Origin of the sequence: Methylobacterium sp. CCH5-D2 (assembly GCF_001556475.1) — a bacterium.
Classification (GTDB): domain Bacteria; phylum Pseudomonadota; class Alphaproteobacteria; order Rhizobiales; family Beijerinckiaceae; genus Methylobacterium; species Methylobacterium hispanicum.
This window is the reverse complement of the sequence record NZ_LSIX01000618.1, coordinates 51,140-99,285: the sequence shown is the minus strand read 5'-3', so window position 1 is coordinate 99,285 and position 48,146 is coordinate 51,140. Positions and strand designations below refer to the sequence as shown.

The window sequence follows — 48,146 nt, the reverse complement described above, 5'->3', positions numbered from 1 at the left end:
CGCAGCCGTCAGCGATCGCCGCCCGAAGGGCGTCGTGATGTGGAGGGTCATGCTCAGGTCGAGCACCGGGCCAAGATCGGGCGTTCGCCGTCACGCGATTACGCGTGGTCGGCGGGGTTCAGCCTTGCGATGTGCCGGGAGATGTGATTCTCTGTCGTTGTCCAGACGATAGAGAGGGTCTGCCGGACTTCGGTTCGGTGGGCCCTTTCTTTTTGCGGTGTCCTCGTCTCCTTTCAGTTCGATGGTGGATCGGCGGGGTTAGCCCTTGCTCGCCCGGTAGGCGGCCAGGATCTCGGGGATGCGCTGGGCGAGGTAGTCGCCGAAGCCGGGCTCGGCAGCCTCCTCAACCGTCACGCGGAGGCCGGTCGCGCTGCGCTCGACGCGCGCGTACTTCCGGCCCTTGGGGTCCTTCAGCGTCTCGGCTCTCGGCTTCGCCTTTGGCTTCGGCACCACGGTGAGCGCGGCCAACACCACGGCGAACCGCTCGTCCGATGCTTTGCCGGCGAGGTCGGGGGAGGCGATGGCGGTGTCGATCTGCTCTGGGCTCGCGGTCTTGATCCGGTCGGCGAGCGTGAGCCAGTTCGGCCGGCCGATCTTCGGTGCCGGGCCGATGGTGGCGAGCACGGGGGCGGGGATCGCGTCGGCGACCGTGAGCAAGCTGGAGAGGTGGGTCGCCTGCGTGCCCATTGCCTTCGCGATCGTCTCGCGCGCCACGCCGGCCTGGACCATGTTCCGCGCGAAGTGCGCGCGCTCGATGTAGCTGAGGTCGGCGCGGGCGAGGTTCTCCGATCCCTGCGCGATAACGAGCTCCGTGTCGCTGAGCGGGCGCACGATGGCGCGCAGCGGCCGGCCGAGGATCTGCGCGGCCCGGCGCCGCCGACGCCCATAGGCGATTTCGTAGCGCCCGGGCTCGCCGGGTTTCGGCCGCACCAGGGCCGGACTGCGCTGGCCCTCCTCCCGGATCTGCTCCACGAAAGCGTCGAAGGCGGCGTCCGTGGTGTCGGGCACCCGGTCCGCGATAGCTGAAGGATCGCAGATCTCCGGATCGAGCTCGACCACGCTGCCGTCGCGCTCGGCGTCGGCTACGGCCCGAGCCTGTTCCTGCGCCTGCCACGCGGCGCCGAACGAGCGGGCTGCACCGGTGCGGCGAGGGGAGGGCGAATTACCACCTGGTAAGGGGGGTGAAGTCGTTGATCCCGTTGAGGGCGGGCTGTCCGTTGCGGGCTCAGCCACGCGGCGGGACATCAGATCCCGAATGCTCTTGCTCATGCCCGACCCCAGGCACGGCGGATCAGGGTCTCGATCTCACGGTTCACATCGTCCAAGGCGTCGAGCGCGCGGCGGTACGTGGCTCGGCTCACCTCGTCGCTGCGGTCCTTGCCGAGCGGGGTCTCGTAGATCGTCTGCCCGACCAAGCCCGAGGTCGAGACGGCCGGGGTCTGCAGCATCGCCCTCGGGAGGACGTAGCTGCCGAACAGATCCTGCAGCATGCCGACCACCGAGGTCTGCGGCACGCTCTGCGGGTCGTAGCGGGTGACGAGGTAGCGGAACCAGTCCTGGGCCGGCGGCGGGGCGCCCTCCTCCTGCACCGTCTCCATCAGGTCGCTCATCATCGTGAGGAACTGCCGCATCGACGCGAGGTCGATCATCTGCGGGTGGACGGTGATCAGGGTGGCGGTGGCCGCGCAGAGGGCCGAGATGGCGAAGTAGCCCAGCCGCGGCGGGCAATCGATCACCACCACGTCGTAGTCGGCCGCGACGCTCTCGATCGCCACGGGGAGCCGGGCGAAGAAGGGCGCCCCCGCCGACCGGCGCCGGTCCGGGCTCGACATCAGAGGCGCGTAGAACTCGAACTCCTCAAGCTCGAGGTTCGCCGAGGCGAGGTCGAGCCCGGCGAAGTAGGTCGGCCGGATCACCTCCCGCATCGGGCGCTGGCCCTCGCCGTAGCGCACCGCGTCGTAGATGGTCGGGCCGCTGTCGTCGGGCCGGACACCGAGTAGGGTCGAGAGCGAGGCCTGTGGGTCGGCGTCGATCGCCAGCACTCGGTAGCCATGAAGCGCGAGGTAGTGGGCGAGCCCGGCCGTGTGCGTGGTCTTGGCCGAGCCGCCCTTGAAGTTCGTGAGCGCGATGACCTGCAGGTGCTCGCCCTTGTCCGCGTCGCGGTGGGGGAGGTAGCCCCGCCCCACCCGGTCGATCTCGTGGAGATGGCGGCGGACCGCGTGGATCTCGGCGAGGGTGAAGTAGCGGCGCCCGGCCGGCCCGATCTCGAGATCAGGGGTCAGCCGGTCGAAGGGGAGCTGCCGCAGCCGCACCTCGGTGATGCCGAGCAGGCGCGCCGTCTCGCCGGCCGAGAATCGCCGCAGGGTCTTTTCCGCGGTAGGCGGGTAGAACCCGGCCGCGAGATCCTGCAGCTTGCCGCCGAGCAGCCGGGCATGGGCCGCCGCGATCTGGTTGGAGTGCGCGTCGGCGCCTTCCACGGGGACGTGCTGGTTCATGGCCCTTCTCGCTAGCGGTAAATCGGCAGATTACGCCATACCACCGCTAGCGAAGAGATGAGACCGATTCGGGACAAGGAGTCGAGTCCCCCGCAAGCCAGGCACAAGCTCGGGCGCGGATTCGCCTGGGGAGGAACCTGCAGGCGAGACCGGCGTTCAGGGCGCTTCTACCGCTCCAGATGCCAGTTCCAGCGCATCGAACAGATCATCCGTGATCGTCCCATCCGGGCAGTCGAGCATGATGAGCGTGCCCTGCCTGCTGATGGTTGGCTGTGCTGCAGCCAGAAGTCCGGCAACGGATGCGCGCCGATCCCCCTCGCTCTCTGAAGCACGGACGCTCGCGCGCTTTTGAGCCACCATCTTCCTCATGGAGCTCAATCTCTCTGTCTCCGCCCGCGGCCGTGCGATCTCGGGGTTATCGGGCATGGCAACCTCCGAACCAAGCGTTGGGACGCGGCACCGGGCGTTCCACACAGTTGTTCGGCTTGTCCATGCTTTCATGGGTGAAGGTGCCGAGGTCGCCGCAAACCGGGCAGGGTTCCTCCGGTTTGATGTCCAGAGCCGGGAACGGGCAGCGCCGGCCGCCCCGCCGCTCAAGTTCGGCCCTCAGTTCCTCATTCTCCGCCCGCAGGCGCGCGATCTCGTCTTCAGGGGGAAGGCTATCGGGCATGGGAGGGCTCCGCGGCTTCGATGGCGGTGTAGGCGCCCTGCGAGACGCGCCGGATCTTGTGCCGGCGGGTCAGGTAGCCGAGGGCGTTGTAGACCTCCTTCTCCGAGGTCTCAGGGCGTTCAGCCTGACACGCCGCGATGGCATCCGGCACACGCAGGACGACCCCGGGCGGGAATAGGCCGCCAACGAGCCGTAGGACCGAGCCGGACTTGGCGGTGAGCGGCAAGCCCAGCGTGTCCATGTGCTGCTGAACGGAGGAGCGCTCCTCAGCGCTCATCACCTCCAAGAGGGTGAGCACGGCTTTGACCAGAGGGGTGTCAGACATGCTCTGAGCCCTCCTTTGTCTCGGTGAGTGGGTTGTCGGAGGGCGCCTGCCTGGCTGCGCCAGTCACCGTGCTCTCGTGAACCGAGCCCGTCCCGGTCTCGGCCCCTGCGGGGCTTCGATCACATGGCGCGATGTCGGTTGTAACGAATGAGCGCCGAACTATTATTCGGCCCATGCGCTCCGTCAGGGCGTAGACACGCTGTGTTGGCCTCATGTGGCCTCGCTGCGGTTCTTGATTGCCGTACTAGCGGTGGCGACCGGGCCGTCGTGAACCGAGCTGCAAGCGTCTCGGCCCTGCCGGGCTTCCGTCCCTTGCGCGGCTTGCGCGTATTCCGATAACGCGCGCAATAATATATCAGTTTCTTCGGATGACGGGCAGATCGTTGACAGCAGAAAGTCTTCACGATCAGCATAGGCCCTCGCGTTCTTGATCTTGCCATGCAAAATCTCGACGCTCTCGCGCGAGTGATACTCGCCCGTCAGGGCAGAGACGCTTTGCGGCTCTGTCGAAGATGAGTAGCCCGGTGACGAAGTCACGCGCTCAAGTCTTCCCCTCTCCCCTTCGACCTTCTGAAGGCGCTCCACCTCGGCTTGCAGGGCAGAGACCTGGGCGAGGATCGGTTCGATCTGCGCGGACAGGGCCTTGATGGCCTGCTGTTTCCGGGCATCGCACATCGCGCACATGCTCGGGATCAGGCACGCGCCTTTACAGATGAGAACGGTCGCAGCGCGTGCCAGCGCCTCCCGGAGGTCGGGTTGTGTCTCGCTCATCGGGAGGGCTCCGGATCAGAGGTTTCAAATTCCGCCCGGTCGCGCAGGATCTGCTCCCATCCTGGCGGCTCATGCCCCGGCAGCGGATCGGCGATCCCTTCTCGGCAGAGGTGCCACGCGAGGTACTGTTCCGTGAGCGGCGGGCAGTCCAACAACCGGTCGCACATCTCGTAAATCAGGTGCTGCACCTCAAAGCGAACCTCCTTGCGGGCCGCCTTCATCGGAGCCTTGAGCGTCACGCGCGAAAGCACGTCGCCCATATCGACGCGGTAGGTGGTGCGGATTGCGATGGCCAGTTCACCCACGGTTCGCCCCCATGGTGTCGGGAGAGGGAGTGGGCGTACGCATGGTCTCGGCCCAGAACTTCACTGCCTCAAAAGCCCACCGGGCGCCGGGCGGCAGGCTGTAGCGCAGATCTTCCGCGTCACCCGTGATGCCGTAGATGCGCTCAGCACTCAGGCTGTCGTCATCGCGGAAAGCTCGAACAGCTTCCTTGCGATCTACGACGTTGTCTGGGTCGCCGCCGTACTCGTCACATAGCTGCGCGAACAGTCGCTCCCGACAGCCCTGCCGCTTGCCGTCGTAGGCGTACCGGATCAGGTCGGCGACCGTGGCCTCTCTATCAAATTCCTTATCGACCCCGCTCTTGCTGGCGAGGTACGAAAAATCAGCCTGCGCCACGAGGTCGATCGCACCTTCCAGCGTGTTGAATGCCGGCCAGATCTCGTAGACTACCGTTCCCACGTCGCCTGAGAGCGCCACCATGCCGGGCGCCCAGGTGACGCGGAAGGCGTAGACGCTCGTACCGGGTTTGCCGAGCCGCCAAGAGCGGGCCGGGGCCTCGGTGATGGCGTGGTTGGTGAAGCTCAGCGCTGCTATGCGCTTGATGTCGTCGTAGGAAGCCATCGTCAGCCCTCCTCTTCCGAGGTGCTGGGCGACTGAGCGGGGGCGGGAAGACCAATCTTGATCTCCCGGATGCCGTACTGAACGTCCTCCGCGTAGCCGCCCCACGGCTCGAACGTCGGATCCGGGCATCGGGCCTTCGCGGCGGCGCGGGCGGCTTGTTCGGCCTCAAAGCCCTCTTCGATGAAGGCGCGGTTGGTCTCTGCGGCCAGGGTCTGGCAAACCTTCTGCGTCTCTTCGGTCCAGCGCTTCGCAGCCTCGCCGTCGAAGGTCGCAGCGATCAGGTCTTCTGAGCGGTCCGAGTACTCACCGGTCGTGCGGATGATGATGAAGACGGCGCCAGCGCGCTCCCTGGTCTCCACCGCCCGTTCGGATCGACCCGCTCCACCTCCCTGAGAGAGGGCGGACAGTCGGCGGAAGAACTCTGAGACAGCGGCGTCCCATCCGGAGCGCTGACCTCGACCAAACGAGGCAGCATCGACCCCGATGGGGACTTGTCCTGCCGGGCCCTCGTCCAGCATCGCACACGCGAGATCGACAACCATCGCTTGCCTGATCTCCACCCCGTGCTCGACGGGGGCGGAGGGAGAGGCCTGGAACACCTCAAGCCCCGCCTTGATCTGGTCGGCGGTCGCCTGTTCTAGATCGTCCCCCGCCCCTGATCTGGGCGAGTCCGGGACGGCGGGAGACTGACCGGGGCCTGCGGGCCGACGCCAATGCGTGATCTGGCGTCCGCCTTCCTCCGGATCATCTACTTCGATCCAGCGCCCAAGGTTGTCGCACCACTGATTGCCCTTCGGCGGGCAACTATCGCAGTAGTGACCGGCCTCGCCGCAGGTATGGTTTGGGCGCGCCCAGCGGGCGTCGGCCTCGCGATAGCCCCCGCCATACTCATTCTGGTCTTTAACCCAGAGATCCAGCGGATCGCCGTCCTTCGGCGCCGTCCAGATCGGCTGCCAATCCCCCGCCCCGGCTCCGGCGGTTGAGGCGAGGGCGGCGGGCTCCAGTCGTGTCGTCAGCCCGACCTTCTCCGAGGTCGCGTTGAACTTGGCGACGACCGCCGCGCCGAGGTCGATGCCGGCCGTCACCGCGCACAGGTCGGCGCAGATCACGACATCGGCCAGTTCTTCGGCAAGCTGATCCGGGGTGGCCCGTGAGCCGCGCCATCCGTGGCGCTCGCGCTCCAGTTTCTTGATGACGTTGCAGGCCTCGCCCGTCTCGCCGGCAAGCTCGTTGCCGCGAAAGGCCAGATCGGGCTCAGGGGCTCCGCCTTCGCACCATTCCGTCTGCCGAGCCTTGTTCGCTGCGTGAAGGGCAGCCAGGGTCACGCTCTCGCTCATGTGCGGTCCTCCATCTCTGTTAGGGGCAGGGCGCGGGCAGCGGGAAGGGGCTCACATCGCCGAGCCTTAGCGGCCGGGCTGCGGGTCAGGCCGCACCACTTGCAATGCACGATGCCGGGCAGCTTCGCCTTCCAGATCCAGTAGTGCTCGCCGGAGACCTGAGGCTTGTTCGCCCCCGCTTCGACCGCTCCACCGGCAGGGATCGGGGCTTGGGTCATGCCGGGCCTCGCTGATCGGTCAGGGCGTCGGGCCGTGTGGGGCGAGCCGCGTTGAACAGCGGTCCGTCCGGCAGCGCGAACTTCCCGCGCCATGTCCGCCACGCCTCGGTGACGGCGCCCGTGCCGGGGAAGAGGTCGGACAGGTCATCGTCGGGACGGGCGCCGACCATCTCGAAGGCCCAGTGACAGACCTTCTCGGGCTTCGCGCCGGTCAGCCCGCGTCTCAGTGTGATCGGGCACTCGACCCAATCGCGCATGACGAGGCGCTTGCTGACGACCGGCTTGCGGGCCGCCTTCACGATGACAGGCTCCCAGGCGTAGGCCACGGAGACGTTGCGCTTGTAGGCAGCGAAGCCCTTCACCCACGTCATCCAGCGAGCGCCGGTCGCCTTCACCAGTGGCGCCAAGGTCGCCATGCTGTCGGGCGTGGCCGCGGCATGCAGCACCCACCCATCGAACTCGGCCTCAAGGCGCTCGATCAGGGCGACGTGATCCACCTCGCCGCCGTAGTCGGGGTGGTCCCGGTAGAGGTGCGCGCACCCGATGTAGGGCGGATCGGCGTAAGCGATGCGGGCGCGGCCCATGAGGCGTTCGGCAGCGCTCATCCCCGCCTCCAGTCCATTCCAACCCGTGCCCGTGCATAAGACGCCATGTCCCGGAAGGACTTGGGGGACTTGAGATGGAAGGCGGTCATGCGGCTCTCCGCAGATCGTGGGAGGACGCGGCGAGATCCTCGCGCATCTCGCGATCGAGCCCGCGGCGGGCGAGGCGGCGCTGCGCCGTGCAGGGCTTCAGGCCGAAGCTCCGCGCGATCGCCGGGACAGTGACGACGCCCTCGGCGAGGATCAGCCGCTCCATGGCGGCATCGAGTTCGGCCAGGCGGTTGAGTGCAGGCGCCCAGAGACCGCGGCGGAAGCGCGAGACCGTGGATTCCAGCGAGTTCTGCCGGTAGCCCAGCAGGGCCGCGATCTCCGGCCATGTGAGGCCGTCCCGGTCGTGCAGGGCGATGGCGCGCTCCAGAGCGTCCCGGGTGTAGCGGGCGTTGGTGCGGCGGCGGGTCCTCATGCCAGATCTCCCTCGGAGAGAGCGCCGACAGGACGATCAGCCTGGTTGTGGTATTTGCCTCTGTAAACCTGCTCTGGCGCCGCCGTCATCTGATGAAACAGGATCTGCGCGATTGGATCACCTTCGCATATCTCGATCACATCAGCGCCGTGATTGCTGACTTCCAGTGTGAGCCAGCCGATCCACCCGCATTCGATCACGGTGTTCTGCGCGGCCAGCCCACGACGCGCCCACGTAGACTTGTCGTGCACGATGCCGATCACGTCGTCCGGCATGTGGAAATGCTCAATGGACGAGAGCAGCGAGAAGCCGCCGGGCGGCAAGATCACGCCCTGCTTCGTGCGGATGTCGTAGCCTGCGCAGGACAGGCCGTAAGACATGCCGTTCTGAACGGTACGCTCGGACCAGGGCTCAAGCACGTGGCGGCCCTCGCCGACGCGTAGATCACGAATCATGTAGTCGGGCAGGATCACGCCACGTCCTCCGCATCTTCGGCCGCCGCGACCGGCGCCTGTTCTGTGGTGAGCTTCGCGAGACGGTGAGCGGCCGTGAGTTCGCGGGTGACGTCCTCGTCACGACGGCGGATGCGATGGGATCCGCCGGCGGCGATGCCCTCGACCGTGCGGCCGATGCGGAAGCGCCATTCCGCGTACCCGGCGCACGGCAGGGTGATGTCGCGGTGCTGCGTCATGCGGCGGCTCCGAGTTCGGCGGGCTTGCTGCCCTGGCGTCCGGTGGTGGTGGCGGGGCGCGCGTGGCGGGCGAGGAGGTCGATCAGCCAGACCTTGTTCGGCTCGAGCTTGGCGAGGCTGACGCGGGTCGGGTGGGCGACGATGAAGCGGGCGACGTCGCGCTCGTGGATGATGAAACCCTCGCGCCCAGGGCTATCCTTGGTCGGCTGCCAGCGCGTGCGCGCGGCGAGCCAGCCGTTGCGGATCCAGCCGACGACGATCTTGGGATCGACGCCCATCACCTCGGCGAGGCCCGCGGCGGTGAAGCGCTCGCTGTCGAAGCGCTCCACCTGACCGTGCGCGCGCCGCCACGCGATCGCCCCGGGCGTCCGGTGCCAGCCGTGCGCGCGCATCTTCTTGGCGAGCACCGCGGGGGCGTCGAGCGGGTGAGCGTCCGCGTAGTCCTGCTCCTCCTGGCTCCACGTGCGCTGATCGCGGGAAGGGGTGAGGCCGAGTTCGGCCGCGCGCCGGGGGATCCACCAATCGGGGCGGGCAGTCCTGCGGGCGAGCGCTCCGACGAAGCCGCGCGGACGCGCGCCGCGGTAGGCCGCCTGGATCATCGCGTCGATGAGGGGCGTGGTGGTGATCCGCACCACCTCGCGCGCCGTCGCGACGCCGAGCGCGCGAGCCCGGCCATAGACCGAGTTGACCGTGCGGCCGGGAAGGCGGTCGGAGCACCACTGCGCGCCACGGCGGGGATAGTGGGCGCGGATCAGGTCGTCCTCGCTGGCCTGGTAGTCGGGGCCGCGGACGGTGCGGGGTTCGGTGCTGGCCATCAGGCGCGCGCCCCCGTGACGGAGTTCGGCGCGCGGACCGGTGGGCTTGGGGCCCCGGACCGCCGCGGCGGGATCCCGTGCAGGTGCAGAGCGCGGAGAACCGCCTTGCGCCCGCGCCCGACGACGGCGCCGATGGCGGTCGTGTTCAGGTCGGGACGCTCCGCGTGAAGCGTCGCCATCGCGATCTGGCGGGCGATGAGGATGGGTCCTGTCTGGGCCGGCCCGCGCAGGGCTCCGAGCGTGGTGCCGTGCGCCTCGGCCACGCGGCGGGCGATCGCCTCCGCGTCGGCGTCGGGCGCGGGTGGAGCAGCCGCGAGGGCGGCACCCTCGGTGCCCGGCGCGCGCGACGCCTGCGGCTCCGGCAGGACGACCACGGCGCGCACCGGGCGCCCCCAGATCCGTTCCATCTGCCGGCGGTAGCCCTCGCGCTGCGCGTCGGCCTCGCCCGGCCCGTAGGCGCGGGCGCCGAACTGCCCGCGGGCCACGAGCGGGGAGGCGGTCAGGATGGGTTGCGGGGCGAGTCCCATGTCAGTGCCTCGTCTCGGAAGGGGAGGGGGTCAGCGTCTCGGTCTCAAGGCGCGCGAGCTCGGCGCGGATCTCGGCGCAGTCGTCGGGGGTGCCGGGCACCGCGCCGAGGGGCACGTCCGAACCTTCAAAGGCGCGGACAATCGCGCGGCAGACCGCCAGCGGGCCGTAGCCGACGCTGCGCAGGCCGGAGGTTCGGTAGCCCTTGGCGTGAAGCTGCCGGGCGACGGCGGCGTGGGTGAGGGGATGGGCAGAGCGCATCACGCCTGCGCCTCTGTCGCTTCGGTTGCCGGAACGGTGCGCGCGGCCGCGTCACCGGCGGCGGCCAGAAGCCCAGCCGACAGCGTGCGCGCGTCCGGCCGATCCATCGCCAGCTTCAGCGTCGCGGGCGCGCCGTAGAGCGTGAAGCTGATGACGAGGAACACGCCGTTGGGAGAGGCCTCGGTGGTGATGGTCCACTCGGTTCCGGGATCGGGCTGGAACAGGGCTTGGACAGGGCCGGCGCGCAACGTGTCGAACGCGGCGTCGTGCGCCGTGCCGGTCTCGGCCGGGATCGTCTCGTGCCCCCGGCAGACCGGGCAGACCTCCTTCGCGGTCTCGGTGTGCCGATCCTCAAAGGAGACGAAGCCGTCGCCGTTGCAGGCGGGGCAGGGGAGGGCGAGCGGCATGTTCACGCGGCGGCCTCCAGGGTGACGGCGCGGCCGGTGACGTGCGCGAGCGCCTCCGCCAGGGTGGGGCAGCGCGTGACGCCTGCGTGGTTCACGAAGCTGAACTCGTCGCAGCCGATGGCGTAGACCGGCGTGCCGACCGCGAGCGCCGCGCCGACTTCCACGAAGGCGCCCTTCAGCACCTCGCCGGGCTGGCGGTAGACGATCAGCGCGTCCGCGCCGGCCGCCTCGTCCACGCAGCGCCGCCACAGGTCGGTGAAGCACTGCGTCTCGCCGACGCCTGCCTCGTCAATCCAGGTGGAGATGATCCGGAAGCCCGAGGCCCGGAGATCCCGCCAGCGCGGCGCGTGCGCCGTCTTGCTGGCCATGTAGATGGTCGGCTCTGTGCTCATACGGTCCTCCGGCGGATCTGCGGGCGCACGCGCTCGACCCGTGAGGACGGGCGCAGTCTGGCCGGGACGAAGGGGGGATCGGGCTGGGGACCGCCGGCGCGGGTGTTGCGCACGATGGTCTCAGCCGAGAAGGCGACGCGGCCATTCCCAGCACATTCGTTGCAGAGCGGGCGAACCCGCTCGCGCCAGTTCACAGCGGTGCCGAACTCGGTCGTGTCCGGCTTCCCCTCAGGGAAGCACGTCGAGCACCATGCGCCGTTGCCGACCAAGTAGGGGTCGTGGAGGTATTGGGAGCGGAGGCTCATGCCGCCTCCTCCGCACCCCAAGGCCAGAACCCCTGAGCGCCCCGCGCTGGTACAGGCGGTATGCACGGCCGGATGTCGGTGAGCGGCCATGCGAAGTTGCAGTGCTCGGCCCGGTCGCTGTCGTTCAGGATGCCGCCGAACTCGCCGACGATCTCATGGGCCCGTATCGGCAGGCCCAACACAGCGGTGCCGAGCACATGGGACAGGACCGCCGCCTTCGGGTTGGCGTGCAGCCGGTCGAGCATCGGCAAGGCAATCTCCGGCCGCAGACAGGTCGTCCAAGCCTGCGGGCCGCGGAGGCGCACGATTAGGTCGGCGACCTCTGCCTTTCGGACTGGCCGGGCGCCCGCGTGGATTGCGATGCGGGTGCCGTGGTAGGCGCGTGGCGCTGCCCAGCCCCGGAACTCGTAGGGCTTGGCGCCGGCGATGATTAGGGAGGCCCACGGCTCCCAGATCGTGATGGCAGGGATCGCGCTCATGCCTGGGCGGCCTCCCGCGTTGCGAGAGCTTCGTCAGCCGCGGCCGCCGCCTTCAGGTAGCCATGCCAAAGCCGGATCGGCGGATCAAAGTCTGCCTGGATCTCATCCGGATCCCGGTCCGGGTGGTGTGCCTTGCAGAGAGCGCGGGCGATGGTCTCGTGGCGTGCCGCAGTCTCCGCCACCGGGTCGCCTTCCTCCTGGAAGGCAAGCAGGGCGTCGTGCACCTCGGTGCCGGTAATCCACTCGTAGACCTCGGCAGCTCGACGCCACGCCTCGCGGGCGCGCCACTCGCGCTCATCCGCCTCGTAGAACTTGAAGCCGGGCGGAGCCGTGAAACCGACGCCGAGATAAGCGAGCATCTTGCGGGCGAGGTCGTTCACCTCGGTGACGATCTGCGCGTCTGTCTTGGGGGCAGCCTCAGACACGGGCGCCTCCTGCCGCAAGGCGGCCAACGACATCCCGCCCAACCAACTTCGGCTCGATCTCATCCGAGAACGGCCAGGGCGCCTCGGTGAGCTTCGGTCCGGTCTCGGCGGCCAGGATGTTGACGAAGCCGCCGCACAGCCGGGTCGGCAGGCCGTCCTCCTTGTCGTGGTGGCAGCCGAAGGGGTGGCGCTCGACCAAGCACTTCAGCGCGTCGAGACCCGTTGCGGGGGCCTTCGTGTTCGGGACGGTGCCGGCGCGGAAGGCGCAGGAGGCGCAGCGATCCTCCGGCTCGACGCCCGAGGCGCGGAGCTTCGCCTCCGCCTGATCCGCGAAGCTGGCGAGCTTGGCGCCCAGCGTCCGGCCGAGTTCGGCCATGTCCTCCTTGGTGAGGCTACCCACGCGCGCCTCCCCGGATCACCGTCCGCAGAACAGCGACGGTGGCGAGCGCGACCGCAGCCCCGATGATCGCGACGTGCGCGAGGTGGCCGGCGACGGCGCTGGCCGTGTCCGCCGAGGCCGGCACCGGATCCACGATCCCGCGCTGAAGCCGGATGCCGAGTTCGGCGATGGAGGCTAGGCAGCCGAGACCCGCGAACGCGGCCGCTGCCAGGGGGAGGGCGTCGGCGCCGATCACGACCGGCACCCCGCCTGCTTGCCATCGGCCTGCATGCGCGGCGTCAGGGCGCCGGACTTGCCGACGTACTGACAGCCCGTGCCGTGGTCCGTGTAGAGGATCAGGCCCGATAGGCTGCCCGCGGGCGGGTCGGTAGCATCTCGCGGGGCGCCGAAGAGGGCCGTCCCGGCCAGGAGCAGGAGGCCGAGCACGCCGGCACCGCAGAGACCATGGTAGAGAACGCCAGCGAGACGCTCGACGTAGCTGTTCGGCCCGAAGGACATGCGGGACTCCAGAAACGGGGGAGGAGAGGGCGGTCCGGGCGCGGCCCGGCCGGATCAGCGCACGTTGCCGGCGCTGTCGTGCGTGGGGTGCTCCGCCTCGTCGGTGGCGAAGCGATCGGGCAGGACCACCAGGGTGAGGAAGTTGGCCAGGGCGCAGAGGCCGAGGATCAGGCCAGCGGTCTCAGGCATCGGCCCCCTCCGCCTTGAGTGCTCGGTCGAGGGCCCGCACCGCGTCGTCCGGCAGCCGATCCACGAAGCAGATGCGGATCGGACCATGGCGGCCGTCGCCGGTCATCTGGCCGTGCAGCGCCGCCCGGTCCGAGGCGCGCAGGTTGCGCCATTCCTGGATGTCGTAGTCGCCGAAGAGGATGCCGCGCGGCGAGCCGCGCTCGCTGTGGCCGACCGAGAAGCCGGCGCGCTGCAGGAAGGCTTCGGCCTGGCGCGCGGCCGCGAAGTCGCCCTCGGCGCTGAAGAGGCGGGAGAACCCCATCGCTCAGGCCCTCCCAAACCGGACGCCCGGCCGGACTCGGAAGTCTTGCGGCCGCGCGAGGTAGGTGACGATGGAGCGGAGTCCGAGAGACCAGACGGCGTAGAACACGTCGCCCATGTCCTCGATCGCGTGCAGCTCGCTCGTGCTGTTACGGTAAACCCGCGTGCTCTCGCCGGAGCGGATGGCGTCCTCGTGGATCTGGAGGTCCACGAAGCCGACCGGGCGGGGGCCACGCTGCGAGCCGCGGATCACGGCGTGCGCGTTGGCGAGTTCACGGTGGAGGTGCGCCGGGTGGGCGGGGCGCGGGGAGGGCAGGACGATCGCGGCCATTACGCGCGAGCCTCCCGAGCGCCGAGGATGAAGGCGGCGACCTGGGCCTCGTAGGCCCGGCGCGCCGCAGCGATCTCGCGGGCTTGGCGCTCGCGCTGTTCCGCGTCGGAGAGGCGCGGAGAGGGCAGGGGACGTGACACGCGCTTGGCTCCTTCAGCGGTTGGGGGAGGGGGTGTTGCGGCGGCCGATCAGGCTGACGACCGGCGGCTTGCTCAGCGGGGTGGAGGCACGCCGCTGGGGCTCGGCCTTCGTGAATCCGGCCGAGGTGAGGCGCCGACGATGCGGGTCCTTCACGCCGATGTGCCGGTCGGACTGCCGGTCCGCCTTCGCGATCCGGCCCTGATCCTTGGTGGTCTTCGCGCGGTGGCAGAGCCGGCAAAGCGCGGCGCAGTTCTCAAGCGAGTTGTCGCCGCCGAGCGCGTCGGGGATGACGTGATCGAACTCGACCCGACCGGGCTCGACCACCGCCTCGCACCGCAGGCCGGTGTGCAGAACGCCCTCGCACTGGCCGTTGGCGCGCTTGAAGGCGGCCCGCTGCGTGGCCTTCGTGAACTCGCGACGGGGCATCAGGCAGCCCTCTCGCGAGCCGCCAGACGCCGACGCTCCATCTCCCAGGACTTCGGCTCGTCCCAGTCACCGCGCACGGGCTCGAGCTTGGTCCAGAGCGTCGTCACGCGAGCACAGCGGCACTCCGGCGCGAACCGGGCGAGGAGCCGGAGGAACAGGTCCTCGGTGATGAGCAGGCCGGCCGTGCCGACGCGCTGCGTCCAGTGGCGCTCGGGCGGGTAGCCGCACCGCGGATCGGCGACGTTGATGTAGGCGGTATCGACGTAGCCGGCGGGCGTCGCGCCGCACCACGGGCCCCGGAGCGAGATCTCGCGCCCGGCGTGTTCGCCGTCCTTCATCGTGATCCGGACGTGCGAGCCGGCGAGGCCGTCGGACTGCGCGGTCGCGAGCCCAACATAGTCGACGAGCTTCCCGCCCTCGGAGCGGGTCAGCGCTGTCTCGCCGACCGCGCCGTGGTGATAGTAGCAGCGGGCGCGCCCGTCCTCGTGAACGGCCATGTAGCGACCGTCCTCGCAGGACCAGACCTGCCCGGCCCACTCGCGAGCCTCGCAGTCCGTCTTGAGCCGGATGCCCGGCGGGTTGCCGTAGCCTTCAAGCCACTCGACCTTCAGGCCCTTGGCCCAGGTGGGGATCGGCTGGGGACCGACTGGGAGGTCGACCCACTCGTAGCTGTCGCGGGCGCCGGGCATCACGCGGCCCTCGCGAGCGGAGCGGCCGGCGCGGGGTGGCCCACGACCACGCCACCGGCTGCGATCACGTCCTCCGCCCGGAGCTGCCACGTCGCGAGCATCAGCGCCGTGAAGGGCAGGCCCTTCAGCCCGCCGTCGACCGCCGGGATGTCGAGGAGCAGAAGCGCGGTGATGCGCGTGCCTGCGTCGCGATCAAGCGAGGTCTGGAACTGGCGGCCGCAGGCGATGCGACGCGCCTCGGCGACCTGAAATCCGGCAGCCTTCGCCGCCTCGTAGGTGAGGTGAGGGGAGGCCATGTCAGTGCACCGTGGCGCGATCCGCCAGGGCGGCGGCGTAGAGGAGGAGACCGACCGAGATCTCGGCGCCGAAGGTGTCGTTCACCTCGTCCGGGCTCGTGTCGAAGAGGGTGAAGGCGGCGTCGTGCAGGTGCGGGAGCGCGGCGTCGTAGGCGCGGCGGGTGCCGGCCGAGACACGAAGGGCACCGTAGGTGCACCAGCACCGCGCCCGGCGGGCGAGCGGGTCGCAGGGCAGGCCATCCATGTCCCGAGCCATGACCTCGGTCGCGTGCTTCGCCGGGTCGGCGAGAAGGGCGGCAGCCGCCCGGAGAGCTTCAGCGGGCGCCATGGTCAGGCCGCCTGCGCAGGAGCGGCGGCCTGGGCGACGCGATGCGCGGCGATCGCGGTCTCGACCGCAACCTTCGCGTCCCGGAGGCCGGCCGGATCGAACTTCCAGCCGCCGGAGATCAGCGACGAGTCGCGCGTCGCCGGATCGGCCATGACGACCGCGCTGAGCGTGTTGTTGTTCGGGTAGACCGCGCCGAGGAACGCGCCGTTCTCGTCACGGCAGACGTAGGCGAGACCGCCGTTCTGCTGCCAGCCCTCGACCATCTTCCAGTCGCGCTGCGGCACGGGGCGCTGAGCGCGGTCGGACTTCAGATCCCGGAGGGCGGAACCCCAGGAGAAACCTTTGCGGCTGTGGTGGGACATCTTGGGGCTCCATCGGCTCGGGGAGCGGCGATGGAGATAACGCTACATGGAGTAGCGATTTGCGTCAATACGCCATGTAGCGATTTGTGCGCCTAGGGGCGCGGAGCGGCCCCGCTGCATGTAGCACGGTTATCCACACTCGTGCACAGGAACCGATTGTGTACTTGCTTTGTTCTGGTCCGTACGCAACCCTGGGTTCGCCTCAAAGGGAGGACAGTGGTGGGCAGCAAGGTCGTTTACAGCGTTCAGTATTTCAACAAGGACAAGGCGGGCAACCATGTCCAGTGCCGGCAGAGCCCGTGCAAAACACCTGAGCAGGCGCTAGAGCTCGCGCGAGAAGTCGGCAGAAGCCGCACGGCGGTCGGAGCAGTGGCGCTAAAGGCGCTCAACGACGACGACATCGGCATGGCCGAGGAGCCAATCGTCATTGGTGTGTTCGGCGACGTCCCGCAGGCACTACTCGACCACCTACCGTTCTGAGCGGACTCATCCCTGGACTAAGCGTTTCCAGTGTTGGCCGTGAACCGTGGCGATGATGCCGGAGGACCACTTCAGGCGGACGTCGGAGATCAGCGGGGCGTTGTGGCTCTCCAAGTGGTAGAGCCCGCGCCGACTGCCGCGGAGGAGACGCTTGAGGTAGCGCTGGCCGTCGATCGTGCGGACGGCGGCGTAGGCGCCCACCAGGTTCTCCGGGTTCTCGCCATGCTTTGAGCAGAGGATCACGTCCTCAGGGTCGTAGCGTGGATGCATGGACGGCCCTTCGACGCGGAAGGCGATCGTGCCCTCAGGCACGGGGAAGGGCACCTCGATCTCGTAGAGGTTCGTGTCGTCCGGGATCTGCTCTGACCCTGTGTCGATGAGGCCGCCTGCGCTGATCAGTCCCGCCACGCCTACGATGTTGCCACCCTCGCGGACGGGTTCGCCCGCATCCTCGTCGCCGAATAGGATGCCGCGCGCCGAGACCTGGACGCCATCGAACCGAAATCGGTTCGCGTACCGCTCAGCATCGTCTTGGCCGATGGTACGGGTGCCGCCCTCGTGGGCCCGATAGGTGCTCTCGGACCACTCGTTCGATAGGGCCGCCTCGCGCGCGGAGCGATAGCCGGCGGCCACGCGCGCGCTTTTCAACCGCGCGCCCTGCGCCTTGCGTAGCTTGGTGTCATCCATGCTACGCAGTGTAGCGGGCCAATCGCTTCGTGCCGTGTTGACCACGCTCGCTACCTCATGTAGCGATAGCTCCATGAACTCGTTCTCCGATGTCATCGATGCGCTCGGTGTTCCGGGCGCCTCCGGGATCCTCGGGATCCCCGAGAGCCATGTGCGCGTGCTGAAGGCGCGTGACAGCATTCCGCCGGACTACTTCAAGCGCATCGTCGACTCCGCCGAAGGCCAAGCAAACAGCATCACGTTCGATTTGCTGTACGGCCTGCGGGACGAGAAGATCGCCCACAAGCGTCCGGCGGCGGCAACTATCCGCCCGGCCTTCGCGAGCGAAGTTCCGCGCTCGGTCGCATCGCGCAAGCGAGCGGGGCTCCGCCCGGCGGCTCTAGCAGGCCAATCTCGATGATCTCGTCGAGCCGCGCCTTCGCTTCCGCCCGCACCGAGGCTTCGTGCTCCGGCGCCGTGCCGAACTCGGTCGTGTCCATCGCGTGCCGGCCGACCGTCTTCCATCGGGCGGCCAGTGCCCGCGGATCCCGTCCGCTTTCCCGCGTCAGCGCAGCGAGCCGGCGCAGCGCCATGAGCAACACCTGCTTCGTGGCGGCTTGGTCGGCGATCATGTCGTCCAGTTCGGAGGCGTCCACGGCTCGGCTGGGCTCCCGCAACGGAGCCCTGAGCGTAGCGCGGTCCCGCCGCGCGCCCGTTCGCCATCAGGATCATCGCCGGGTCTCTTCCGGCGTAGCGACAGCGAGGGCGGCATGACGCCGGCCCTGCACCAGAACGATGCCGTTGCCGGCGTCGACGTTGCCCGCCAGGGCGTTCTCTCCCGAGACTTCGGGCGGGGCCTCAATGCTCCGCCCGCCCTTTGGGATTCCCCTGAGCACCAAGACGCGCCCCTCGCGGCGCACGACCTCGACCAGGGCCAAAGCCGGAATGACCCGGCCTCCCTGAGCGGAACCCGCATGCCGGGCGTGGGCCGAGAAAGCCCGGCAACCCTCTCCCCGATCCGCCTTCCCGGCGGTCACCGCGTCCGCCTGAGCGCTTGCCTTGGGCGTGGCGGGCACGGTGCGGGCGTGTCCTGTCTCGCCGCGTTGGAACTGGGCGTTCCGCAGGCGGGCCGGGGCACGCCCCTTCATCCCACGGGCCTTGCCCTGCTCGTCCGCGCCGCCGCGCCCGCTGCTCTCGCTCGCCACCATGCATCGAGAGGTACGGCGCCCACCCCGCGACAGGAAGCCTTTCCCCGGTCCGCCAAGGACGTGCCGCTCTCGGTGGAGGAGAAGACGCCCATGTTCGAGACTGCTCCCGCGGACGGCGCCGCGCCGGCCCGCGAGGCCATTCTGCGCTCCTCCACCAACCCGGACGGTCTCGACCTGCGCGACCTGCTCAGCCGGGTCCGGGACGAGCTTGCCGCCGTGAACGCCCCGCTGCGCGGTCGCCACGGCAGCATGGACCAGCCGGAATACGCGCTGCGCCAGGAGGTGCTGAAGGCGCTCACCCACGCCGACAGCCTCGCCTCGCAGCTCGCCAGCGTCATGGCGCTGCGTGTGCGCGCCGCCGAGGAAGAGGCGGCTGAGAGCCGAGCGAGCGCCGCCCGCGCCGCGCTGATCGCCGACGACACCGTGGTGAGCTTGCCGCTCGGCCGGAAGCTCCCTGGCGGGGCCTACCACCCCTCCGGCTGGCCCGCGCGCGACGCGGCCTAGCCACAAACGCGAACCGCCCGATCCCCCGTGGCTTGGCGGCCGGGGACCGGGCGGCGGTGAAAATCGCTCGTTCTGACTTCGTGGAGTTGACCCATGGGTTCCACAAATCGCGCGAAAGCGCAACCGCCTGCCAATTTCAGCACCGCGGAGCAGATCCGCTCCTACGCCCAGCGCGTCCTCAACTTGGAGGAAGAGCGCAAGGTGCTCGCGTCCGACATCAAGGACATCAAAAACGAGGCCGCGTCCCAGGGCATCGACAAGAAGGCCCTGATGATCGTCGTCGCTCGCATGCGGGAGACCGAGGATCAGAAGGCTGCGCGCATCGACGCCGAGAGCATCGCCGACGTCTACCTCGCTAGCCTGGGCATGCTCGACGGTACGCCGCTTGGTGAGGCCGCGCGCCGTCGGTTCGATGAGCCGGAAGAGCGGGAAGACGACGACGAGCCGCCCACTGGGGTCGATGCCGGGGCAGAGGGCAGCGCCGAGCCCACGCTGCCTCCCCATCCACCGGCTGGCCTGATGGGCGAGGCGGAGATCTCCCAGGCACGTGAGGCTGGCTCCGCTGCGGCGGGTGCCGGCACCAAGATCTTCGCGAACCCCTACGCGGCCGGCGACCCGCGCCGTGCTGCCTGGGACGAGGGCTGGTGCGCGCGCAAGGGGTCGGACGGGATGGAGATCCCGGAGGCGTTCCGGCGCAAGGTCAAGCCGAAGAAGACCGATGAGTCCGCAGGGCAGGGAGGTGAGGCATGAGGCCCACCAACCTCTCGGACCTGCGCCGCCGCGGCAGCAAGACTGCGGAGGCCGCCAGCGCGGCCCAGCAACTGCGCACCGAGCTCGGCACCCTGGTCGACGTCCGCGAGCCGAAGGACGCCGAAGAGCCGATCCTAGGCGAGGTGGTGCGGGCAGCCATCCTCGGCTGGCTGCACGAGATCAACGCCGCTGAGGAACTGCGGGCGGTCGGCGTGAAGCCGCGCTCCACCGCGCTCCTCTACGGCCCGCCCGGCACCGGAAAGACGACGCTCGCGCACCATTTGGCAGCGCGCCTCGGCGTCCCGCTCGTCATCGTGAAGGCCGAGCAACTCGTGGAGAGTTCACTGGGCGGCACGGGCCGGCGCATCGCCGAGCTGTTCGACGGGCTCGCCAAGGTCGGCGCCCCCTGCATCGTCCTGATGGACGAGATCGACGCCATCGGCACCGAGCGCACCGACGACAACCAAGCCTGCGCCCGCGAGATGAACGCGGCCCTGACCACGCTCTTGCAGCGGATCGAGGGGTTCGGCGGACGGCTCATCGCGGCGACCAATCGGCACGACAAGCTCGACAAGGCGCTCTGGCGTCGGTTCGGCCTGCAGATCTCCGTCGACCTGCCGGGCGAGGACGAGCGCTTCGCGATCCTGAAGCGCTACGGCATGCCCTACGACTTCGGGGACGAGGCGATCGACGCCCTCACCGAGGTGACGCGGGGTGCCGCTCCGTCCCTGCTCCGGCAGGTGATGGAGGGGCTGAAGCGCGCCGTCGTGCTGGGCGATCGGCTGCGTCTCCCCATGAACGACCCGCAGGCGATCCTCCGCATCGTCATTGAGGAGGCGCGGCCGCACCCGGACTACAAGCCACCGCCGCTCTGGGCCGACGTGCGCTTGGTCTCAACGTTCGCGCCCGAAGCGTGGCCGCCGGCTCGGGAGGCGCGGGCATGATGCGCCATCGCCTCCCCCGCGAGACACAGATCCAGGCGGCTGTCGTGGAGCACTGGCGCACGCTCGGCCTGCCCAACACCTTGGTGGCCGCGATCCCGAACGCGGGCGCCATGGGCCAAGCCGGGCTCACCCGCGGCGTACCGGACCTCCTCGTTCTCGGCGGCAACCAGCGCTTCGGCCTGATCGAGTTGAAGACTGCCACGGGCCGGCCCAGCGTCGAACAGCTCGACGTTCAGGCGCTCTGCCGTGCCATCGGCGTGTCGTGCGAGATCACCTACGGCCGGGACGACCCGATCGCGCTCCTCGAACAGTGGGGCGTGATCCGGCCCCAGGTGGGAGGTGCCGCATGAACGCGCCCCTCCACACCTACCGCGGCACGGTCCAGACCGGCCTGCAGTCGCTCCTCGACCGACTCCTCACGGACGGCGCCGTCACCCTGACGCTTGCCGACAGCGAGACGCTCCTGCGCAAGGCGATCCGGGTCGCGGACGTGCGCCCGCTGCCGAAGGCGCCGCCGACCCCCACCATCAGCGACCGGGCGCTCGTCGTGCTGGTCGATCGCCTCGACGGTCGCGTGGCCTCGAGCGGCGATCTCGGCCGGGCCGTGCTGCCCGCCAGCACCACGACGAAGAACTGCTGCGCCCGCGGTGCGGGCTTCCTGAACCGCCTGGGTGCGCTCGGCGACGTCGAGAAGGTCGAGGGCGAGGGCTGGCGCGTCACAGCGAAGGGCCGCGCTCGCGCCACCGAGATCCGTTCCGCCCTTCAGGCCGGGGAGGCGCTCGCCTGATGCCCCGCCACGAGATCCACCCCGCCTCCGGGCGCTCCTACGCAGACCTGCGGGCCGAGGCGCTCGCGCTGCGCGCGCAGTTCGTGCGTACGCCGGAAATCGCCGCTCGCCTGAGCATCTGGCACGGCACAATCAGCAAGTGGGTGCGCCGCTCGCCCCACCACGCGGCGGCATGCCGCTTCAACAGGGCGCTGAAGGCCGACGAACGCCGCTTCTACCCGGCCGGCCACGACGCCCTGCGCCGCAAGCTCGCCCGCGAAGGATTCGACCGCGCCGAGCGCATCGCCCTCCTGCAGCGCGTGGCCGAGGCCCGCCCGGAGATCCGCCCGTGACGACGAAGAAGCTCCATCCCGTCTCCGGCGTCCCGTACGCCGACCTGAAAGCCGAGGCGCGCGCACGTCGCGCCGCCGGCGAGCGCGTCGCCGCCATCGCACTGGCACTGGACGTGAAGCACCCGGCGGTCGTGAAGTGGTGTCAGGGCATGCCCGAGCACGACGCGGCCACGCGCGCCAACGTCGCCGCCCGCGCCGAGCGCCGCCGCATCTACCCGAAGGGCCACAGTGCCGCCGAGCGCGTCGCGCTGACCCGCTTGGGGCTGCCGGTCGCCGAGCGCGCCCGCATCCTCGCCGCCCGCACCGCTCAGACCGCGGAGGCGCGCGCGTGATCCCCGCCGCCGCCATCCTCCGCACGCTCCTCTCCGATCTGGAGCAGTCGGCACCCGGGGCCCCGCCCTGCGCCTACCTGCGCGACCAGGTCGAGAAGGCGCTCGCCGCTCTGGCTGACGAGACCGCCCGCGCCAGCGGCCCGGCACTCGGCACCGAACTGGAGCGGGTCTTCCGCACCTTCTGCGCCCTCCACAGTCCCGTCGCCCCGATTCGTCTCGGCATGGCCCTGACGGAAGGTCTCACCGGCCCCAAGGCCAGCCACCTCGGACAGATCTGGCTGGAGACGCTCTCCCTCTCCGGCATCGTCACGGCCATCGGACGCGGTCGGTACGTGCTCACCGATGCTGGGCGGGATCAGGTGCGGCGGTTCGCGCCCGAGAGGATCGCGGCATGAGCAGCCCGTACCTCATAACCGGCCCGGCGCTCATCTCGTTCTCGGGCGGCCGCACCTCGGGCTTCATGCTCTGGAACATCCTTCAGGCGCACGGCGGCACTCTGCCGGCGGACGTGCATGTCGCCTTCGCCAACACCGGCCGGGAGATACCCGAGACCCTGGACTTCGTTCAGGAATGCTCGGAGCGCTGGGGCGTGCGGATCGTGTGGCTGGAGTTCGACGCCGAGGCCGGGCACCGCACCCGGATCGTCGACCACAACTCGGCCTGCCGGGACGGCGAGCCATTGGCGGCCGTGCTCGCCACGCGGAAGATGCTGGCGAACCCGGTCATGCGGTTCTGCACCATCGACAGCAAGATCAAGCGGCTCCAGGCCTATGCCCGAGAGATCGCCGGCTGGTCCACTTGGTCTGACGTGAAGGGCCTGCGCTTTGACGAGCCGAGCCGGGTCGAGAAGCAACACCGCCGGCACGAGAGCGGAAAGGACGGCAAGAGCTTCGGTGTGCCCGTCATGCCGCTCTACGACGCGCGGGTCACGAAGCGCGACGTGTCCGCCTTCTGGGCCCGCCAGCCCTTCGACCTTCGCCTGCAGAACGTCGGCGGCAAGACGCCGCTCGGCAACTGCGATCTCTGCTTCCTGAAGGGTCAGAGCACGATCCTCGGCATCCTGCGCGAGCGCCCCGAACTCGCCGAGTGGTGGATCGCTCAAGAGCGCCGGTTCGAGAGCACGAAGCGCCCCGGCGACTTCGCCTACTTCCGCAAGGATCGGCCGAGCTACGCCGAGATGCTGCGCCTGTCGCAGGACCAAGGCGACCTCCTCACCCTCAGCGAAGAGGAGGAGTCCCTTGACTGCGCCTGCACAGACTGAGGTCCGGCAAGCCGCGAAGGAGCGGTTCTACCGCGCAGCTCTCTGGCGCGCTGCTGATCCGGAATGCTCCAGCGCCCTCGCCGAGTTTGAGGACGCCTACGCCGCTCTGTCCGCCTTGGGGCGGGAAGCACTCGCCGAAACCCTGGCGCGTGCGGACGCACTGCGAACCCTGCGAGAGGCAGCATGACCTCCACCTTCCTCACCACTCACGTCATGCTCGACCTCGAGACCCTGGGCACGGCCCCGGGCTCGGTGATCCTGACCATCGGCGCTGTGGCCTTCGATCCGTTGGCCGGCGAGGTGACATCCTCGTTCTCCCGCGCGATCCGACCGGCTTCCGCGGTCGCCTACGGCCTTCGCATCGATCCCGACACAGTCGCGTGGTGGACCCGCCAGGGCGCGGCTGCGCGGGAAGCCGCGTTTCCGGAGCAGGCCGACGAGTTGCCGATCGCGCTGCAGACATTCCGGTTCTGGCTGGAGCAGTGGGCCCCGCACCATCGGCGCATCTGGGGCCACGGTGCGACCTTCGATCCGGTGCTCCTCGCCGAGGCCTACCGCGCCTGCAAGCTCGATACGCCGTGGGGCCATCGCGACGCGCGCGACACCCGCACCCTGTTCGATCTCGCCGGCATCGGGAAGCTCGACGCCTACCGCCGTGAGGGCGATGTCGAGCACGACGCCCTCGCTGACGCGCGCGTGCAGGTCCGCGCCGTCCTCGACGCGTACCACCGCCTCAACCTCGGGGTGGCCGCATGAGCCCCGCCCCCACCCCCCTCCCCACCGGCCACACGGCCGTGATGGCGTCCCGGCGCGAGGCTCTGGACTCAGCGGACCACTTCCCGACGCCGCCCTGGGCGACGCGGGCGCTGTGCGAGATGCTCGCGGCGCGCGGCGGCGAGCGCGCTGCCGAGTCGCTCTCCCGTCAGACGGCCTGGGAGCCGGCCTGCGGCGGCGGCCACATGGCGGGCCCCCTCGCCGAATCCTTCGGACGGGTGCTCGCGACCGACCTGCACGGCTACGGCTGGGCCGGGCAGACGGCGCAGGTCGACTTCCTGCTCCCGTGGTCCTGGCCGCCTCAGGTTCAGGTCTCTCCGCCGCACTGGATCATCACCAACCCGCCCTTCCGCCTCGCGGAGGAGTTCGCCCTCCCCGCGCTCGACTACGCCACGGTCGGCGTCGCGATGCTGGTCCGTTCGGCTTGGCTGGAAGGCACAGGCCGGTACGAGCGCCTGTTCAGCAAGCGCCGCCCCTGGATCGTCGCTCAGTTCGCCGAGCGCGTACCGATGGTGAAGGGCCGTTGGGATCCCGCCGCCTCGACGGCCACGGCCTACGCTTGGGTGGTCTGGCTCACGCACCATGATCCCGCGGCCGAGACGATCTTCACCCACATCCCGCCCGGCCGCCGCGAGGCGCTCACCCGGCCCGACGATGTGGCGCGCTATGCCGGCGCGCTAGCGGCGGTCGACGCGCCTGCGCCGCTCCTGATGGCGGCGGAGTAGGGCGATGGGCGTCGTCGACCTGAAGGCGCACGTCGAGGCGAGGCAGGCCGAGGCCTGGGAGAACTACGTCGCCGCCAAGCAGCGCGCCGACGAGACGCTCGCCTTGGAAGACGGGCTCGCCGCCAGCCGTGCGTGGCGCGCCTTCCTGCAGATCTTCATTCCCGATCCCGCCGAGCGCCGCGAGGTGATGCGATGACCGAGCGCCCCCCGAGCGAGTCCTTCGCCGACAACGTCGTGCCGCTCGCTCGCCCGCCGCACGGCGCCGAGGCGACTGCGCCTACCGCTTCGTCGACGTGGCTCACGGCAAGCCAGGCGCCAGCCCCGGCCGAGCCCGCGCCCCCGAAGGCGATCGAGATGGAGCAGGCGCTCCTCGGCGCCATCCTGATCAACCCGGATGCCCTGGACCGGGCTCGGGATCACGTCGTCGCGGCCGACTTCGCCGACGACGTGCACCGCCAGATCTTCGAGACGATGTGCGCGCGCCGCGACGCGGGCGACGCGATCGACTGGAAGCTCCTCACCGCCATGCTCGGCGACGTGGATCTCGGCGGCGTCACCGTCAGCCGCTATCTCGCGCGCCTCGCCGCCGAGGCGACCTCCGTCACGGGCGCCGCCGACTACGCCCGCACCGTGGCGCACGCCGCGCGGATGCGCACCGTCCTGGAAGTGGCGCAGGAAGCCGCCGCCCGGATGACGGACGGCTCGGTGCACAACCCGACCGCCTACGCCGCCCAGATCATCGACCGTCTGGACGAGGTGGCCAGCGCCGGGCTCGCCGAGCACGTCCGCCGCTCCACTCTCGCGCAGAGCGCCGCCAAGGTGCTGGCCCGCATTGACGAGACCCGGCGCACCGGCGAGGTCCGCGGTGCACCCTACGGCGTGCCCAGCCTCGACAAGGTGACGCTCGGCATGCGGGCCCCGCAGTTCATCGTGCTCGCGGGCCGGCCCGGCATGGGCAAGACCGCGGCGGCGCTGCACATCGCGCTTTCCAGTGCGCGCCATACCGGCCCAGTCGGCTTCGTCTCGCTCGAGATGGACGACATCGAACTCACCGAGCGCGTTCTGGCGGCCCTGGCCTACGATCCGCGAGCTCGGGAGGAGATCAGCTACCGGGCGATCGCCCAGGCGCACGATCTCTCGGACGAAGCACTCTGGCGGCTGTCGGAGGCGGAGGCGACCGCACGCACCGTCCCGATCTGGATCGAGCAACAGCCGAACCTCACGCTCTCGCAGATCGCCGCCCGCGCCCGGCAGATGAAGCTGCGTGCCGAACGGGCCGGCACGCCGATGTCGGCCCTCATCGTCGACCACATGGGCCTCGTGAAGCCCGCCGCCCGCTACGCCGGCAACCGCGTGCAGGAGATGACCGAGATCTCCGGCGGCCTGAAGGGACTCGCCAAGGAACTCGGCATTCCCGTCGTCGGGCTGTGCCAGCTCAACCGGGCGGTGGAGAACCGCGAGGACAAGCGCCCGCAGCTCTCGGACCTGCGCGATTCCGGCTCCATCGAACAGGACGCCGACGTCGTCCTCGGGCTGTTCCGCGAAGCCTACTACCTTGAAATCAAGGCCGACCGTACGGACGAGGAAGAGATCCGCCTAATGGATCGCCGCAACGTGCTGGAGATCGGGATCCTGAAGCAGCGCTCGGGCCCGAAGATCCGCGTCGAATGCTTCTGCAACATCGCCTGCAACATCCTGGCGGAGATGGCGTGATGACATACGGCATCGACAAACTTGCTCTGGATCTAGGTGCCGTCATCGCTGCCAATGTAAAGGGCGTCTATGACAGTGGTGTGCCTGGGTATGCGAGCCCAATCGAGGCGCTATTCGCTACGGGCTTCCTCACCTTCCTGGCGGTACACCCTGACTACATGGGCTACCGCGGGAGGATGCATTCCGGCGTGGAGGATCCTGTCGAGGACTACGACTTTTTTCTGTCTCGGCAGGCCCGCGTCTTGAACTGGCCGGTCGACTTTCTGGTCTTCGCCAAGCGCCACGATGCGCCGAGCGACCCTTGCGCTCGGCTCGTCATCGAATGTGACGGGCACGACTTTCACGAGCGCACCAAAGAACAGGCTGCACGCGACCGCTCTCGTGACCGAGCACTTCAGGCCTCCGGCTACACCATCATGCGCTTCACTGGATCCGAACTCTACCGCGACCCCACGAAATGCGTCCGCGAGGCGCTGGACTGGTGTGTTGCCCGCTACTGGGAGCGCTGATCATGGGGCAATTCCCGAGCCTCCCCCTCTTCACCGACGCCTTCATCGCCGACACGGGGCACCTGAACGCGCAGCAGACCGGCGCGTACCTAATGCTCCTCATGGTGGCGTGGCGCTCGCCCGGCTGCACGCTCCCGGATGACGACGCGAAGCTCGCCCGCTGGGCCCGCGTCGACCCGCGCACCTGGTCCAAGATCCGACCGGTCATCGCCGAGTTCTGGGCCATCGAGGACGGTGTCTGGTCACAGAAGCGGCTCACGAAAGAGCGGGTTCACGTCAGCAAACGTGCTGAGGCCGCGCGCGAGAATGGTACGCGCGGTGGCAGGCCTAAGTCATTGTCAGATAACAAAGCGGATAACCCATTGGGTTCCCCGCGGGATAGCAAACCGAAAGCTCCTAACCCTAACCCTATCCACCCTACGGGTGGTGACGCGCGCAAAGATGCGCGCCCGACCGACCGGCCGACCGAGGTCAAGGCAGAGCCTGTCCTGCCGACCAAGCCGACGCTGAACGACGACCAACTCCGGGCGAAGCTGCTGGCCTGCCTGCCGGCCGACAAGGATTGGCCGATCCGGCTGGCCCTCGACATGCGCCCGATCCGCGAGGCCATGGCCGCCGGCGCCGATCTGGAGCGGCACGTCATGCCGGTCGTGGAGGCGGAAGGCCGGTCGGCTGCGGCCGGCGGGCGGCGCCTGTTTCGATGGGCCAACGTCTCGCCGCAGATCCTAGCCGCGGTCGAGCGCGAGAAGCGCCCGGCCCCCAGCGCCGCGCCCGCCCAGAGCGCCTTCCTGGCGAAGCTGAGCCCCGCCCAGTGGACCGACTACGTGCGGCACTGGCGGACGACGTGTGGGGACTGGCCGCTCGCCCGGCATACGCCGGCGCCCGACCACCCCGACACGAAGGTGCCCGCCGCGATCCTGGTCGCCGAGGGCATCCGCCCGGCCGGCACCGTCACCCCGTTCCCCGACACGAGCACGAAGGCTGCTGCATGATCCCCGCCCGCGCCGAATCATTCCCGCTGTCTGCCGCGCGCGCGCCGGCTCAGCCCAAGCCCCAGAAGGGACTCCCCATCAGCGCCGACCTCCGGTCCGAGATCTTGGACCTGTGGTCGGATGGATTCGATACGGCGGAGATCGAAGCTGAAGTCGGACGACACGAGGCGGATGTCCATCGGGTGATCCGGGATGAGCGGGCCGCGCGGAGGGGGAACGCTTGAGCGAGACCGCTTCTGCCCCCTGGTCCCGCGGCGACGCCCAGCGGGAGGCGAAAGCCTTGTTCGGGAATCAGGCCCTGCACCGGCCCGCAGCCGCGATGGCGGGCTGCCACGAGCGCGCCCTCGACTACATCCGGCAGGCGCCCGTGATCGTGCTCTCGGCGAATGCCGGGCAGACGGGGCGGACGGCTGCCGCCCGAGCGCGCGCCTACGCCGGCCCGCCCATGCGGATGCTCTGCGAGCGCGGGGCGAAGCTACGCGAGGTGATGAGCTTCTACGGGTGCGCGTTCCAGTTGCGCGCCTTGGCGCCGAGCGTGCTGCACCCAAAGCGCTGGCCGGTGGTCTTCCATCTCGGCCGGCTGCCGCCCTCGACGCTGGCGCAGATCATCCCGGCAGCGCGCACGCAGCAGGACACGTGGCTGCGGGCGCTCACCGTCTGGTCGGAGCACTGCGAGTACCGGTGCGGGAACGCGTGGTTCCAGTTCGACTGGGTGGCGCGCGCGGCGCGCGAGGTGCGGCGCGGGCACGAAGGGGTGCTTGAGACCATCGCCGACCTCGCGATGGCGGCCTCCGGCACCGTCAACGTCCCCGGCTTCCGCGGCAACCGTCTCGGGCAGGTGGCAGGCGTGCCGGGCGCTGTCTTCGACACCCGCTGGACGCTCGCCCAGGCCGAGGCGGCCGCCGAGCGCTGGCACCGGGCACTCGGGCGCGCCGCCGCCGAACAGCGGGCCGCCCACGGGCTCGGGGTGAAGTTCTCCGAGGCGATGGACTACGCGCCCTTCACAAACGCGCCCGTGGTCGTCGAGGGCTTCGACTTCGTGCCGCTCCGATCCTGCGAGGATCTCTGGGCGGAGGGCGCCGCGATGCGCCACTGCGTCGGCACCTACAGCGCCGCGGTGGTGACGGGCGTGTCCCGGATCTTGGTCATTCGTCATTCGAGGTTGATGGCGGAGAAGCGGGCTTGATGCCCGCTTCGTCGTCTGGGGTTGATGTCGCCCACCATGCCCCGCGAGCGAAGGCGTAGTGAAGGGCGCGACGATACCGATCGTCTTCCTGGTCGGATGCCTCGGAGAGAGGCCACAGCCTCCTGGCGTGGGCCAATGCGGCATCATCGGTCGTATGCGATAGAGCTTCCGAGATGACCCCACCCTCGGCCCCGCTCTCGCGGACTGTCGGCCAGAAAAGCGCAACGGCGAGCGGCGGCTCTGCCGGGCGCTCGCCGGGCGGAATCATCTCGTTGAGCCGGGTCAGGGTATCCGCGAGTTCCCGCCAATCCTCGCTCGGCACAGCCTGATGTTCCGTCCCGCCGTTCGCGGTGTTGTCAACGAGGCGCCATGCTGCACGCACAACGGCCTGGACAGCGGAGAAGGCGTCACAATTGATCTTCGCCGATTGACCCTCCTTCTTCGCATCGGCGAGATGCAGCACCAGATCCTCCAAGCTCTCAACGGACAGGCTCGGGGTAATGGGGCAATCTCCCTCGCTGGCCCTCTTGCGCACCTGGACAATCTGCGGGTCTGCGATCAGCTTGTGCATTGGTCTCTCCTATTTCGCCTCGAACTTAATTCCGGTCGTGCGCTCGATCTCTTTGACCTTCTGCCCATCATACCAAGGGCCGGGGCCTTCATCGTAAGGATCGGGCAGTGTGATGGCCGGATCGAATACGGGGTCCGCCCTGACTTCTCCGCTCTTCCGCGTGTCGAAGACACCGATCCCTCCACACCGAGAGCAGGCGGATTGCCCCATATCTCCGTAGCCCTGCCCGCCGCAGTTACCGCACGGGCGCAGAGAGCCGTTCTTCAACCGGGCGACCACCTCGCCAATCTCCTTGTCGGCTGGCTCTTGGCGGGCCGGTTCGCGGTAAACTCGGAAGGGCACGCCGTGGAACACATCAACCATTTTGCTCGTCCTCCGGCTCGTCCGTCTTGATCTCTTGCTCGTCTTCCCCGCAATCGTCGCAGGGGTCGCAGCCGAAGATGCCCGTGCTGATCCAGCCCCGGCCTCGGCAGTGTCGGCAAATAACGTCGCTCACCACATCGCTTCCACGCAGTAGAACCGGGCCATTTCGTCGGCGTCGTAACCGAGGAAGATCATCGTCTCGCCACGGGCGATGCCAGCCTCGATTAATCCAAGTTCGGCTGCTGTGTATCGGCTGTGATCGGTGGGCATGGGTATCTCCGTCTCTGATGTAGACAGATATAACCGATTGCGGTTATGGTGTCAATAAGCGCAACCGCTTTTTGGTGCCTCTTGTCGAACTTTTCGCAACCGCTTATGCCCCGACGCATGGGGCGCCCTCCGCTGAACGTAAAGCCGACCATGGTCCGGCTGACAGAAGACACTCGCCAGCGCATTGCCGCGCAGGTTGGGGCCAATCGCATGGCTGCATTCATTCGCGAGGCGATTGAGAGCGAACTGAAGCGTCGCGAACGCCAGAAGCCGGGCAAGGCTACCGAGGGGGATGCGTGACGGACCTGTTGCGCCTTCCCAATCTGGCGGCAGTAGACACGTATGAGGAGGGTGGGTTCCTCATCGTGCGAGCGGCGAGCAAGAAGCCCCTGCTGCCGTTTGGGTGCTGCCTCTGGAACGACAAGAGCAAGAACGGCACGAAGGCCGTTCGCTTCAGGGACCACGCCATCCAAGGCCAGCCTGTCTGGCTTGAGGTCTCCCGGCAGCGCTACCGCTGCAATAAGTGCCACAAGATCAGCTACGAGGAGCTACCGGACATCGACACCGAGCGGCGGATCACGCTGCGGTTCAAGAAGCACCTTGAGCGGCAGGCCGTAGAGCACTCGTTCACAACCGCCGCAAAGGTCAACGGCGTCCACGAGACGCTGATCCGCCGTCTGTTTGATGACTACAGCGACCGCATGCTGAAGGGGTACATCCCGAAGCTGCCGCGCGTCCTCGGCATGGATGAGATCTACCTGCATCGCCGGGCCCGCTTCGTCATCGGTGACGTGGAGCGGGGACTGATGATCGACATGCAGCCCTCCCGGCGAGAGGTCGATCTGCGCGACTACTTCCATATGATGGCGGGCCGTGAAGAGGTCGAGATCGTCTGTCAGGACATGTGGTCCGGCTACCGGAAGCTGACGCAGGCTGTCTTCCCTAAAGCCGTCACGGTGGTGGACAAGTACCACGTCCAGCGGACGGCGAACTACGGTATGGAGGTGGTCCGCAAGGCTCTCTACCGCGACCTGTCCAACAAGGACCGGATCGCCTTGAAGCGCCGCCGCGCAGTCTTCCTCGCGCGATGGGACACCTGCAAGCCCGAGACGCAAACCACCCTCAGCAGGCTCTTCGGCCTCTACCCGGTGCTGGCGACCGCTTACGATCTGAAGGAGCGGTTCTACGACATCTACGAGGCCGAGAGCCGCGCTGCCGCCGAGCATGCTACGAACCAGTGGCTCGCCAGCGTGCCGCCCGAGTTCGAGCGGCCGTTCAAGCCGAGCATCGACGCCTTCAAGCTCTGGCGCCCGCACATCCTCCGCTACTTCGAGCACCGCTTCACCAGCGGCTACGTCGAGCGCCTGAACGGTTTGATACGCCGCATGAACGTGAATGGGGCGGGCTATACCTTCGACGTGCTGCGCAAGAAGGCCATCCTCAAACACGGCGAGTTCGGGAAGGCGCAGTTCGGCGAGTGGGCGCATATCGGCCGCTACGGCAAGGGCGTCCCGATCATGCAGAAGGTCTGGCTCGGGGCGCCGCTATCAACCTTGGAGGCCGATTTGGAGGCGGGCACGTTCTAGCCTCCGATCAACCTCGTATGACGAAGAACCCGGATCTTTTCGGTGCAGCAGGCGGGTCGGCGCATCGCGACCTTGGAGCTCGCCCGACGGGCCGGTGAGGAAGCCCTGCACCGCGTCGTGCAACTCAAGGGCCCCTGCAACGGGCGCCCGCCCGCCGCCGTGAGCAAGGCGGCCGAGGCCTTCTACGCCGCCGAGCGCGAGCGGATCCGGGGCGCCTCCGGTCTCCGCGCCGCCTTTCCCGGCATCACCGCGACGTTCAGCGAGGAGCGGGTATGAGCACGACGGAAGACCGCATGTACGATGCAGCCCAGATCACGGGGCACTGCTCCGAACTCGACGCGTCGGCTGATGTCGGCATGTCGGTCGGCCTGGGCGGCGGGCGGATGCTCTACATCGGCGAGGTGTCCGACGCCTTGATCGCGGAGCACGGCGCCGAACTCGGGGGCACGGGCGGGCGCTGGATCGTGGTCTTCGGGCAGACGCGCGAGGACGTACAGATCCTCGGCAAGGCTGTTGCGGAGATAGACGCCGACGCGGTCTGCTGCGCGGTAGCGGCCGTGATCCGTAGGGCGGGGGTCGAGGTGCCAGCGTGAGCGGATACGCTCGGCCCCACCTCGTCGGACAGAAGGAGCCCTACGGCTGTGTGACAGCCTGCATCGCCATGGTGCGCGGCTGCTCCTACGACGAGGTGGCGGCCGAGCTCGGGCCGCCGGGGCGCGGCTTCAGCCATGACGTCTGGCAGGGCTACCTCAACCACTACGGATTCGCCTCGCAGCTCGTGTACCGGCACGACCGCATCGCGGGGTTGGACCGCAGCCCTTGGCCGATCGCGCCGTGGGCGAACCTGCACATGTGCTCGGTGGATGCCGGGCACGGTATGGGCTCGCACCTCGTCCTGGTCCTGCATGACGGAACCGTGCTGGACCCGGCCCGCAACGCGCCGGCCCGGATGGAGGACTACGGCGGCTACGCCTACATGGCGGCCGTCTTCCCGGTCGGCTGCGCACCGATCGTGGCGCATCGGGCGGCCGCCGCGTGAGTGCTCCCGCCCTCTCCCCCGCCGATCAGGTCGCCGCCTGGGGCGCGCTGGTGAAGGCGCTGCCGTCTGATCGGATCCCGATGGCGGGGTTCCTCTGGCGGGCGCCAGGCGCGCCCGTGGACGATCCGCCCGTGTGGCCAGAGGTGCGGCGGGCAATGCTCGTCTTCCTCCGAGATCGGGGCGTGGAAGCGGTCGAGCACGGGTGGGACGCGATCGGCCTGTTCGGGGTGCACCGACTGGCGGCCGCGGTCCGGGTCGATGCCTGCGGGGCGATGATCCTGCTCTACCCGAGGACCGTGGTGGCGATCTCGGCCACCGAGTTCGTCACGGAGCGGTCGGGCGTTCGGCAGACGCATCGGGGCGTGCCGAACCGGGCGGAGAGCGTGCCGATCTGGGAGTTCGCGAAGGCCGAGGCGAGAACATGAAGCGCCGCTACGCCCCGCCCGCCGCCGGGCGCTGGCCGCGGGGCATGTGGCAGCGTGCTGACGTGGTCGCGCCGCTCTGGGCCGAGCGCGCGGTGGACCGCCGCCGGCTCGGCGCCGCGCCCTCCATCTACACGCGGCCGCCGGCCGGGCCCGTGCGTCGCGCCCCTCTGCCCCGTGGGATTGCAGTCGCGCTCGAAAAATGCGGCGCGAACAACAGATCGCGAAATATTCCATTTTGAGCCTGCACGGTCTTCTCCTATACTAGGAGTTGTTACGGCCAATGTAACAGAATGCTCGCGACAAATGATGCGAGCCGCTTCTGCCATTCCGCCCCATCCTATTCAGGAGTTCCCATGAGCGAAGACCCCGAGACCACAGCGTTTGCCGCCGATGACGCGATGGACCGGACCGTCGGCATCGTCTGCGCATACGTCAGCAACAACAGCGTCCCCGCGGCCGACCTCGCCGCGTTGATCAGCACCGTGCACGCGACGCTCACCGGTCTTGCCGGCGGCAGCGCGCCCGCGGATGCCGAGCCCGAGGTGACGAAGCCGAGCCCGGCCGAGATCCGCAAATCGATCCGTCCGGACGGCCTGATCAGCTTCATCGACGGCAAGTCGTACAAGACCCTCAAGCGTCACCTGACGCGGCACGGGCTCGACCCGCAGAGTTACCGCGCCCGCTACGGTCTGCCCGCCGATTACCCGACCACCTCGGCAAACTACTCGGCCCAGCGCTCGGCGCTCGCCAAGAGCCTCGGGCTCGGCCAGCCGGGCCGTGCCGCCACGGGCGCCGAGCCGGAGCCGGAGTCCGCCGGCAAGACCACGGGCCGCGCCCGCAACAAGCCCGCCGAGACGAAGGCCGCCGCCTGAGGCGAGGGGAGGGGCCCGGCTGCCGCGCGCGGCCGGGCCGATTCGGATCAACCGGAGAGCGATGCGTGACCGTCCAACTCGTGCATGAGCCGAGCGTCCACGTCGTGGCGCACACCGTGATCAGCCCCACGGGCCTGGAAGCCTGGGCCGATGCGCACGGGCACCGCGCACTGCTCTACAACGACACCCCGATCGGCATCCTGCACGACGACATCTCGCACAGCCCGCGGGAGTCGATCGACGCGCTGCCTGAGTTCGGCGGCCGGTTCTGCTACCGCTCGTGGGAGCAGGGCCGCGCCCGGCCCGACTACCTCCGCAACATCGTGGAGATGCAGCACGGCTCGGTGCTCCACCACTCCACCATCTCGTTCGCGATCTCGGGCGTGTCCCGGTCGCTGTCGCTGGAGCTGCTCCGGCACCATGCCGGCGCGGATCCGTCCCAGGAGTCGCAGCGCTACGTCGATGCGAAGGACGTGCGCTTCGTCGTGCCGCCGCTCGTCGCCGCGATTGCGGGCGCGGACGACGCCGAGAGCGTCCTGTTGGAGTTCCAGGGCGAGTGCGCCCGCGCGCTCCAGGCCTACGCCACGCTGCAAGCCCGGCTCACCTGTCTCACCCATCCCAGCACGCCCGGCGGCGAGATCGGGCGCAAGCTCAACACGATGCGGAAGAAGCGGATCTTGGAGGCCGCCCGCGCGCACCTGCCGAACAGCGCGGAGACGCGCCTGCTCTGGACGATGAACCTGCGCGCCGCCCGGCACGTCTGCGCGCTGCGTGGCGGGGAAGGTGCCGATCTCGAGATCCGCCGCCTCGCGGTCACCTTCACCCGCGCGCTGAAGGAACTCGCCCCGCTCACCTTCTACGACTTTGAGGTCTACGAGGCCGCCGACGGCTTCGAGGCTACCCGCTGCCTGCATCCGAAGGTCTGAGCCATGGCCGAGCAAGCGAACGATGCTGTCAATCATCCGAAGCACTACACCTCGCATCCCTCCGGCGTGGAATGTATCGCGATCACAGAGCACTATGACTTCGTGATCGGCAATATCATCAAATATGCGTGGCGCGCCGGCCTAAAGGACGGAGCCAGCAAGATTCAAGATCTCGAAAAGTGCCTCTGGTACGCCACTCGGGCCGTTGAGAGAGAAAAGCATGCGAAGGGTGATTGACCTTTCGGGGCTTCGGTTCGGCATGCTTGTGGTCAATGGCCGTGCCGGCTACGACCCAAGTGGAAAGACCACTTGGCTTTGCCGATGCGACTGCGGACAATCCGCAACCGCAACCGGACTGAACCTGAAGTCCGGGAACACAAAATCCTGCGGCTGCCTGAAGTCTCGGCGGCAGGCAAAGGATATTACTGGCCGTAAGTTTGGCCGATTGACGGCTCGGGATCTTGTCTCGACTGCGCGTGGCATCTCAATTTGGAGATGCGTATGCGAATGTGGCGGCATAACCGAACTGACATATGGGAGATTGACCTCGGGTCATACCAAGTCCTGCGGGTGCCTGCAGTCAGAGAATTCCAGCGCCCTGGCGTCGAAGAATCTTGCAGGTCGTAAGGGGCCAGAGCACCCGAGGTGGGATCCCAGTATCTCGGACGCAGAGAGATCGGCCTACAGATCTACATCTTCGTGGCGGTCGAGCGTATTGACCCGGGACAAATTTGTATGTGCCGCATGCCACAGCGAAGATGCGCGCTGCGCCCATCATATCGTTGGGTATGCACGTTGCGTTGAGAGACGCAAAGACATTTCAAATGGCGCAACTCTATGCGAGCCCTGCCATCATCGCTTCCACAGTCAGTATGGAACGGCGAAATTTACTCGCAGCGATTTCTTCAGCTTCCTGGAGGCACCAGACCCTGGTGACTTCTCACCTTATGGCGGCCCGCCAAGTGGGGTGATCGGATCGGCCATGAGGATGCTCGCTGAAGCTTCTTCCTCGCCAGATCCGTTGGCGGCGCTCTGTGCGGCACGCGAAGTCATGCAGGGTGAGCTGGCGCGGTTGCAGGACCAACGTACCGGAGCGGCCCGATGACCGATCTCCTCACCCGCCAAGAGGCGATCTCCGACTACGTCTCTACGGCGTTCAGTTCGGGTCGTGGTTCGTCGGCGCGGTCCAGGGCGGGAAGGACCCCGCGTGCCAGGCCGACACGGCTTTGTCGACGCAGATCGTTCGGCTCCTCGATGCGATCGAGAACCGCCACGATCCGCTCTCCTACAGCGAGCCGCTCGTGAAGGCCGCCCGGGGTCGGTACTGCGCATTGCGGGACTACGGGCGGGACGAGCACGGCCACCGCTACGATTTCGATGCAAGCCGCCGGATCAGCCGCGCAGAGGCCGTGGCCGCCCTGATCGCGCGAGGCACCCCCTTGGTCGAGCCGGAGCCCGCGCCCGCCGAGGTGGCGCGATGAAGCCCGCCCCGATCGACCATGGCCCGCTCGGCCCAGCGCTTGTCCTTCCCCGCTTCCGGCGGACAGAGCAGGACGCCCGCACCTTCGCCCTGCACGCCCACTGCGGCCAGACCGACAAGGCCGGACACCCGTACGCGCGCCACCTGACCCGGGTTCTTGAGGTCTTGGTAGAGTTCGCGCCCCGGAGCTGGCGCGGAGTGGATTTCGATGAGGCCATGCAAATCGCGTGGCTTCACGACGTCATCGAGGACGCCCCCTACGACGGCAATCACCTCCGGGCCGAGGGCTTCAGCCTGATCGTCGTCACGGGCGTGGAATGGCTGACGCGCCAGCGCGGGGATACGCGCCCCTACGCGGAGTGGATCGCGAGCATCGGTGCGAAGGCGCCGCTCCACTGCATCTTGGTCAAGCTCGCGGACGTCGAGGTCAACTCGGATCCGGACCGGCTGGCGCTGTTGGATGAAGCGACCCGGGCCCGGCTCCTCGCGAAGTACGAGCCGGCGAAGGTCGTGCTGCGCGCGGCGGCCGCGGCGCGGGGATGGAAGGGGGAGGGCGCGTGATTATCGAACTCGCGACCACCTCGCGCGGGTTCGCGGTCGGGCGCTTTCTCGACCGCTACCAGCGGAGCTGTTCCATCCAAGAAAGCAGCCTCGCGGAGGAGGCGTGCATTTGGCTCGGGTGCGACGAGGGCGAGGGCTCTCGTGCGCACCTCACGCAGGAGATGGCCGCGGCGCTCGTGCCGCTGCTTCAGCACTTCGTCGAAACAGGATCGCTGCCTCTGCGACAGCCCACCGCGGAGGCGACCATATGCGCGCCCTGATCTGCGGCGGTCGCGACTTCACCCTGTTCCACCGCGCCTGGGCGTTCCTCGACGCGCATCATGCACGCCGCCCAATCACCCTGGTCGTGACAGGCCTCGACACCCACCGCCCCGGCGGTGCCGATCTCATGGGCGACCAGTGGGCGATGAAGCGCGGGATCGACCGGATCGCCTTCCCGCCGAACTGGGAGGGGCGTGGAAAGCCCGGCGGCCCGTACCGGAACGGACGGATGCTTGAGGTCGTGCAGCCGGAGATCGTCTTCGCGTTCCCGCGGGCTAACGGACGCTGGGGCGAGGGCACGACCGACATGACTAAGCAGGCCGACGCAGCTGGCGTCTCAGTGATCTACGCGGTGGAGGGGAAGGCGCCATGAGCCACGTCACAGACGACACCGAGCTGCTGACGCCCGCGCAGATGCGCAGCGAGATCCTGGCGCTCCGGCGGGAGAACCGAGACCTCCGCAACAAGGCGCTGTTCCTGTCGAACCCGGACGTCCTGCGGGAACGGGAGGAACGCCTTGATGCGGAGGATCGCGCGGCCGGCGTCGCGGCGCTGTCGTGCCTCTCCGAGCTTCGGTGCCCGCCCGATGTTCGGGCCTTCGGCGAGCGCCACCGGATCCCGACCTTCGCCGAGGCGACGTGGCGGGCAGGCTTCGTGGATGGCTGGCGGGCGCGCGGACGCTTCAACGCCACAGCTAACGGGGCAGGGGAGGGGTAGGCCGATGCCCCAGACGCTCCCCGGCTGGATCCTGTTCGCCGCCATGCTCGTGTCGGCCATGGCCACGTCCGTCACGGCGACGCGCCTGTTCATGCAGGTCGCAGGGCGGATCCCACGGGACTGGCGCGACATCCCGGCGTCCTACGCGTTCGGGACGCTGCTCATCATCTCCACGATGCTGTTCCTCCACGTGGAGCCCAGCCCCTAGCCGAGCCAACCGCGGCTCGCTCCCCCAACCCGAGAGTCCCCCGCCTTCCCCACCATGCCCGCCCCGACCGGACTGGCACCTCCCGCTCCCTGGACCGTTCGCGATGTCGAGCGATGGCTGGTCATCCCCATGCGGGCGCTGCGGGAGACGGCGCTGATCGCCTCCGCGGGGAATGCGCTGATCGCTGTGAATCCGAACCAGCCCTCGTCGACCTTCGACATCTTGGCCTTCGCTCGGACGGTGCTCGGCAAGGGCAGCGACGATCTCCTCGCGGTCGTGACCTGGGCCCGGATCATGGCGGAGGGCGGTCGCGCTGAGGGTTCGATCGCCGAGTGGTGCAGCCGAAAAGGGGACCGGTGGAGCCCCGCGACCTTCCACCGCCGCCGCAAGCGCGCCTGCGAGCGGATCACCGCAGCTAAGAACGCGGCGGACCTCAAGAATTTCTTGTCGCAGCACCGTGAAGCCGCTTGACAGTGAGATTGATCGGGCCTGAGTGAAGAGACCGATGTTTCCGCTCCGTTCTCGGACCGGACGCGCACATCGGGAGTCCCCACCATGCTCACGTCGGCGCCGAACACCTTCACCGCTGAGGGCCGGGCGCGCCGTGCGCTGCCGGTGGAGGAAGTCCTGCGGTGGTGCCTCCGGGACGAGTTGCCCAAGCGCCGCCGCGATCAGCCGATCAAGGCCCCGCCCACCGCCTCCATGCACCCGATGTGGCGGGGCGGGATCTTCGGCGGTCGCATCGATTGCTGGTCTCGCGAGCCCGGCATGCCGCTCGCCATGGGCGACCCCCATCCCGACGCGCTCCTGATCGAGGCGGAGATCCTGGCGCTCGACGCCGCGATCAAGCGGGCGGCCGAGGCGCGGGAGCCGCTCCCGCTCAACCTCGACGGCTACCGGATCGGCTACCGGCTCGGCCGGGAAACCCGGGCCAACCAGATCGCCTACAACGCGGTGCTCGAGGCCTGCGGCTGGCTCATCACACATGCCGTAAAGGGCAAGCGCCCGAGCTTGGACGAGACCGTCCACTGCGAACAGGAGATCGGCCCCAACGGCAAGGTCGTGCTCTGGCGCATGGTCTCGACGCCGGCCGGCGTGGATGCGCAGGGGCATCCCCTCTTCCTCACCGCGCCGCAGCGCGCCGCGTCCAAGGGCGATGCCCGCGACGCCGGCCTCTACTGCCGCCTGGTCTGGGGACGCGATCACAACGACGTCGCCGAGGACCGCGCCCGCTACGCCACCGAGCACGCCGCGCTCTGCTACCTCGCGGACCGGCTCGGCCACCTCACCTCGCTCAAGGTGACGCCGCCCCGCGCGCCGGCCGCGCCCTGGCTCTCGGGCCCGACCGAGCCCGCCACCGTGCGCCCGAGCCTCGTACCGATGAACGACGATCTCGCCCCCGCGAAGGTCGCCACCCTGCCGCCGCGCAAGCGCACGCCGGAGCCGGTCCGGCACATTGATCCGGCTGTCTACGCGGCGGCCGCCTGATGTTCGGCATGCGCCTCATGCCGTCCCCGTTCCTCACCGAGACCGCGGAGGACTGGTCCGAGGTGCGCTCGCCCTCTCGCGCGTCGCGCCGTCGGCGGCAGGGTCATCCCCAGCGCATCCGTCCCGTGCAGCGGGCGAGCCCCCAAGTGATCGTCTTCGGTGACGCGATCCACGCGCACCCCGACATCCTGGCCCGCATCGCGGCTGAGGTCCCACTGCGGCCCGAAGCCCTGCGCCCGGCGCTCGGGGGAGGGCGGGCGTGATCCTCGCCCGTCGCGCCCTCCTTGGTCTCGGTGCCGGCGCGCTCGCCGCACCGGCGCTCGCCCGCGCGGCCGCAGCCCCGCCACGTCCGGCAGCCACCTTCTTCGTCCGCATCGGCTTCACCGGCCGATTCCCGATCCAGATCGATCCCGCGGCCGATCCCGGCCGGGTCGAGATCTGGTCCGGCTCCACCTTCGTCGGCTGCGCGAGCGCGAGCGTCCACGAGGATCCGCGCTGGGACTACCAGTTCCTTTCGCCTCTCTCCCTCGGTGTCATGGCGCCGGGCCCGCGCGAGGCGATCAAGGTGCGGGTGTTCGGCGAACTCGGGCGCTTTGCGGCGCTCGACGTGAAGATCAGCGAGCACGCGCCGACGTGACCGTCCCCCTCAAATGCTGGATCGACTGCCTGCCCTACGCCTTCGCGGCGGCGGCTTACGGGACGGTAAGATGGATTGGGTCCTTGTATTTGTAGGGGCAAGACTCACGAGACGCCCTTGGCATGTTCTCAAGGGCTGAATCGCCCATGCGATCCTATGAATTGCTTCACAGGTTCCTGCTTCACGAAGGCTGCCTATCCATTTCTGGAACAGGACTTAAGACTTCTCCACAGGCAGACACCGCGTGCCCCGCGGCCAAAATATTTATTGCAGCATTCATATCCCGATCATGCTCTGCGCCGCAGCCATGGCATGTCCAAGTCCGAACGGGCAAGGGTTTCTTCTGGCCAATGATGCCGCAGTTGGAGCACTTCCTAGTGCTAGGGTAATGCTTCGGGACCTTTATCAGAGACCTGCCGTACCAAGAGGCTTTGTACTTTAGCTGCCGCCTGAGCATGCCCCAGCCTGCATCATAGATTGCGCGAGCCAGGAACGTTCTACCCAACGGGCCAACGTCCAAATCCTCTACATAGATCGCTTGGTTATCGCGGATCAGGTTAGTCGAAAGCTTATGGGTAAAATCTCTCCTTTGGTCAGCCACCTTGGAATGCAGCCGTGCGACGCGCTGCTTTGCTTTTTCCCGATTTCTGCTGCCGTTCTTTTTTCTTGCTAGAGCACGCTGGGCCCTTTTAAGCGAATGCAGCCGCTGACTGAGATACCGCGGGGCCTTATACCGCTTGCCGCAACTCGTCACAGCAATATCAATAAGCCCGACATCGACACCAATTGCGGCATTGCTCGGCGCAGGAACGACTTTATGGGCGCACTCAAATTGTAGTGAAGCGAACCACCTTCCTGCAGGATCTTTCGTGATCGTCACGGTCGACGGGTGCCCCAGAAGTGGGCGGCTCCAAACAACGCGCAGCGGGTGGGGCATCTTCGCAAGCGTCAAATCGCCATCGGCAATCTTGAACGCGTTCCGCATGAATGTCGCAGACTGATGACCGCTTTTGCTCTTGAAAGAAGGGTATTTGCCTCGCTTCTGGAAGAAATTGCCTATGGCTTCATTTAGATGGCGAATTGCCTGCTGCAATGGGACCGACGATACCTCTTTGAGGAACGGCAGCTTGCCTTTCCACGTCGGCAACATCGCACTTAGCTCGCGGAAGGGGATAAGTCGCTGCTCCGCCTTATGAGCATCTCGCCAATGCTCAAGAGCCATGTTGTATACAAGGCGGGCACACCCGAACGTTCTCGTGAGCAGGTCGGCCTGCTCTTTCGTCGGGTAGATCCGATATTGATGCGCACAAACGATGCTCACGCGTTCATAGTACGTTCTCCTGGGCTGATATCAACCACTCAGGCGCGGTCTTCTCCTCTTTCTCGCGGGCGCGCCGGCCGCGATGGCGGCCCGCCATGGCTGTTGACCTCGGGCTTGGAATTTGGCACACACGTTTCCATAGCGGCTCAACAAGGGCTCCCAAGGAAACGCGGGGGCCTTTTGTGCGTCTAGCGTACTTCGCTGGCGCGGGCTGCTGGGCTCTGCTCCCCTCCAAAGCAGTCGAGTTTAGCACTGGCGAGGCGTCGTTCGGTGCCGCATGCTATTCGCGCGAACTGCGCGTCCATCTTGGCAAGAAGTCTGTAAACGCACCCTCAGTACCTTGGCGGATGATGATGCGCCCCGGCGAGCCCTCAGGCCCCGGCGGATCTCGCGCGTCTCTCCGCATGATCAAACCCCGCTACTCGCATCGGCGAAGGGCGGGTGCGATAGCCGAGTTGGGGTCCGGCCTTGCCAACGCCTTTGTCACTGGAAACCGGAGCCCGCACGTGGCCCCTCCCCTGAAGCGCCGCTTCGACTACGTCGCCGAGCTCCGCGCTTTCGCCGACCAGGTCGAGGCGCTCGCCCTCGCCAGCAACACGGACCCAGCCGAGCCCGTCCACGCCAAGCTCGATCTCGCCCGCGCCATGCGACGCCGGGCGAACGAGGTGGCGCGCCGCGACGACCCGGCCGAGCGCGGGACCTTCCGCGCGCAGGACGTGTTCGCCAACTTCGGGCCGAAGCGGGCGGGGCACGTGGCCAAGGCCGAGGTCCGGGCGCCGCATCGGCGGATCGCGGGGACGATCGGGCTGGCGAGCGCGGCGTAGGTCGGACCCTCACATGAAGGGGAAGGCCTTCTTTAGGCCCGCCCAGTCGACTTCGATTTCTCGTTGGACCTCTGGCTCGTCGTCGGGAATGGGTTCCGGCAGTTTGAGGCAGTTCGTTGCGAACTCTTCATGCTCTCGGAGTCGGGGCTTCTTGAACAAATTCAGCTCAGCTAGGTAGGCGTCCACAGAATTGGTCTCCAGTATGACAGCGTACGCCCTTGCAAGGGTGCGCCTCTGCTCGATGTGAACGGCAATCGCCCCTGGAGTGTTTTTCTTGGTCGCTCGGACGCGCGGGCTTGTCAGCGCCACGGCCTGAGCGAGATCGCCGACCTGATAGTCGCCTTCGGGGCGGTACGGGAGCCAGATGGCAAGCACGCCATCCTGGGCGATGCTGAGTAGCTTCGACACCTGGGTCTGGCCGACCTCGACCGCCACCCGCTCGCACGTGGCTGCGACGTCATAGACGCGGCCTCGGTCGTCCTGCTCCAGGGTGACGTCGAGCTTCCCCTGCCCTCTCAGGAAGGCTTGGGCGCTGAGCTTCAGCTGCATGTGGCGTCCGGCGTGCGCCCCCGAGCCGGGCCCCCGGGGCTCTGTGACGGGTATGAGGATCGCGCGGGCTCGGCACGTCCGCTTGCGGTCGTACCTCCGGAGTTCGGCGCGGATCGCCGTGATCGGCGAGGCGACGGGCTTCACACCGATGGCGCGATAGAGCTTCAGGCGCGACACGATTGGCTCCCAGGGCGGCCCGCAAGCGCGGCCAGAGACGCAGCGTAAACCATCTGTTAACCAGCCGTCCCTACCCCGAAGCATCGCCGTGTTCGAATTCTTGTGAGAGTTTGGACAAAGCGGCTTCCTAGGGGTCTTAACGCTCTGGTAGGGTTAGCGTTTTGGGCGCTTTTGGCAGCAAACGGGTAGCCCGGATCAAGGCTAGGACGGAAGTCCGAGCTAGCCAGAAGGCGGCCGAGCGCACCAAGGTCGTCGCCTACTTCCGCGTTTCGACCGATGAGCAGGCCAACAGCGGCACCGGCCTCGAGACGCAGCAGCGCGCGGTTCACGCCTTCGCTGAGAGCCAGGGCTACGAGGTGGTCGAGGCGATCACCGACCCCGGGTTCTCCGGTGCGACACGCCCGGCGGATCGCCCCGGCTTCGCCCGGGTGATGGAGTTGGCAGAGGCGCGGGCATTCTCGATCCTGCTCGTCTACAAGATCGACCGTCTGGCGCGCGACATCCGCTACGCGATCACGACGGTCTCGGATCTGGCCGAGCAGCACGAGGTGGCGTTCCGGTCCGTGACCGAGTCAGTGATCGACACGTCGAGCCCAATGGGCCGAACCTTCTTCGCGATCTTCGCCGGCATGGCGGAGAACGAGCGCTACACGATCCGGGATCGCACAGCCGGCGGCCGGATGAACAAGGCCGGCCGCGGCGGCTTCGCCGGGGGGAGGGCGCCCTACGGCTACCGGGTCGAGGGCGGCGACAAAGGCCAACGCCAGTTGGTCGTCGTGCCCGAGCAGGCTAAAGTCGTGAAGCGGATCTACAAGGCGGTGAAGCGCGAGAAGCGCACACTTCGCTCGATCTGCGCAGAGTTGAACGGGGAGGGGATCCCGGCACCGAACGGCGGCATCTGGCATCCGTCCGGCATCTCCTACATCGTGGACAATCAGAAGTACCGCGGCGCGCTCGAATACCTGTTCCAGTGGAACGGCGCGACGACGCACGTCCTGCAAGACGGCACGCACGCCCCGATCCTCTGAGGCTCTGATGCGCGCCGACGCCCTGGCCATCTGCCTGCCGATCGCGGCGGGCGCCGCACTGCTGCTGGGCGTCCTAGCGCTCACCTGATCCAAGGATCCCGTCATGCCCGCGCTACCGCCGATCGCCTTTCGTGCGGGGCTGTATGCGTGGGCGCTACGGCTTGCGGAGATCGGACGTTCTGGTAACGTTCGCCCCTGAGCAGTAGTGGTCGAAGGCGGCGACACGGTGAAAGGGCTTCGGCCCTGAGGGCGTGCATAGACCTGCGCCCAATCTGCAGGCCGTAGGATGCGCCGAGATCTGTCGAGAAAGGTGCGGACCGAATTGCCGGGTTCCTTGCAGGCCCGGTCCGCCTTCGCCCCCTGCTGCTCTGGCCATGTGGAGACGAGCCCGATGCGCCTGAGCCGCCGATCCTTCCTCGGAAGCGTGTTCGCAACCGCGGGCGCGGCGGCTGTCGGGCTTCCGGTGATCCGGCCTCAGGTCTGGACCGGTCCGACCCTCTACAGAGTCGGCACGGGCCCCGGCGAGATCGCGTCGATCAAGGCGGCGCTCGACGCTATACAGAAGAACCCGCCGCCGCGCGGGGAGGTGGCCACCATCGTTCTCCCGGTGATGGAGTTCGAACCACTCCGCGGCCTCGCGCTCGCGGCATAGGCGGTAGCGGTCGAAGGCGGCGGCGCGGAAGGACGCGCCAGCCAAGGCAGGGCCTACTCAGTGGGCGGCAGAGACATGGCGAACCTGTAAAGCCGAATACTCTGAGCCGGTGTCGAGCCCGGCCCGCCTTCGACCCCTACAGCTCACCGGATCCTGTGATCCCCTGAAGCTCTGACTGCGCCGGCTCCCGCCGCGCGCCCGGCCCGACGCATCCCGCGCCCGGCCCGCGACCGCCTGTGCGGCTCGCCCTAACCCTGACCGGACCTCCAACATGATTGAGCCGCATCGCGTCGCCGAAACGGCGGCCTTCGTCGCGTCCCTGCCGCGCACCAGCGTGGTCGTCTTCGTGATGGACAAGGCGGATGCCTGTCTCGTGCGGGACCTGCGCACGTCGATGCACGGCGTCGATGCGATGGCCTCCACGCATGTGCTGGTCGCGCCGACCGAGGCGGACGAGGCGCTGCTGATGCGCGGCCGGCCCGACGACATCCCGGTCTTCCGCGAACCGATCATGGTGCAGCGGCGGAACATGACGTCCATGTCGATCCTCGGCACGATGGCCGAGCCGCGCGTGCCGCGGCGCGAGCCGGCGCCCGAGCCGAAGCCGACCGCGGGCACCGCCTGCCGGCGCTGCGGGTACGACGCACCGGGGTGGTGCAAGGGCATCGTCTGCCCGAAGCGGGACGCGGCCGCCGCGCGCACGAGCCCCTGGGGGCAAGCGCCGGCCGAGCCCGCACCGCTCCGTGCGCCCGCCGCGGGCCCGACGCCGCCCGAGGTTCGCCTCACGCTGTTCCTGATGTCCTACGGCTTCAGCTACGGCGACGTGCTGGGCATGGACGCCCCGACGAAGCGCGCCTTCGTCATGGAACTCGCTCCCGAGTTGTTCGACGTGGCGGCCTTCCTCCGGGACGTGGGCCTGCTCACGGCATGACCTCCACCGACCGCGTCCTCGCCGACGCCGATGCCCGAGAGCCTGACCTCCGGCTCTCGGAAGGCGACCTTCGTCTCGCCGCCTCTCGATCCCCGGTGCGTGATGCCCTGGCGTGGGTCGAGGCGGAGGAGCGGCGCGAGCGCGCGCAGATCCATCGATTCCGAGAGCACCGAACCCATGCGCTACGTCGTCTGCTTCGGGTCCGGCCGGCTCCGGCGCTACCTCGCGCGGCCTGACGCCGAGGGCTCCCGCGCGAAGGGCTGGCGCCCCTTCACCTGGACGAAGGACATCGCCCGGGCCGAGAAATTCGGCTCGCCCGAGAAGGCCTGCGCCTTCGCCGCCGAGCACCTGCCGCACGACCAGTGGGACGTCGGCGTCGCACCGCCCCATGGCCTGCCGACCGACGATCTGGGCGGCACGCCCGCTGCGGTCCGGATGGCAGCCTGATGCTCCGCGTCGCCCTCGCTCTCTCCGCCGCCGTCGCGCTCGCCGCGGCGCGCCCGGCGCTGCCCCTGATTCTGCCCGCCCCGCCCGTGCTTCAGCCCGGCCGGCCCGCCCGCTCCTATCCGGTCTGATCCCCCATGCACGGTCCCTCGTTCGCCCTTGGCCGCTGGCGCAAGGAACGCGGCCTCACGGCCCATGTCCCGCTCGCCGACACAGTCTGCCGGGAGTCCTACGCGGACGGGTACGCGGCGGGCGAGACGCGGGTGCAGGGCGGTCGTGGTGGCCGCTTCGCCCCGCGCGTGAAGCCGGGACGGCGCTGATGGACGCCGCCATCGCCATCGGCGTCGCCGCCGTTCTCGGGCTCGCCTGCCTGATCGCCTACCTCTGCGGCGTGTTCGGCCCCGGAGCCTCCGCCGGTCTCACCGCCGTGGTGACGGACGACGAGGGCGAAATCCCGCCCGGTGTCTACGCGCTGCCACCCGGTACGCACCTCACCGGCTACGAGCCGCCCTCGTTCTACCTGCCCTTCCGCGTCGGCGCGGCCGAGCGGGTGGTGCTGCGCTACGCGGCCGAGTGAGCCGACCACCCTCCCCCGCTGAGGGGGGAGGGGATCCCTGATCCGCGAGCCCCACCATGAACCGCGCCGCCGTCCGCTTCCCGCTCGGCTGGCGGGTGGCCGTGCTCTACGTCGCCGTCGCCTCCGCCGTGCTCCTGGCCGCCATCGGCGCCGGGCACGCGCAGGACGCCCGCGTCGTCACCGGTTTCCAGATCCTCGCCGAGGCCTGCCGGCCCGCGGGCTGTGTCGCGCTCCCGCCCTCCCCCCGGACCTGGGGGCAGCGCTACGCCTGCCAGACCCGGGCCGAGGCCATGCAGCAATTCGCCGAGCCCGCGATGCTCGCCCGTATCGGCCTTCCGGCCGGCGCGTGGACGGTGCGGGCGCGCTGCGTCCCCGTCTACGGTCTCCGGAGCGCGTGATGTCCCAGGCCCTCGCCGTCATCCTCGTCTGCGCCGCGTCCATCGCCGGCCCAGACTGCGACCGCACCAATGCGCTCGACGTCATGACCCAGCCGGTCGCGACCGTCGCCGAGTGCGCCCATGTCGGCCAGACGCTCGCCGCCGAGACCTTCGGCCATCCGGGCGAGGGTCGGTATCTCAAGATCGCCTGCGAACGCCGGAAGGGACAGGACCATGCGGCACGCTGACCCGTTCGACGGCTACGGCGCGCCCGCTCCGGTCGTACTCGTCACGCTCGACCAGACCACCGTGCGCGCGCTCTGCGATGCCGGCTACGTCTCGAGCCGGGACTACGTGGAGCTCGCCGCGGCGAACGGCTGGCAGGCCGACCCGGCGATCCGGGCCCGCGCTGCTGAGGCCGCCGGGCCGCCGATCGATGCCTCGGACCTCTACGCGTGACGCTCGGCCCACGCCCCGATCTCATCGACCGCATGGTGGAGCTCTGGCTGTCCTACGCCGTCGGCATCGCCGCTTGGTCGACGGGCTGGCTTGAACCCTACCGCGCACCCTGGCCGGAGGAGCCGGCGCCCGCCGCCGATCCCGAGAGGCCATGATGCTCCGTTCCGTTCTCGCCGCGACCCTTGCGGGCAGC

The 48,146-nt window shown here is 68.7% G+C and carries 91 protein-coding genes (1 of these 91 cut by a window edge); 50 read left to right on the top strand and 41 right to left on the bottom strand.

Annotated elements, in window-relative coordinates; translation table 11 throughout:
* Nucleotides 1–258: 258 nt before the first annotated feature.
* From repB to AX737_RS16255, 33 genes are all read right to left on the bottom strand, one after another.
* On the bottom strand, nt 259–1,245 hold the full coding sequence (repB, locus tag AX737_RS16390; protein WP_245293465.1) for a plasmid partitioning protein RepB: 987 nt from the start codon (nt 1,243–1,245) through the stop codon (nt 259–261).
* Between the two features lie 20 nt (nt 1,246–1,265).
* Complete coding sequence (repA, locus tag AX737_RS16385) at nt 1,266–2,495, bottom strand: plasmid partitioning protein RepA (RefSeq protein WP_066923139.1); 1,230 nt, start codon at nt 2,493–2,495, stop codon at nt 1,266–1,268.
* Nucleotides 2,496–2,651: 156 nt separating this feature from the next.
* Complete coding sequence (locus tag AX737_RS33360; RefSeq protein ID WP_156453781.1) at nt 2,652–2,864, bottom strand: hypothetical protein; 213 nt, start codon at nt 2,862–2,864, stop codon at nt 2,652–2,654.
* Between the two features lie 46 nt (nt 2,865–2,910).
* Nucleotides 2,911–3,165: a hypothetical protein gene (locus tag AX737_RS33355; protein WP_156453780.1), complete on the bottom strand. Its 255-nt coding sequence runs from the start codon at nt 3,163–3,165 to the stop codon at nt 2,911–2,913.
* The gene (locus AX737_RS16380) at nt 3,155–3,490 is read right to left on the bottom strand and encodes a hypothetical protein (RefSeq protein ID WP_066923136.1); all 336 of its coding nucleotides are present in this window, start codon (nt 3,488–3,490) and stop codon (nt 3,155–3,157) included. The genes AX737_RS33355 and AX737_RS16380 overlap by 11 nt, the downstream gene beginning before the upstream one ends.
* A 210-nt stretch (nt 3,491–3,700) precedes the next feature.
* Nucleotides 3,701–4,261: a hypothetical protein gene (locus AX737_RS16375; RefSeq protein WP_066923134.1), complete on the bottom strand. Its 561-nt coding sequence runs from the start codon at nt 4,259–4,261 to the stop codon at nt 3,701–3,703.
* Nucleotides 4,258–4,566: a hypothetical protein gene (locus AX737_RS16370; protein ID WP_066923130.1), complete on the bottom strand. Its 309-nt coding sequence runs from the start codon at nt 4,564–4,566 to the stop codon at nt 4,258–4,260. Before AX737_RS16370 ends, AX737_RS16375 begins: the two co-directional genes overlap by 4 nt.
* Complete coding sequence (locus tag AX737_RS16365; RefSeq protein ID WP_066923127.1) at nt 4,559–5,167, bottom strand: hypothetical protein; 609 nt, start codon at nt 5,165–5,167, stop codon at nt 4,559–4,561. Before AX737_RS16365 ends, AX737_RS16370 begins: the two co-directional genes overlap by 8 nt.
* Nucleotides 5,168–5,169: 2 nt before the next feature.
* Entirely contained in the window at nt 5,170–6,504 is a 1,335-nt protein-coding gene (locus tag AX737_RS33350; RefSeq protein WP_156453779.1) for a MazG-like family protein, read from the bottom strand.
* Nucleotides 6,505–6,718: 214 nt separating this feature from the next.
* Nucleotides 6,719–7,327: a hypothetical protein gene (locus AX737_RS16355; RefSeq protein WP_197430604.1), complete on the bottom strand. Its 609-nt coding sequence runs from the start codon at nt 7,325–7,327 to the stop codon at nt 6,719–6,721.
* 85 nt (nt 7,328–7,412) lie between these two features.
* Nucleotides 7,413–7,787, bottom strand: a complete 375-nt coding sequence (locus tag AX737_RS16350; RefSeq protein ID WP_066923121.1) for a hypothetical protein — start codon at nt 7,785–7,787, stop codon at nt 7,413–7,415.
* Nucleotides 7,784–8,260 carry a dCTP deaminase gene (gene dcd, locus AX737_RS16345; protein ID WP_245293464.1) on the bottom strand — a complete coding sequence of 159 codons (477 nt, stop codon included), beginning with the start codon at nt 8,258–8,260 and terminating at the stop codon, nt 7,784–7,786. Before dcd ends, AX737_RS16350 begins: the two co-directional genes overlap by 4 nt.
* Nucleotides 8,257–8,478 carry a hypothetical protein gene (locus AX737_RS16340; protein WP_066923118.1) on the bottom strand — a complete coding sequence of 74 codons (222 nt, stop codon included), beginning with the start codon at nt 8,476–8,478 and terminating at the stop codon, nt 8,257–8,259. The genes dcd and AX737_RS16340 overlap by 4 nt, the downstream gene beginning before the upstream one ends.
* A complete protein-coding gene (locus AX737_RS16335) occupies nt 8,475–9,293 on the bottom strand; it encodes a hypothetical protein (protein ID WP_066923115.1) in 819 nt (272 codons plus the stop codon). The genes AX737_RS16340 and AX737_RS16335 overlap by 4 nt, the downstream gene beginning before the upstream one ends.
* A complete protein-coding gene (locus AX737_RS16330) occupies nt 9,293–9,820 on the bottom strand; it encodes a hypothetical protein (protein ID WP_066923112.1) in 528 nt (175 codons plus the stop codon). The genes AX737_RS16335 and AX737_RS16330 overlap by 1 nt, the downstream gene beginning before the upstream one ends.
* A gap of 1 nt (nt 9,821) precedes the next feature.
* Nucleotides 9,822–10,079 (bottom strand): hypothetical protein, encoded by a 258-nt coding sequence (locus AX737_RS16325; RefSeq protein WP_066923109.1) that lies wholly within the window; start codon nt 10,077–10,079, stop codon nt 9,822–9,824.
* Nucleotides 10,079–10,492, bottom strand: a complete 414-nt coding sequence (locus AX737_RS35990) for a hypothetical protein (RefSeq protein WP_245293463.1) — start codon at nt 10,490–10,492, stop codon at nt 10,079–10,081. Before AX737_RS35990 ends, AX737_RS16325 begins: the two co-directional genes overlap by 1 nt.
* Nucleotides 10,489–10,878, bottom strand: a complete 390-nt coding sequence (locus tag AX737_RS16315; protein ID WP_066923106.1) for a hypothetical protein — start codon at nt 10,876–10,878, stop codon at nt 10,489–10,491. Before AX737_RS16315 ends, AX737_RS35990 begins: the two co-directional genes overlap by 4 nt.
* Nucleotides 10,875–11,183: a hypothetical protein gene (locus tag AX737_RS33345; protein WP_156453778.1), complete on the bottom strand. Its 309-nt coding sequence runs from the start codon at nt 11,181–11,183 to the stop codon at nt 10,875–10,877. The genes AX737_RS16315 and AX737_RS33345 overlap by 4 nt, the downstream gene beginning before the upstream one ends.
* Nucleotides 11,180–11,662 carry an ASCH domain-containing protein gene (locus AX737_RS16310; protein WP_066923102.1) on the bottom strand — a complete coding sequence of 161 codons (483 nt, stop codon included), beginning with the start codon at nt 11,660–11,662 and terminating at the stop codon, nt 11,180–11,182. The genes AX737_RS33345 and AX737_RS16310 overlap by 4 nt, the downstream gene beginning before the upstream one ends.
* On the bottom strand, nt 11,659–12,087 hold the full coding sequence (locus AX737_RS16305) for a hypothetical protein (protein ID WP_156453777.1): 429 nt from the start codon (nt 12,085–12,087) through the stop codon (nt 11,659–11,661). The genes AX737_RS16310 and AX737_RS16305 overlap by 4 nt, the downstream gene beginning before the upstream one ends.
* A complete protein-coding gene (locus AX737_RS16300) occupies nt 12,080–12,487 on the bottom strand; it encodes a hypothetical protein (protein WP_156453776.1) in 408 nt (135 codons plus the stop codon). The genes AX737_RS16305 and AX737_RS16300 overlap by 8 nt, the downstream gene beginning before the upstream one ends.
* A complete protein-coding gene (locus AX737_RS16295; protein WP_156453775.1) occupies nt 12,480–12,722 on the bottom strand; it encodes a hypothetical protein in 243 nt (80 codons plus the stop codon). The genes AX737_RS16300 and AX737_RS16295 overlap by 8 nt, the downstream gene beginning before the upstream one ends.
* Nucleotides 12,719–12,985, bottom strand: a complete 267-nt coding sequence (locus AX737_RS16290; protein ID WP_066923090.1) for a hypothetical protein — start codon at nt 12,983–12,985, stop codon at nt 12,719–12,721. Before AX737_RS16290 ends, AX737_RS16295 begins: the two co-directional genes overlap by 4 nt.
* A 54-nt stretch (nt 12,986–13,039) precedes the next feature.
* On the bottom strand, nt 13,040–13,174 hold the full coding sequence (locus tag AX737_RS37260) for a hypothetical protein (RefSeq protein ID WP_280949083.1): 135 nt from the start codon (nt 13,172–13,174) through the stop codon (nt 13,040–13,042).
* Nucleotides 13,167–13,475 carry a hypothetical protein gene (locus tag AX737_RS16285; RefSeq protein WP_197430603.1) on the bottom strand — a complete coding sequence of 103 codons (309 nt, stop codon included), beginning with the start codon at nt 13,473–13,475 and terminating at the stop codon, nt 13,167–13,169. The genes AX737_RS37260 and AX737_RS16285 overlap by 8 nt, the downstream gene beginning before the upstream one ends.
* Nucleotides 13,476–13,478: 3 nt before the next feature.
* On the bottom strand, nt 13,479–13,805 hold the full coding sequence (locus AX737_RS16280; RefSeq protein WP_066923087.1) for a hypothetical protein: 327 nt from the start codon (nt 13,803–13,805) through the stop codon (nt 13,479–13,481).
* Nucleotides 13,805–13,945 (bottom strand): hypothetical protein, encoded by a 141-nt coding sequence (locus tag AX737_RS33340; protein WP_156453774.1) that lies wholly within the window; start codon nt 13,943–13,945, stop codon nt 13,805–13,807. Before AX737_RS33340 ends, AX737_RS16280 begins: the two co-directional genes overlap by 1 nt.
* A 13-nt stretch (nt 13,946–13,958) precedes the next feature.
* Nucleotides 13,959–14,372, bottom strand: a complete 414-nt coding sequence (locus tag AX737_RS16275) for an HNH endonuclease signature motif containing protein (RefSeq protein WP_066923084.1) — start codon at nt 14,370–14,372, stop codon at nt 13,959–13,961.
* Nucleotides 14,372–15,061 (bottom strand): hypothetical protein, encoded by a 690-nt coding sequence (locus AX737_RS16270; RefSeq protein ID WP_066923081.1) that lies wholly within the window; start codon nt 15,059–15,061, stop codon nt 14,372–14,374. The genes AX737_RS16275 and AX737_RS16270 overlap by 1 nt, the downstream gene beginning before the upstream one ends.
* Entirely contained in the window at nt 15,061–15,357 is a 297-nt protein-coding gene (locus tag AX737_RS16265) for a hypothetical protein (protein ID WP_066923078.1), read from the bottom strand. The genes AX737_RS16270 and AX737_RS16265 overlap by 1 nt, the downstream gene beginning before the upstream one ends.
* A gap of 1 nt (nt 15,358) precedes the next feature.
* On the bottom strand, nt 15,359–15,685 hold the full coding sequence (locus tag AX737_RS16260) for a hypothetical protein (RefSeq protein ID WP_066923075.1): 327 nt from the start codon (nt 15,683–15,685) through the stop codon (nt 15,359–15,361).
* 2 nt (nt 15,686–15,687) lie between these two features.
* A complete protein-coding gene (locus tag AX737_RS16255) occupies nt 15,688–16,047 on the bottom strand; it encodes a hypothetical protein (protein ID WP_066923072.1) in 360 nt (119 codons plus the stop codon).
* 219 nt (nt 16,048–16,266) lie between these two features.
* Here AX737_RS16255 and AX737_RS16250 point away from each other — a divergent pair, with 219 nt between their 5' ends.
* Nucleotides 16,267–16,527 (top strand): hypothetical protein, encoded by a 261-nt coding sequence (locus tag AX737_RS16250; RefSeq protein ID WP_066923069.1) that lies wholly within the window; start codon nt 16,267–16,269, stop codon nt 16,525–16,527.
* Between the two features lie 6 nt (nt 16,528–16,533).
* Here the strand turns inward: AX737_RS16250 and AX737_RS16245 are convergent, their stop codons facing one another.
* Nucleotides 16,534–17,214 (bottom strand): S24/S26 family peptidase, encoded by a 681-nt coding sequence (locus AX737_RS16245; protein WP_066923066.1) that lies wholly within the window; start codon nt 17,212–17,214, stop codon nt 16,534–16,536.
* A gap of 73 nt (nt 17,215–17,287) precedes the next feature.
* Here AX737_RS16245 and AX737_RS33335 point away from each other — a divergent pair, with 73 nt between their 5' ends.
* The gene (locus AX737_RS33335) at nt 17,288–17,614 is read left to right on the top strand and encodes a hypothetical protein (RefSeq protein WP_156453773.1); all 327 of its coding nucleotides are present in this window, start codon (nt 17,288–17,290) and stop codon (nt 17,612–17,614) included.
* Nucleotides 17,615–17,921: 307 nt separating this feature from the next.
* On the opposite strand, the gene AX737_RS16235 is transcribed toward AX737_RS33335, so the two are convergent.
* Complete coding sequence (locus AX737_RS16235) at nt 17,922–18,401, bottom strand: hypothetical protein (protein WP_066923060.1); 480 nt, start codon at nt 18,399–18,401, stop codon at nt 17,922–17,924.
* Nucleotides 18,402–18,491: 90 nt separating this feature from the next.
* Between AX737_RS16235 and AX737_RS16230 the strand changes: the two genes are divergently transcribed.
* From AX737_RS16230 to AX737_RS16160, 15 genes are all read left to right on the top strand, one after another.
* Entirely contained in the window at nt 18,492–18,905 is a 414-nt protein-coding gene (locus AX737_RS16230) for a hypothetical protein (protein WP_156453772.1), read from the top strand.
* A gap of 93 nt (nt 18,906–18,998) precedes the next feature.
* Nucleotides 18,999–19,655 (top strand): GapR family DNA-binding domain-containing protein, encoded by a 657-nt coding sequence (locus AX737_RS16225; protein ID WP_066923054.1) that lies wholly within the window; start codon nt 18,999–19,001, stop codon nt 19,653–19,655.
* A complete protein-coding gene (locus tag AX737_RS16220) occupies nt 19,652–20,599 on the top strand; it encodes an ATP-binding protein (RefSeq protein ID WP_066923051.1) in 948 nt (315 codons plus the stop codon). The genes AX737_RS16225 and AX737_RS16220 overlap by 4 nt, the downstream gene beginning before the upstream one ends.
* Nucleotides 20,596–20,949, top strand: coding sequence for a hypothetical protein (locus AX737_RS16215; protein WP_156453771.1), 354 nt, complete (start codon nt 20,596–20,598; stop codon nt 20,947–20,949). Before AX737_RS16220 ends, AX737_RS16215 begins: the two co-directional genes overlap by 4 nt.
* The gene (locus tag AX737_RS16210; RefSeq protein ID WP_066923045.1) at nt 20,946–21,386 is read left to right on the top strand and encodes a hypothetical protein; all 441 of its coding nucleotides are present in this window, start codon (nt 20,946–20,948) and stop codon (nt 21,384–21,386) included. Before AX737_RS16215 ends, AX737_RS16210 begins: the two co-directional genes overlap by 4 nt.
* Nucleotides 21,386–21,718: a hypothetical protein gene (locus AX737_RS16205; protein ID WP_066923042.1), complete on the top strand. Its 333-nt coding sequence runs from the start codon at nt 21,386–21,388 to the stop codon at nt 21,716–21,718. The genes AX737_RS16210 and AX737_RS16205 overlap by 1 nt, the downstream gene beginning before the upstream one ends.
* Complete coding sequence (locus AX737_RS16200; RefSeq protein WP_066923039.1) at nt 21,715–22,050, top strand: hypothetical protein; 336 nt, start codon at nt 21,715–21,717, stop codon at nt 22,048–22,050. The genes AX737_RS16205 and AX737_RS16200 overlap by 4 nt, the downstream gene beginning before the upstream one ends.
* The gene (locus tag AX737_RS16195; protein ID WP_066923037.1) at nt 22,047–22,445 is read left to right on the top strand and encodes a hypothetical protein; all 399 of its coding nucleotides are present in this window, start codon (nt 22,047–22,049) and stop codon (nt 22,443–22,445) included. The genes AX737_RS16200 and AX737_RS16195 overlap by 4 nt, the downstream gene beginning before the upstream one ends.
* Nucleotides 22,442–23,311, top strand: a complete 870-nt coding sequence (locus AX737_RS16190) for a phosphoadenosine phosphosulfate reductase family protein (protein WP_066923034.1) — start codon at nt 22,442–22,444, stop codon at nt 23,309–23,311. The genes AX737_RS16195 and AX737_RS16190 overlap by 4 nt, the downstream gene beginning before the upstream one ends.
* Nucleotides 23,312–23,494: 183 nt before the next feature.
* Nucleotides 23,495–24,067: a 3'-5' exonuclease gene (locus AX737_RS16185; RefSeq protein WP_066923031.1), complete on the top strand. Its 573-nt coding sequence runs from the start codon at nt 23,495–23,497 to the stop codon at nt 24,065–24,067.
* Entirely contained in the window at nt 24,064–24,810 is a 747-nt protein-coding gene (locus tag AX737_RS16180) for a hypothetical protein (protein WP_066923028.1), read from the top strand. The genes AX737_RS16185 and AX737_RS16180 overlap by 4 nt, the downstream gene beginning before the upstream one ends.
* Before the next feature lie 4 nt (nt 24,811–24,814).
* A complete protein-coding gene (locus tag AX737_RS16175) occupies nt 24,815–25,006 on the top strand; it encodes a hypothetical protein (protein WP_066923025.1) in 192 nt (63 codons plus the stop codon).
* Entirely contained in the window at nt 25,003–26,523 is a 1,521-nt protein-coding gene (locus AX737_RS16170) for a DnaB-like helicase C-terminal domain-containing protein (RefSeq protein WP_066923022.1), read from the top strand. Before AX737_RS16175 ends, AX737_RS16170 begins: the two co-directional genes overlap by 4 nt.
* Complete coding sequence (locus AX737_RS16165; protein WP_066923019.1) at nt 26,523–27,032, top strand: DUF559 domain-containing protein; 510 nt, start codon at nt 26,523–26,525, stop codon at nt 27,030–27,032. The genes AX737_RS16170 and AX737_RS16165 overlap by 1 nt, the downstream gene beginning before the upstream one ends.
* A 2-nt stretch (nt 27,033–27,034) precedes the next feature.
* Nucleotides 27,035–28,024 (top strand): DUF1376 domain-containing protein, encoded by a 990-nt coding sequence (locus AX737_RS16160; protein WP_066923016.1) that lies wholly within the window; start codon nt 27,035–27,037, stop codon nt 28,022–28,024.
* A gap of 17 nt (nt 28,025–28,041) precedes the next feature.
* Here the strand turns inward: AX737_RS16160 and AX737_RS33330 are convergent, their stop codons facing one another.
* Complete coding sequence (locus AX737_RS33330) at nt 28,042–28,203, bottom strand: hypothetical protein (protein WP_156453770.1); 162 nt, start codon at nt 28,201–28,203, stop codon at nt 28,042–28,044.
* Nucleotides 28,204–28,304: 101 nt separating this feature from the next.
* Here AX737_RS33330 and AX737_RS16150 point away from each other — a divergent pair, with 101 nt between their 5' ends.
* Nucleotides 28,305–29,210: a PcfJ domain-containing protein gene (locus AX737_RS16150; protein WP_066923011.1), complete on the top strand. Its 906-nt coding sequence runs from the start codon at nt 28,305–28,307 to the stop codon at nt 29,208–29,210.
* On the opposite strand, the gene AX737_RS33325 is transcribed toward AX737_RS16150, so the two are convergent.
* The 3 genes from AX737_RS33325 to AX737_RS33315 form a co-directional block, all read right to left on the bottom strand.
* Nucleotides 29,170–29,781: a hypothetical protein gene (locus AX737_RS33325; protein ID WP_156453769.1), complete on the bottom strand. Its 612-nt coding sequence runs from the start codon at nt 29,779–29,781 to the stop codon at nt 29,170–29,172. The genes AX737_RS16150 and AX737_RS33325 overlap by 41 nt on opposite strands.
* Nucleotides 29,782–29,790: 9 nt before the next feature.
* Nucleotides 29,791–30,144, bottom strand: coding sequence for a hypothetical protein (locus AX737_RS33320; protein ID WP_156453768.1), 354 nt, complete (start codon nt 30,142–30,144; stop codon nt 29,791–29,793).
* 129 nt (nt 30,145–30,273) lie between these two features.
* A complete protein-coding gene (locus AX737_RS33315; RefSeq protein ID WP_156453767.1) occupies nt 30,274–30,414 on the bottom strand; it encodes a hypothetical protein in 141 nt (46 codons plus the stop codon).
* A gap of 150 nt (nt 30,415–30,564) precedes the next feature.
* Between AX737_RS33315 and AX737_RS32160 the strand changes: the two genes are divergently transcribed.
* The 19 genes from AX737_RS32160 to AX737_RS16065 all read left to right on the top strand — a co-directional run bounded on the left by AX737_RS32160 (nt 30,565) and on the right by AX737_RS16065 (nt 40,614).
* Entirely contained in the window at nt 30,565–30,714 is a 150-nt protein-coding gene (locus AX737_RS32160) for a hypothetical protein (protein ID WP_245293462.1), read from the top strand.
* On the top strand, nt 30,711–32,000 hold the full coding sequence (locus tag AX737_RS16145) for an ISL3 family transposase (RefSeq protein WP_082773081.1): 1,290 nt from the start codon (nt 30,711–30,713) through the stop codon (nt 31,998–32,000). Before AX737_RS32160 ends, AX737_RS16145 begins: the two co-directional genes overlap by 4 nt.
* 42 nt (nt 32,001–32,042) lie before the next feature.
* Nucleotides 32,043–32,276 (top strand): hypothetical protein, encoded by a 234-nt coding sequence (locus AX737_RS16140; protein WP_066923005.1) that lies wholly within the window; start codon nt 32,043–32,045, stop codon nt 32,274–32,276.
* Nucleotides 32,273–32,593 (top strand): hypothetical protein, encoded by a 321-nt coding sequence (locus AX737_RS16135; protein ID WP_066923003.1) that lies wholly within the window; start codon nt 32,273–32,275, stop codon nt 32,591–32,593. Before AX737_RS16140 ends, AX737_RS16135 begins: the two co-directional genes overlap by 4 nt.
* Nucleotides 32,590–33,039, top strand: a complete 450-nt coding sequence (locus tag AX737_RS16130; RefSeq protein ID WP_156453766.1) for a hypothetical protein — start codon at nt 32,590–32,592, stop codon at nt 33,037–33,039. Before AX737_RS16135 ends, AX737_RS16130 begins: the two co-directional genes overlap by 4 nt.
* Nucleotides 33,036–33,464 (top strand): hypothetical protein, encoded by a 429-nt coding sequence (locus tag AX737_RS33310; protein WP_156453765.1) that lies wholly within the window; start codon nt 33,036–33,038, stop codon nt 33,462–33,464. Before AX737_RS16130 ends, AX737_RS33310 begins: the two co-directional genes overlap by 4 nt.
* Before the next feature lie 398 nt (nt 33,465–33,862).
* Nucleotides 33,863–34,336 carry a MucR family transcriptional regulator gene (locus AX737_RS16120; protein ID WP_245293466.1) on the top strand — a complete coding sequence of 158 codons (474 nt, stop codon included), beginning with the start codon at nt 33,863–33,865 and terminating at the stop codon, nt 34,334–34,336.
* 65 nt (nt 34,337–34,401) lie between these two features.
* Nucleotides 34,402–35,262, top strand: coding sequence for an FAD-dependent thymidylate synthase (gene thyX, locus AX737_RS16115; RefSeq protein ID WP_066922991.1), 861 nt, complete (start codon nt 34,402–34,404; stop codon nt 35,260–35,262).
* Between the two features lie 3 nt (nt 35,263–35,265).
* Nucleotides 35,266–35,499, top strand: coding sequence for a DUF3310 domain-containing protein (locus tag AX737_RS32155; protein WP_082773080.1), 234 nt, complete (start codon nt 35,266–35,268; stop codon nt 35,497–35,499).
* Between the two features lie 989 nt (nt 35,500–36,488).
* Nucleotides 36,489–36,743, top strand: coding sequence for a hypothetical protein (locus tag AX737_RS16110; RefSeq protein ID WP_066922988.1), 255 nt, complete (start codon nt 36,489–36,491; stop codon nt 36,741–36,743).
* The gene (locus tag AX737_RS16105) at nt 36,740–37,303 is read left to right on the top strand and encodes a hypothetical protein (RefSeq protein WP_066922985.1); all 564 of its coding nucleotides are present in this window, start codon (nt 36,740–36,742) and stop codon (nt 37,301–37,303) included. The genes AX737_RS16110 and AX737_RS16105 overlap by 4 nt, the downstream gene beginning before the upstream one ends.
* A complete protein-coding gene (locus AX737_RS16100; RefSeq protein WP_066922981.1) occupies nt 37,300–37,563 on the top strand; it encodes a hypothetical protein in 264 nt (87 codons plus the stop codon). The genes AX737_RS16105 and AX737_RS16100 overlap by 4 nt, the downstream gene beginning before the upstream one ends.
* A complete protein-coding gene (locus AX737_RS16095; RefSeq protein ID WP_066922979.1) occupies nt 37,551–37,937 on the top strand; it encodes a DUF2493 domain-containing protein in 387 nt (128 codons plus the stop codon). The genes AX737_RS16100 and AX737_RS16095 overlap by 13 nt, the downstream gene beginning before the upstream one ends.
* Complete coding sequence (locus tag AX737_RS16090; RefSeq protein WP_066922976.1) at nt 37,934–38,281, top strand: hypothetical protein; 348 nt, start codon at nt 37,934–37,936, stop codon at nt 38,279–38,281. The genes AX737_RS16095 and AX737_RS16090 overlap by 4 nt, the downstream gene beginning before the upstream one ends.
* A gap of 4 nt (nt 38,282–38,285) precedes the next feature.
* Nucleotides 38,286–38,489: a hypothetical protein gene (locus AX737_RS16085; RefSeq protein ID WP_066922973.1), complete on the top strand. Its 204-nt coding sequence runs from the start codon at nt 38,286–38,288 to the stop codon at nt 38,487–38,489.
* Between the two features lie 129 nt (nt 38,490–38,618).
* A complete protein-coding gene (locus tag AX737_RS16080) occupies nt 38,619–38,960 on the top strand; it encodes a hypothetical protein (RefSeq protein WP_066922970.1) in 342 nt (113 codons plus the stop codon).
* A gap of 84 nt (nt 38,961–39,044) precedes the next feature.
* Nucleotides 39,045–39,977, top strand: coding sequence for a hypothetical protein (locus AX737_RS16075; RefSeq protein ID WP_066922967.1), 933 nt, complete (start codon nt 39,045–39,047; stop codon nt 39,975–39,977).
* An 8-nt stretch (nt 39,978–39,985) separates the two neighbouring features.
* Nucleotides 39,986–40,240 (top strand): hypothetical protein, encoded by a 255-nt coding sequence (locus AX737_RS16070; RefSeq protein WP_156453763.1) that lies wholly within the window; start codon nt 39,986–39,988, stop codon nt 40,238–40,240.
* Nucleotides 40,237–40,614 carry a hypothetical protein gene (locus AX737_RS16065; protein ID WP_066922961.1) on the top strand — a complete coding sequence of 126 codons (378 nt, stop codon included), beginning with the start codon at nt 40,237–40,239 and terminating at the stop codon, nt 40,612–40,614. Before AX737_RS16070 ends, AX737_RS16065 begins: the two co-directional genes overlap by 4 nt.
* A gap of 181 nt (nt 40,615–40,795) precedes the next feature.
* Here AX737_RS16065 and AX737_RS32150 read toward each other — a convergent pair whose 3' ends face one another.
* Nucleotides 40,796–41,935, bottom strand: a complete 1,140-nt coding sequence (locus AX737_RS32150; RefSeq protein ID WP_197430602.1) for an RNA-guided endonuclease TnpB family protein — start codon at nt 41,933–41,935, stop codon at nt 40,796–40,798.
* A gap of 506 nt (nt 41,936–42,441) precedes the next feature.
* Between AX737_RS32150 and AX737_RS16060 the strand changes: the two genes are divergently transcribed.
* A complete protein-coding gene (locus AX737_RS16060) occupies nt 42,442–42,759 on the top strand; it encodes a hypothetical protein (RefSeq protein ID WP_066922958.1) in 318 nt (105 codons plus the stop codon).
* A 9-nt stretch (nt 42,760–42,768) separates the two neighbouring features.
* Here AX737_RS16060 and AX737_RS16055 read toward each other — a convergent pair whose 3' ends face one another.
* Complete coding sequence (locus AX737_RS16055) at nt 42,769–43,485, bottom strand: hypothetical protein (protein WP_066922955.1); 717 nt, start codon at nt 43,483–43,485, stop codon at nt 42,769–42,771.
* A 161-nt stretch (nt 43,486–43,646) separates the two neighbouring features.
* Between AX737_RS16055 and AX737_RS16050 the strand changes: the two genes are divergently transcribed.
* The 12 genes from AX737_RS16050 to AX737_RS16005 form a co-directional block, all read left to right on the top strand.
* The gene (locus AX737_RS16050; RefSeq protein ID WP_066922952.1) at nt 43,647–44,513 is read left to right on the top strand and encodes a recombinase family protein; all 867 of its coding nucleotides are present in this window, start codon (nt 43,647–43,649) and stop codon (nt 44,511–44,513) included.
* A gap of 391 nt (nt 44,514–44,904) precedes the next feature.
* Nucleotides 44,905–45,165 carry a twin-arginine translocation signal domain-containing protein gene (locus AX737_RS16045; protein ID WP_066922949.1) on the top strand — a complete coding sequence of 87 codons (261 nt, stop codon included), beginning with the start codon at nt 44,905–44,907 and terminating at the stop codon, nt 45,163–45,165.
* Between the two features lie 271 nt (nt 45,166–45,436).
* On the top strand, nt 45,437–46,096 hold the full coding sequence (locus AX737_RS16040; protein ID WP_066922946.1) for a hypothetical protein: 660 nt from the start codon (nt 45,437–45,439) through the stop codon (nt 46,094–46,096).
* A gap of 177 nt (nt 46,097–46,273) precedes the next feature.
* The gene (locus AX737_RS16035; protein WP_066922943.1) at nt 46,274–46,543 is read left to right on the top strand and encodes a hypothetical protein; all 270 of its coding nucleotides are present in this window, start codon (nt 46,274–46,276) and stop codon (nt 46,541–46,543) included.
* Entirely contained in the window at nt 46,543–46,671 is a 129-nt protein-coding gene (locus AX737_RS37255; RefSeq protein ID WP_280949082.1) for a hypothetical protein, read from the top strand. Before AX737_RS16035 ends, AX737_RS37255 begins: the two co-directional genes overlap by 1 nt.
* Before the next feature lie 6 nt (nt 46,672–46,677).
* A complete protein-coding gene (locus tag AX737_RS16030; protein WP_066922940.1) occupies nt 46,678–46,860 on the top strand; it encodes a hypothetical protein in 183 nt (60 codons plus the stop codon).
* Complete coding sequence (locus AX737_RS16025) at nt 46,860–47,117, top strand: hypothetical protein (RefSeq protein ID WP_066922938.1); 258 nt, start codon at nt 46,860–46,862, stop codon at nt 47,115–47,117. The genes AX737_RS16030 and AX737_RS16025 overlap by 1 nt, the downstream gene beginning before the upstream one ends.
* A gap of 56 nt (nt 47,118–47,173) precedes the next feature.
* Nucleotides 47,174–47,515 carry a hypothetical protein gene (locus tag AX737_RS16020; protein ID WP_066922925.1) on the top strand — a complete coding sequence of 114 codons (342 nt, stop codon included), beginning with the start codon at nt 47,174–47,176 and terminating at the stop codon, nt 47,513–47,515.
* The gene (locus AX737_RS16015; protein WP_066922922.1) at nt 47,515–47,742 is read left to right on the top strand and encodes a hypothetical protein; all 228 of its coding nucleotides are present in this window, start codon (nt 47,515–47,517) and stop codon (nt 47,740–47,742) included. The genes AX737_RS16020 and AX737_RS16015 overlap by 1 nt, the downstream gene beginning before the upstream one ends.
* Nucleotides 47,729–47,953, top strand: coding sequence for a hypothetical protein (locus AX737_RS16010; RefSeq protein WP_066922918.1), 225 nt, complete (start codon nt 47,729–47,731; stop codon nt 47,951–47,953). The genes AX737_RS16015 and AX737_RS16010 overlap by 14 nt, the downstream gene beginning before the upstream one ends.
* The gene (locus tag AX737_RS33305) at nt 47,950–48,108 is read left to right on the top strand and encodes a hypothetical protein (RefSeq protein WP_156453761.1); all 159 of its coding nucleotides are present in this window, start codon (nt 47,950–47,952) and stop codon (nt 48,106–48,108) included. The genes AX737_RS16010 and AX737_RS33305 overlap by 4 nt, the downstream gene beginning before the upstream one ends.
* Nucleotides 48,105–48,146, top strand: partial view of a hypothetical protein gene (locus tag AX737_RS16005; protein WP_066922915.1) — the start only. The gene runs 204 nt beyond the window's last position; 42 of the gene's 246 nt are visible here — the first part of the coding sequence; the start codon lies at nt 48,105–48,107; its stop codon lies beyond the right edge, outside the window. The genes AX737_RS33305 and AX737_RS16005 overlap by 4 nt, the downstream gene beginning before the upstream one ends.

Bases quoted from the DNA above. Each gene is read 5' to 3' on its own strand.
- AX737_RS16075 (WP_066922967.1), top strand. From the start codon at position 39,045: ATGCTCACGTCGGCGCCGAACACCTTCACCGCTGAGGGCCGGGCGCGC.
- AX737_RS37260 (WP_280949083.1), bottom strand. From the start codon at position 13,174: ATGCCTGAGACCGCTGGCCTGATCCTCGGCCTCTGCGCCCTGGCCAAC.
- AX737_RS16220 (WP_066923051.1), top strand. From the start codon at position 19,652: ATGAGGCCCACCAACCTCTCGGACCTGCGCCGCCGCGGCAGCAAGACT.
- AX737_RS16015 (WP_066922922.1), top strand. From the start codon at position 47,515: ATGTCCCAGGCCCTCGCCGTCATCCTCGTCTGCGCCGCGTCCATCGCC.
- AX737_RS16280 (WP_066923087.1), bottom strand. From the start codon at position 13,805: ATGGCCGCGATCGTCCTGCCCTCCCCGCGCCCCGCCCACCCGGCGCAC.
- AX737_RS16245 (WP_066923066.1), bottom strand. From the start codon at position 17,214: ATGGATGACACCAAGCTACGCAAGGCGCAGGGCGCGCGGTTGAAAAGC.
- AX737_RS16315 (WP_066923106.1), bottom strand. From the start codon at position 10,878: ATGAGCACAGAGCCGACCATCTACATGGCCAGCAAGACGGCGCACGCG.
- AX737_RS32160 (WP_245293462.1), top strand. From the start codon at position 30,565: ATGGTCCGGCTGACAGAAGACACTCGCCAGCGCATTGCCGCGCAGGTT.
- AX737_RS16215 (WP_156453771.1), top strand. From the start codon at position 20,596: ATGATGCGCCATCGCCTCCCCCGCGAGACACAGATCCAGGCGGCTGTC.
- AX737_RS16260 (WP_066923075.1), bottom strand. From the start codon at position 15,685: ATGGCGCCCGCTGAAGCTCTCCGGGCGGCTGCCGCCCTTCTCGCCGAC.
- AX737_RS16070 (WP_156453763.1), top strand. From the start codon at position 39,986: ATGCGCCTCATGCCGTCCCCGTTCCTCACCGAGACCGCGGAGGACTGG.
- AX737_RS16105 (WP_066922985.1), top strand. From the start codon at position 36,740: ATGAAGCCCGCCCCGATCGACCATGGCCCGCTCGGCCCAGCGCTTGTC.
- repA (WP_066923139.1), bottom strand. From the start codon at position 2,495: ATGAACCAGCACGTCCCCGTGGAAGGCGCCGACGCGCACTCCAACCAG.
- AX737_RS16330 (WP_066923112.1), bottom strand. From the start codon at position 9,820: ATGGGACTCGCCCCGCAACCCATCCTGACCGCCTCCCCGCTCGTGGCC.
- AX737_RS16185 (WP_066923031.1), top strand. From the start codon at position 23,495: ATGACCTCCACCTTCCTCACCACTCACGTCATGCTCGACCTCGAGACC.
- AX737_RS16365 (WP_066923127.1), bottom strand. From the start codon at position 5,167: ATGGCTTCCTACGACGACATCAAGCGCATAGCAGCGCTGAGCTTCACC.
- AX737_RS16375 (WP_066923134.1), bottom strand. From the start codon at position 4,261: ATGAGCGAGACACAACCCGACCTCCGGGAGGCGCTGGCACGCGCTGCG.
- AX737_RS16025 (WP_066922938.1), top strand. From the start codon at position 46,860: ATGGACGCCGCCATCGCCATCGGCGTCGCCGCCGTTCTCGGGCTCGCC.
- AX737_RS16225 (WP_066923054.1), top strand. From the start codon at position 18,999: ATGGGTTCCACAAATCGCGCGAAAGCGCAACCGCCTGCCAATTTCAGC.
- AX737_RS16010 (WP_066922918.1), top strand. From the start codon at position 47,729: ATGCGGCACGCTGACCCGTTCGACGGCTACGGCGCGCCCGCTCCGGTC.
- repB (WP_245293465.1), bottom strand. From the start codon at position 1,245: ATGTCCCGCCGCGTGGCTGAGCCCGCAACGGACAGCCCGCCCTCAACG.
- AX737_RS16210 (WP_066923045.1), top strand. From the start codon at position 20,946: ATGAACGCGCCCCTCCACACCTACCGCGGCACGGTCCAGACCGGCCTG.
- AX737_RS33355 (WP_156453780.1), bottom strand. From the start codon at position 3,165: ATGCCCGATAGCCTTCCCCCTGAAGACGAGATCGCGCGCCTGCGGGCG.
- AX737_RS16090 (WP_066922976.1), top strand. From the start codon at position 37,934: ATGAGCCACGTCACAGACGACACCGAGCTGCTGACGCCCGCGCAGATG.
- AX737_RS16235 (WP_066923060.1), bottom strand. From the start codon at position 18,401: ATGGTGGCGAGCGAGAGCAGCGGGCGCGGCGGCGCGGACGAGCAGGGC.
- AX737_RS33335 (WP_156453773.1), top strand. From the start codon at position 17,288: ATGAACTCGTTCTCCGATGTCATCGATGCGCTCGGTGTTCCGGGCGCC.
- AX737_RS16030 (WP_066922940.1), top strand. From the start codon at position 46,678: ATGCACGGTCCCTCGTTCGCCCTTGGCCGCTGGCGCAAGGAACGCGGC.
- AX737_RS16285 (WP_197430603.1), bottom strand. From the start codon at position 13,475: ATGGGGTTCTCCCGCCTCTTCAGCGCCGAGGGCGACTTCGCGGCCGCG.
- AX737_RS16340 (WP_066923118.1), bottom strand. From the start codon at position 8,478: ATGACGCAGCACCGCGACATCACCCTGCCGTGCGCCGGGTACGCGGAA.
- AX737_RS16035 (WP_066922943.1), top strand. From the start codon at position 46,274: ATGCGCTACGTCGTCTGCTTCGGGTCCGGCCGGCTCCGGCGCTACCTC.
- AX737_RS16290 (WP_066923090.1), bottom strand. From the start codon at position 12,985: ATGTCCTTCGGGCCGAACAGCTACGTCGAGCGTCTCGCTGGCGTTCTC.
- AX737_RS33330 (WP_156453770.1), bottom strand. From the start codon at position 28,203: ATGGACATCCGCCTCGTGTCGTCCGACTTCAGCTTCGATCTCCGCCGT.
- AX737_RS16180 (WP_066923028.1), top strand. From the start codon at position 24,064: ATGAGCCCCGCCCCCACCCCCCTCCCCACCGGCCACACGGCCGTGATG.
- AX737_RS16085 (WP_066922973.1), top strand. From the start codon at position 38,286: ATGCCCCAGACGCTCCCCGGCTGGATCCTGTTCGCCGCCATGCTCGTG.
- AX737_RS33345 (WP_156453778.1), bottom strand. From the start codon at position 11,183: ATGAGCCTCCGCTCCCAATACCTCCACGACCCCTACTTGGTCGGCAAC.
- AX737_RS16160 (WP_066923016.1), top strand. From the start codon at position 27,035: ATGGGGCAATTCCCGAGCCTCCCCCTCTTCACCGACGCCTTCATCGCC.
- AX737_RS16380 (WP_066923136.1), bottom strand. From the start codon at position 3,490: ATGTCTGACACCCCTCTGGTCAAAGCCGTGCTCACCCTCTTGGAGGTG.
- AX737_RS16045 (WP_066922949.1), top strand. From the start codon at position 44,905: ATGCGCCTGAGCCGCCGATCCTTCCTCGGAAGCGTGTTCGCAACCGCG.
- AX737_RS16175 (WP_066923025.1), top strand. From the start codon at position 24,815: ATGGGCGTCGTCGACCTGAAGGCGCACGTCGAGGCGAGGCAGGCCGAG.
- AX737_RS16230 (WP_156453772.1), top strand. From the start codon at position 18,492: ATGTTCGAGACTGCTCCCGCGGACGGCGCCGCGCCGGCCCGCGAGGCC.
- AX737_RS16040 (WP_066922946.1), top strand. From the start codon at position 45,437: ATGATTGAGCCGCATCGCGTCGCCGAAACGGCGGCCTTCGTCGCGTCC.
- AX737_RS16310 (WP_066923102.1), bottom strand. From the start codon at position 11,662: ATGAGCGCGATCCCTGCCATCACGATCTGGGAGCCGTGGGCCTCCCTA.
- AX737_RS16350 (WP_066923121.1), bottom strand. From the start codon at position 7,787: ATGAGGACCCGCCGCCGCACCAACGCCCGCTACACCCGGGACGCTCTG.
- AX737_RS33360 (WP_156453781.1), bottom strand. From the start codon at position 2,864: ATGAGGAAGATGGTGGCTCAAAAGCGCGCGAGCGTCCGTGCTTCAGAG.
- AX737_RS16335 (WP_066923115.1), bottom strand. From the start codon at position 9,293: ATGGCCAGCACCGAACCCCGCACCGTCCGCGGCCCCGACTACCAGGCC.
- AX737_RS16205 (WP_066923042.1), top strand. From the start codon at position 21,386: ATGCCCCGCCACGAGATCCACCCCGCCTCCGGGCGCTCCTACGCAGAC.
- AX737_RS16165 (WP_066923019.1), top strand. From the start codon at position 26,523: ATGACATACGGCATCGACAAACTTGCTCTGGATCTAGGTGCCGTCATC.
- AX737_RS33350 (WP_156453779.1), bottom strand. From the start codon at position 6,504: ATGAGCGAGAGCGTGACCCTGGCTGCCCTTCACGCAGCGAACAAGGCT.
- AX737_RS16355 (WP_197430604.1), bottom strand. From the start codon at position 7,327: ATGAGCGCTGCCGAACGCCTCATGGGCCGCGCCCGCATCGCTTACGCC.
- AX737_RS37255 (WP_280949082.1), top strand. From the start codon at position 46,543: ATGCTCCGCGTCGCCCTCGCTCTCTCCGCCGCCGTCGCGCTCGCCGCG.
- AX737_RS16095 (WP_066922979.1), top strand. From the start codon at position 37,551: ATGCGCGCCCTGATCTGCGGCGGTCGCGACTTCACCCTGTTCCACCGC.
- AX737_RS16325 (WP_066923109.1), bottom strand. From the start codon at position 10,079: ATGCGCTCTGCCCATCCCCTCACCCACGCCGCCGTCGCCCGGCAGCTT.
- AX737_RS16170 (WP_066923022.1), top strand. From the start codon at position 25,003: ATGACCGAGCGCCCCCCGAGCGAGTCCTTCGCCGACAACGTCGTGCCG.
- AX737_RS33315 (WP_156453767.1), bottom strand. From the start codon at position 30,414: ATGCCCACCGATCACAGCCGATACACAGCAGCCGAACTTGGATTAATC.
- AX737_RS32155 (WP_082773080.1), top strand. From the start codon at position 35,266: ATGGCCGAGCAAGCGAACGATGCTGTCAATCATCCGAAGCACTACACC.
- AX737_RS16120 (WP_245293466.1), top strand. From the start codon at position 33,863: ATGGACCGGACCGTCGGCATCGTCTGCGCATACGTCAGCAACAACAGC.
- AX737_RS33320 (WP_156453768.1), bottom strand. From the start codon at position 30,144: ATGGTTGATGTGTTCCACGGCGTGCCCTTCCGAGTTTACCGCGAACCG.
- AX737_RS16265 (WP_066923078.1), bottom strand. From the start codon at position 15,357: ATGGCCTCCCCTCACCTCACCTACGAGGCGGCGAAGGCTGCCGGATTT.
- AX737_RS16020 (WP_066922925.1), top strand. From the start codon at position 47,174: ATGAACCGCGCCGCCGTCCGCTTCCCGCTCGGCTGGCGGGTGGCCGTG.
- AX737_RS16275 (WP_066923084.1), bottom strand. From the start codon at position 14,372: ATGCCCCGTCGCGAGTTCACGAAGGCCACGCAGCGGGCCGCCTTCAAG.
- AX737_RS16135 (WP_066923003.1), top strand. From the start codon at position 32,273: ATGAGCACGACGGAAGACCGCATGTACGATGCAGCCCAGATCACGGGG.
- AX737_RS33325 (WP_156453769.1), bottom strand. From the start codon at position 29,781: ATGCACAAGCTGATCGCAGACCCGCAGATTGTCCAGGTGCGCAAGAGG.
- AX737_RS16270 (WP_066923081.1), bottom strand. From the start codon at position 15,061: ATGCCCGGCGCCCGCGACAGCTACGAGTGGGTCGACCTCCCAGTCGGT.
- AX737_RS16255 (WP_066923072.1), bottom strand. From the start codon at position 16,047: ATGTCCCACCACAGCCGCAAAGGTTTCTCCTGGGGTTCCGCCCTCCGG.
- AX737_RS16080 (WP_066922970.1), top strand. From the start codon at position 38,619: ATGCGGGCGCTGCGGGAGACGGCGCTGATCGCCTCCGCGGGGAATGCG.
- AX737_RS16190 (WP_066923034.1), top strand. From the start codon at position 22,442: ATGAGCAGCCCGTACCTCATAACCGGCCCGGCGCTCATCTCGTTCTCG.